This is a genomic window from Ignatzschineria sp. F8392, from assembly GCF_002252045.1.
GTDB lineage: Bacteria > Pseudomonadota > Gammaproteobacteria > Cardiobacteriales > Wohlfahrtiimonadaceae > Ignatzschineria.
The window spans coordinates 115,344-173,014 of record NZ_NEFF01000002.1; the positions used below are offsets into that span (position 1 = coordinate 115,344).

At 42.3% G+C, this 57,671-nt stretch carries 55 protein-coding genes and 1 pseudogene (2 of these 56 cut by a window edge); 21 read left to right on the top strand and 35 right to left on the bottom strand.

The window, feature by feature from the left end; genetic code table 11:
* The 4 genes from B9T19_RS04740 to B9T19_RS04755 all read right to left on the bottom strand — a co-directional run.
* Positions 1–31, bottom strand: partial view of a Wadjet anti-phage system protein JetD domain-containing protein gene (locus B9T19_RS04740; RefSeq protein ID WP_094567462.1) — the beginning only. 1,244 nt of this gene lie to the left of the window's left edge; 31 of the gene's 1,275 nt are visible here — the first part of the coding sequence; its start codon is at positions 29–31; the stop codon falls past the left edge of the window.
* Positions 32–128: 97 nt separating this feature from the next.
* Entirely contained in the window at positions 129–3,473 is a 3,345-nt protein-coding gene (locus B9T19_RS04745; protein ID WP_094567463.1) for an ATP-binding protein, read from the bottom strand.
* A 5-nt stretch (positions 3,474–3,478) separates the two neighbouring features.
* Positions 3,479–4,423, bottom strand: a complete 945-nt coding sequence (locus B9T19_RS04750) for a DUF4194 domain-containing protein (protein ID WP_158214352.1) — start codon at positions 4,421–4,423, stop codon at positions 3,479–3,481.
* Positions 4,424–4,425: 2 nt separating this feature from the next.
* Positions 4,426–5,895, bottom strand: coding sequence for a DUF3375 domain-containing protein (locus B9T19_RS04755; RefSeq protein ID WP_094567465.1), 1,470 nt, complete (start codon positions 5,893–5,895; stop codon positions 4,426–4,428).
* Between the two features lie 390 nt (positions 5,896–6,285).
* On the opposite strand from B9T19_RS04755, the gene B9T19_RS04760 reads away from it, so the two are divergent.
* Positions 6,286–6,711 carry a type II toxin-antitoxin system PemK/MazF family toxin gene (locus B9T19_RS04760; RefSeq protein WP_094567466.1) on the top strand — a complete coding sequence of 142 codons (426 nt, stop codon included), beginning with the start codon at positions 6,286–6,288 and terminating at the stop codon, positions 6,709–6,711.
* Between the two features lie 88 nt (positions 6,712–6,799).
* On the opposite strand, the gene B9T19_RS04765 is transcribed toward B9T19_RS04760, so the two are convergent.
* The 7 genes from B9T19_RS04765 to fabD all read right to left on the bottom strand — a co-directional run bounded on the left by B9T19_RS04765 (position 6,800) and on the right by fabD (position 14,636).
* Positions 6,800–7,687 carry a DUF3800 domain-containing protein gene (locus B9T19_RS04765; RefSeq protein ID WP_143436855.1) on the bottom strand — a complete coding sequence of 296 codons (888 nt, stop codon included), beginning with the start codon at positions 7,685–7,687 and terminating at the stop codon, positions 6,800–6,802.
* Positions 7,688–7,903: 216 nt separating this feature from the next.
* Positions 7,904–10,162, bottom strand: coding sequence for a primosomal protein N' (gene priA, locus B9T19_RS04770; protein ID WP_094567467.1), 2,259 nt, complete (start codon positions 10,160–10,162; stop codon positions 7,904–7,906).
* Positions 10,163–10,384: 222 nt separating this feature from the next.
* Entirely contained in the window at positions 10,385–11,587 is a 1,203-nt protein-coding gene (gene sohB, locus B9T19_RS04775; RefSeq protein WP_094567468.1) for a protease SohB, read from the bottom strand.
* A gap of 104 nt (positions 11,588–11,691) precedes the next feature.
* Complete coding sequence (locus B9T19_RS04780; protein ID WP_094567469.1) at positions 11,692–12,573, bottom strand: peptidylprolyl isomerase; 882 nt, start codon at positions 12,571–12,573, stop codon at positions 11,692–11,694.
* Between the two features lie 13 nt (positions 12,574–12,586).
* Positions 12,587–12,862: a BolA family transcriptional regulator gene (locus B9T19_RS04785; RefSeq protein ID WP_094567470.1), complete on the bottom strand. Its 276-nt coding sequence runs from the start codon at positions 12,860–12,862 to the stop codon at positions 12,587–12,589.
* 204 nt (positions 12,863–13,066) lie between these two features.
* Entirely contained in the window at positions 13,067–13,714 is a 648-nt protein-coding gene (locus tag B9T19_RS04790; RefSeq protein ID WP_158214353.1) for an inner membrane-spanning protein YciB, read from the bottom strand.
* Entirely contained in the window at positions 13,695–14,636 is a 942-nt protein-coding gene (fabD, locus tag B9T19_RS04795; protein WP_094567472.1) for an ACP S-malonyltransferase, read from the bottom strand. The genes B9T19_RS04790 and fabD overlap by 20 nt, the downstream gene beginning before the upstream one ends.
* Before the next feature lie 1,406 nt (positions 14,637–16,042).
* Between fabD and B9T19_RS04805 the strand changes: the two genes are divergently transcribed.
* Together B9T19_RS04805 and B9T19_RS04810 are read left to right on the top strand one after the other, a co-directional pair.
* On the top strand, positions 16,043–16,321 hold the full coding sequence (locus B9T19_RS04805) for a DUF6290 family protein (protein ID WP_143436856.1): 279 nt from the start codon (positions 16,043–16,045) through the stop codon (positions 16,319–16,321).
* A complete protein-coding gene (locus tag B9T19_RS04810; protein WP_094567475.1) occupies positions 16,305–16,571 on the top strand; it encodes a type II toxin-antitoxin system RelE/ParE family toxin in 267 nt (88 codons plus the stop codon). Before B9T19_RS04805 ends, B9T19_RS04810 begins: the two co-directional genes overlap by 17 nt.
* Before the next feature lie 340 nt (positions 16,572–16,911).
* Here the strand turns inward: B9T19_RS04810 and B9T19_RS04815 are convergent, their stop codons facing one another.
* From B9T19_RS04815 to uvrC, 19 genes and pseudogenes are all read right to left on the bottom strand, one after another.
* Positions 16,912–17,865, bottom strand: coding sequence for a beta-ketoacyl-ACP synthase III (locus B9T19_RS04815; RefSeq protein ID WP_094567476.1), 954 nt, complete (start codon positions 17,863–17,865; stop codon positions 16,912–16,914).
* An 11-nt stretch (positions 17,866–17,876) separates the two neighbouring features.
* Positions 17,877–18,920, bottom strand: a complete 1,044-nt coding sequence (gene plsX / locus B9T19_RS04820; RefSeq protein WP_369828069.1) for a phosphate acyltransferase PlsX — start codon at positions 18,918–18,920, stop codon at positions 17,877–17,879.
* 183 nt (positions 18,921–19,103) lie between these two features.
* The gene (gene rpmF / locus B9T19_RS04825) at positions 19,104–19,298 is read right to left on the bottom strand and encodes a 50S ribosomal protein L32 (protein ID WP_094567477.1); all 195 of its coding nucleotides are present in this window, start codon (positions 19,296–19,298) and stop codon (positions 19,104–19,106) included.
* A 51-nt stretch (positions 19,299–19,349) separates the two neighbouring features.
* Entirely contained in the window at positions 19,350–19,859 is a 510-nt protein-coding gene (locus tag B9T19_RS04830) for a YceD family protein (RefSeq protein WP_094567478.1), read from the bottom strand.
* 74 nt (positions 19,860–19,933) lie between these two features.
* Complete coding sequence (moaC, locus tag B9T19_RS04835; protein WP_094567694.1) at positions 19,934–20,407, bottom strand: cyclic pyranopterin monophosphate synthase MoaC; 474 nt, start codon at positions 20,405–20,407, stop codon at positions 19,934–19,936.
* A 274-nt stretch (positions 20,408–20,681) separates the two neighbouring features.
* Positions 20,682–21,011, bottom strand: coding sequence for a hypothetical protein (locus B9T19_RS10475; RefSeq protein WP_143436857.1), 330 nt, complete (start codon positions 21,009–21,011; stop codon positions 20,682–20,684).
* 223 nt (positions 21,012–21,234) lie between these two features.
* Positions 21,235–21,690: a YcgN family cysteine cluster protein gene (locus tag B9T19_RS04840; protein WP_094567479.1), complete on the bottom strand. Its 456-nt coding sequence runs from the start codon at positions 21,688–21,690 to the stop codon at positions 21,235–21,237.
* Positions 21,687–22,922 carry a YihY/virulence factor BrkB family protein gene (locus B9T19_RS04845; RefSeq protein ID WP_094567480.1) on the bottom strand — a complete coding sequence of 412 codons (1,236 nt, stop codon included), beginning with the start codon at positions 22,920–22,922 and terminating at the stop codon, positions 21,687–21,689. The genes B9T19_RS04840 and B9T19_RS04845 overlap by 4 nt, the downstream gene beginning before the upstream one ends.
* A gap of 43 nt (positions 22,923–22,965) precedes the next feature.
* Positions 22,966–23,376, bottom strand: a complete 411-nt coding sequence (locus B9T19_RS04850; RefSeq protein WP_094567481.1) for an HIT domain-containing protein — start codon at positions 23,374–23,376, stop codon at positions 22,966–22,968.
* Positions 23,377–23,523: 147 nt separating this feature from the next.
* Complete coding sequence (locus B9T19_RS04855; protein ID WP_094567482.1) at positions 23,524–23,808, bottom strand: cell division protein ZapA; 285 nt, start codon at positions 23,806–23,808, stop codon at positions 23,524–23,526.
* Between the two features lie 18 nt (positions 23,809–23,826).
* Positions 23,827–24,078 (bottom strand): hypothetical protein, encoded by a 252-nt coding sequence (locus B9T19_RS04860; protein WP_094567483.1) that lies wholly within the window; start codon positions 24,076–24,078, stop codon positions 23,827–23,829.
* 11 nt (positions 24,079–24,089) lie between these two features.
* Complete coding sequence (locus tag B9T19_RS04865; protein ID WP_094567484.1) at positions 24,090–25,307, bottom strand: UbiH/UbiF/VisC/COQ6 family ubiquinone biosynthesis hydroxylase; 1,218 nt, start codon at positions 25,305–25,307, stop codon at positions 24,090–24,092.
* Positions 25,308–25,520: 213 nt separating this feature from the next.
* The gene (locus B9T19_RS04870; protein ID WP_094567485.1) at positions 25,521–26,819 is read right to left on the bottom strand and encodes an FAD-dependent monooxygenase; all 1,299 of its coding nucleotides are present in this window, start codon (positions 26,817–26,819) and stop codon (positions 25,521–25,523) included.
* A gap of 160 nt (positions 26,820–26,979) precedes the next feature.
* Positions 26,980–27,747, bottom strand: coding sequence for a type I methionyl aminopeptidase (gene map / locus B9T19_RS04875; RefSeq protein ID WP_094567486.1), 768 nt, complete (start codon positions 27,745–27,747; stop codon positions 26,980–26,982).
* 235 nt (positions 27,748–27,982) lie between these two features.
* A complete protein-coding gene (gene dcd / locus B9T19_RS04880) occupies positions 27,983–28,549 on the bottom strand; it encodes a dCTP deaminase (protein ID WP_094567487.1) in 567 nt (188 codons plus the stop codon).
* Positions 28,550–28,579: 30 nt separating this feature from the next.
* A complete protein-coding gene (gene apbC / locus B9T19_RS04885; RefSeq protein WP_094567488.1) occupies positions 28,580–29,686 on the bottom strand; it encodes an iron-sulfur cluster carrier protein ApbC in 1,107 nt (368 codons plus the stop codon).
* A gap of 242 nt (positions 29,687–29,928) precedes the next feature.
* A pseudogene (locus B9T19_RS04890) lies at positions 29,929–30,522 on the bottom strand (tRNA (adenosine(37)-N6)-threonylcarbamoyltransferase complex ATPase subunit type 1 TsaE); the annotation flags it as partial.
* Positions 30,523–30,627: 105 nt separating this feature from the next.
* A complete protein-coding gene (locus tag B9T19_RS04895) occupies positions 30,628–32,022 on the bottom strand; it encodes an MATE family efflux transporter (RefSeq protein ID WP_233146796.1) in 1,395 nt (464 codons plus the stop codon).
* A 322-nt stretch (positions 32,023–32,344) separates the two neighbouring features.
* A complete protein-coding gene (gene uvrC / locus B9T19_RS04900) occupies positions 32,345–34,261 on the bottom strand; it encodes an excinuclease ABC subunit UvrC (protein WP_094567696.1) in 1,917 nt (638 codons plus the stop codon).
* 412 nt (positions 34,262–34,673) lie between these two features.
* Between uvrC and B9T19_RS04905 the strand changes: the two genes are divergently transcribed.
* The 5 genes from B9T19_RS04905 to B9T19_RS04925 all read left to right on the top strand — a co-directional run bounded on the left by B9T19_RS04905 (position 34,674) and on the right by B9T19_RS04925 (position 40,878).
* The gene (locus B9T19_RS04905) at positions 34,674–35,099 is read left to right on the top strand and encodes an ACT domain-containing protein (protein ID WP_094567490.1); all 426 of its coding nucleotides are present in this window, start codon (positions 34,674–34,676) and stop codon (positions 35,097–35,099) included.
* Between the two features lie 620 nt (positions 35,100–35,719).
* Positions 35,720–36,769 (top strand): iron ABC transporter substrate-binding protein, encoded by a 1,050-nt coding sequence (locus tag B9T19_RS04910; protein WP_094567491.1) that lies wholly within the window; start codon positions 35,720–35,722, stop codon positions 36,767–36,769.
* A complete protein-coding gene (locus tag B9T19_RS04915; RefSeq protein WP_094567492.1) occupies positions 36,766–37,752 on the top strand; it encodes an iron ABC transporter permease in 987 nt (328 codons plus the stop codon). The genes B9T19_RS04910 and B9T19_RS04915 overlap by 4 nt, the downstream gene beginning before the upstream one ends.
* Complete coding sequence (locus B9T19_RS04920; protein ID WP_094567493.1) at positions 37,749–38,522, top strand: ABC transporter ATP-binding protein; 774 nt, start codon at positions 37,749–37,751, stop codon at positions 38,520–38,522. The genes B9T19_RS04915 and B9T19_RS04920 overlap by 4 nt, the downstream gene beginning before the upstream one ends.
* A gap of 196 nt (positions 38,523–38,718) precedes the next feature.
* Positions 38,719–40,878, top strand: a complete 2,160-nt coding sequence (locus B9T19_RS04925) for a TonB-dependent siderophore receptor (protein WP_094567697.1) — start codon at positions 38,719–38,721, stop codon at positions 40,876–40,878.
* A 181-nt stretch (positions 40,879–41,059) separates the two neighbouring features.
* On the opposite strand, the gene B9T19_RS04930 is transcribed toward B9T19_RS04925, so the two are convergent.
* The 3 genes from B9T19_RS04930 to B9T19_RS04940 form a co-directional block, all read right to left on the bottom strand.
* Positions 41,060–42,838, bottom strand: coding sequence for an N-acetylglutaminylglutamine amidotransferase (locus B9T19_RS04930; protein ID WP_094567494.1), 1,779 nt, complete (start codon positions 42,836–42,838; stop codon positions 41,060–41,062).
* 120 nt (positions 42,839–42,958) lie between these two features.
* Positions 42,959–43,276 (bottom strand): iron-sulfur cluster assembly accessory protein, encoded by a 318-nt coding sequence (locus B9T19_RS04935; RefSeq protein WP_094567495.1) that lies wholly within the window; start codon positions 43,274–43,276, stop codon positions 42,959–42,961.
* 149 nt (positions 43,277–43,425) lie between these two features.
* Entirely contained in the window at positions 43,426–44,205 is a 780-nt protein-coding gene (locus tag B9T19_RS04940) for a hypothetical protein (protein WP_094567496.1), read from the bottom strand.
* A 318-nt stretch (positions 44,206–44,523) separates the two neighbouring features.
* Between B9T19_RS04940 and B9T19_RS04945 the strand changes: the two genes are divergently transcribed.
* Complete coding sequence (locus B9T19_RS04945; RefSeq protein ID WP_094567497.1) at positions 44,524–45,552, top strand: LPS O-antigen chain length determinant protein WzzB; 1,029 nt, start codon at positions 44,524–44,526, stop codon at positions 45,550–45,552.
* A gap of 375 nt (positions 45,553–45,927) precedes the next feature.
* On the opposite strand, the gene B9T19_RS10480 is transcribed toward B9T19_RS04945, so the two are convergent.
* Complete coding sequence (locus tag B9T19_RS10480) at positions 45,928–46,140, bottom strand: hypothetical protein (RefSeq protein WP_143436859.1); 213 nt, start codon at positions 46,138–46,140, stop codon at positions 45,928–45,930.
* A 211-nt stretch (positions 46,141–46,351) separates the two neighbouring features.
* Between B9T19_RS10480 and coaD the strand changes: the two genes are divergently transcribed.
* Entirely contained in the window at positions 46,352–46,867 is a 516-nt protein-coding gene (coaD, locus tag B9T19_RS04950; protein ID WP_094567498.1) for a pantetheine-phosphate adenylyltransferase, read from the top strand.
* 3 nt (positions 46,868–46,870) lie between these two features.
* Positions 46,871–47,968 (top strand): tRNA epoxyqueuosine(34) reductase QueG, encoded by a 1,098-nt coding sequence (queG, locus tag B9T19_RS04955; RefSeq protein ID WP_094567499.1) that lies wholly within the window; start codon positions 46,871–46,873, stop codon positions 47,966–47,968.
* A gap of 406 nt (positions 47,969–48,374) precedes the next feature.
* Here queG and B9T19_RS04960 read toward each other — a convergent pair whose 3' ends face one another.
* Positions 48,375–48,935 (bottom strand): hypothetical protein, encoded by a 561-nt coding sequence (locus B9T19_RS04960; protein WP_094567500.1) that lies wholly within the window; start codon positions 48,933–48,935, stop codon positions 48,375–48,377.
* Positions 48,936–49,514: 579 nt separating this feature from the next.
* Here B9T19_RS04960 and B9T19_RS10485 point away from each other — a divergent pair.
* The 10 genes from B9T19_RS10485 to B9T19_RS05000 form a co-directional block, all read left to right on the top strand.
* A complete protein-coding gene (locus B9T19_RS10485; protein WP_143436860.1) occupies positions 49,515–49,751 on the top strand; it encodes a hypothetical protein in 237 nt (78 codons plus the stop codon).
* Positions 49,741–50,733 carry an EpsG family protein gene (locus B9T19_RS10900; RefSeq protein ID WP_094567501.1) on the top strand — a complete coding sequence of 331 codons (993 nt, stop codon included), beginning with the start codon at positions 49,741–49,743 and terminating at the stop codon, positions 50,731–50,733. Before B9T19_RS10485 ends, B9T19_RS10900 begins: the two co-directional genes overlap by 11 nt.
* A 153-nt stretch (positions 50,734–50,886) precedes the next feature.
* Positions 50,887–51,012 (top strand): hypothetical protein, encoded by a 126-nt coding sequence (locus B9T19_RS10775; RefSeq protein ID WP_255406347.1) that lies wholly within the window; start codon positions 50,887–50,889, stop codon positions 51,010–51,012.
* Between the two features lie 237 nt (positions 51,013–51,249).
* Entirely contained in the window at positions 51,250–51,984 is a 735-nt protein-coding gene (locus B9T19_RS04970; RefSeq protein WP_094567502.1) for a lipid II flippase family protein, read from the top strand.
* 12 nt (positions 51,985–51,996) lie between these two features.
* The gene (locus B9T19_RS04975; protein WP_233146797.1) at positions 51,997–53,064 is read left to right on the top strand and encodes a glycosyltransferase; all 1,068 of its coding nucleotides are present in this window, start codon (positions 51,997–51,999) and stop codon (positions 53,062–53,064) included.
* A gap of 21 nt (positions 53,065–53,085) precedes the next feature.
* On the top strand, positions 53,086–54,222 hold the full coding sequence (gene wecB / locus B9T19_RS04980) for a non-hydrolyzing UDP-N-acetylglucosamine 2-epimerase (protein WP_094567504.1): 1,137 nt from the start codon (positions 53,086–53,088) through the stop codon (positions 54,220–54,222).
* A 17-nt stretch (positions 54,223–54,239) separates the two neighbouring features.
* Complete coding sequence (locus tag B9T19_RS04985) at positions 54,240–54,989, top strand: glycosyltransferase family 2 protein (protein ID WP_094567505.1); 750 nt, start codon at positions 54,240–54,242, stop codon at positions 54,987–54,989.
* Between the two features lie 11 nt (positions 54,990–55,000).
* Positions 55,001–56,164 (top strand): nucleotide sugar dehydrogenase, encoded by a 1,164-nt coding sequence (locus B9T19_RS04990; RefSeq protein ID WP_094567506.1) that lies wholly within the window; start codon positions 55,001–55,003, stop codon positions 56,162–56,164.
* A gap of 8 nt (positions 56,165–56,172) precedes the next feature.
* Complete coding sequence (locus B9T19_RS04995) at positions 56,173–57,330, top strand: DegT/DnrJ/EryC1/StrS aminotransferase family protein (protein ID WP_094567507.1); 1,158 nt, start codon at positions 56,173–56,175, stop codon at positions 57,328–57,330.
* 7 nt (positions 57,331–57,337) lie between these two features.
* On the top strand, positions 57,338–57,671 hold the 5' portion of the coding sequence (locus B9T19_RS05000) for a sugar transferase (protein WP_094567508.1). Its footprint extends 260 nt past the window's final position; the window shows 334 of its 594 coding nt (coding positions 1–334); its start codon is at positions 57,338–57,340; its stop codon lies beyond the right edge, outside the window.

Genomic DNA, 57,671 nt, shown 5'->3' on the forward strand with positions numbered 1-57,671 from the left:
GTAAAACACCCCACGATCGTGTCTTTTGCATACACAATACCTACTCTATTTGATAATTCTATTGATAGCTCGATTGATAACTCTATTAGATAATAGATGCGACAATGCGCTTTTCTCGTGGAGCATCTCTAATGACCCACCATCTCATCATTTACCCGCTTTTGTAATAATTGTTGTCGCTGCGCATCTAACTCTTCCCAAGTTAATTCTAAAATACGACTCTCATGTTGATCATTATCCCGCTCAACAATTAAGAGTGAACTTGCAGACTCTCGCGCAATCGTAATATTTTTATAAGGTGTGATCAGGTTAATATGCAATTGTAATGCTTTAAATACCTTCAAAACTCGGCGACTTACCGTTTCTGCAGTATTAGAGAACGCTTCATCAAGAAACACCGTACTATATACAGGAAACTCACTTCCTTCTGGCGTTAATACATAAGCTAAACTTGCCGCGACGATTGTACCCGCAAATGCCTCTTTTTCACCCCCTGATTTACCACTTGAAGATTCCCACACATCACGTTCTTCACCACTCTCACGATCAATTTCTGATGCATAAAAGGAGAGCTGATAACGGGTATCTAGCAATTTAATACTCTCTTGCGTATTAGGCGCAATATTACAAGCACGATCTAAAATCACAATAACTTCATTAAGTGCGACAAAACGGGCTTCATGACCATCTTCTCTCTCCGTTAGCATGAGGTGTAGGGCGCTATCTAATTTTTGTTGAAATATTTGTAATGTGGCGATTCGCTCCCGTTTATATCCTAACCGTAGAAAACTCCCCTCCCGAAATTCAGTTTTTGCTAGCACTCGATTAATCACCTGAATGCGATCTTCAATCTCCTCTAATGAGCCTCGCATCATATTATTAAAATCCGCTAAGGATTGCGTTGTATGTTGATTCAATCGCTCCTTAAAACGTAGTTTATGTGCAGGTAATCCCTCTTTTTCTAATGCCTCTAAATATATTAAAGCATTAGAAAGCGCCTCTAATCCCACCGGCCACTCTAATGAAAAAGAACGCCATTGATCTTTCACCATAAAGCTCGTGATAATCCCCTCAACCTTACGGCTCGTGTTATAAATCAGATCATTAATCTTCGTTAAATGTTGCTCAATCTCTGATTTTATCTGCTTAAAAGCAACATTATCTTGTAAGGAATATCGCTCGATATAGGGAGTCAATAATTGTAATCCATCCTTGCTCATCTCCATTGTGGCATCTTGCTGATACCCCTGATATTGCCGCTGTTTCTCACTCTTTTGTTGCGCTAATTCCCCACCTTTTCGGATCAATGACTCCCGACGCTGCTCTAACGTTTGAATCTCTTTTTTCACGTTATCAATGTTGTGCTGAATACTTGCAAGACCTCCTTTCTCATTTTCTAACTCTGCAATTAATGAGGTTAGATGTGCTATCTCTGCTTGAGATTTAGCCATATCGATCTGCTCCCAGAGAATCTCCGAGAGTTTTTGCCAAATAGTATGGTTATTTTGTGCCTCTCTTAATGCTTTTTGCCGGGATTGCTTCTCCTCTTCTGTAGCTTTTATGCAGGTGATCTGTTCATCGAGCGTCTTCTTTAAAAGCATCAACTTTATCTTATTATTAAACCCGATATTCCAATAGCGTTGATCCATCACCTTTTGCTGATCTTGCTTCTCAAATCTTCCTTTTTGTCGCTGAATTAATCCCTGTTGTGTCATTGAGTTAACTGTCACATTTAAATGCTCGACCGAATCGACACATGTTAAATCAAAACGCTGTAAAAATTGTTGTAACCAACCTCGATAAGCATGTTGTTTCCAGATCAACTTCGCTAAGAATCCTTGTTGATTGAATTCACTCATTTGATCATCAGCTTCACGCACTACTTGTACTCGAACATGTAGCCCTAAATGATGTTGATTTAACCAGGCGGTAATCTGCTGATAGTTTCTTTCAGGAATCAAAAGTGTTGTACGAAGCCCACCTAATGCACGCTCAATAGCGCCTTGCCACTCTTTCTCTTCTTTTTTAACATCGATCAGCTCTCCAATGAAAGGATAATCCTCAACCGAAAGAGATAATGCCGATACTAACTCTCTACGCATTGACTGATATCGACTATCAATATTAGAATCAGGGGATGCCGCTAACTGAGTAATTTCTTCCTGTAATCTTTCGGCCGATTGCTGATGATTTTGTAGCTCAATCGCAACCTCCGTAACAGCCTCTTGTAACGCTTCAATCATTAGCGATATATGATCAAGCATCTCCACCGATTTTGCTTGATGAAGCTCAAATTGAGAGCGCGTTAAAGTATCATCAATCCCTAAGCTCTGACACCATTTTTGATAATGTGCGGCCTGAGTTTGCTGCGTTTTGAAGGTCATATTTGTCTGCGTTAGCTGCTGCTTAAGCGTTGAAAGTTGCCCTCCACCTGCTTGATGATATTTCAAGTTGAGTGATTCTAGTGCTGAACGTTGTTGATCTAACTGATCGATACATGCCCGTAAAGCACTTTCTGCCTCCTTCTCTTCAGCCATTAATTGGGCGATATCTGCCTGCAAAATGCTTACTTGGGTTTTAGCATATGCGATAGGTAGTATCGTAAGAGATTCTAACAATTCCTCTTTTCGTACTTTTCCAGTTTGGAACCGCTGATCATATTCAACTAATGGATTAAGGTGCTTAATTTGTGCTTCAATATCCACAATCGTGTCATATAGAGCTTTTAAATTCTCAAAATCCTCAACGATCTTTTGACCAGATTCTCGAAGATTAATCGGCTCTAATACAAGATCTCTAATCAAGGTTGTCAAATCATCGACCTTCTTCAAGCCTAATGCTCGAGAAAGTAATCCCGGCGCATTTTGATTATCCATATGTAAGCAGCTTCGATAGATATTTTGATAATCCCCAAACTTATTATCAGCATATAAAACTGCAGGATGATTTTTTAAGTATTGTTTTAATCTGCGGATATTCTCATTCTCAAATTCGGCTAATATCTCTTCTAACGTAATATTTTGCCGAGCTACGATATAGAGCCTTTTAACATCACTCATATCATTGCTGCTACTTGAAGTCCAAAAGAGCGCTGCCATTGTAATTTCAGCGCCATCTGTAAAACGATAGAGTGCTCGTAAGCCTGAGATAACCCCACGATTTCGTTTATTTTTAGTCTTCGTTGTACTCCCATCGTGATCTGCCCCAAAACTTCCACGCATATAGGTCAAAAGCGAGCGATCGGTACGATCCCCTTGCGCGGCGGCAATATTAAATGCCGCTTTACCTGGCGCAACTAAAAGTGCCATCAATCCATCAATTAAGGTGGACTTTCCAGCACCATTATCGCCGGTAATTAACGTTCCTCCGGAATTGATATGTGCAGTATGTATCCCTGTAAAAGATCCCCAATTACAAACGGATAATTCAGTCAGTAATACTTGAGAGTTTCCTAAAAGATCATAATTTGTCATCTCTATCAATCCTCTTTAAACAGGGCTTTATCTATTGGAACCTCTTCACTTTCTGCATCTTCTGGTATATCAAAAGTACTCTGCACCAAAGTTATAGGATTTTTATCTGAGTTTCTTACATCTTTGGCATCTACAACTTCTAATTCTTCAGGCTGTTGATCCGTTTGCTGAGCAATTGCTTCATAAGCAGATAATAATTCTGTCAAAAAATGACTATTGACCACATAACAGATAATGGGGGTAATTTGATAGCGCTCATCCGTACCACTTGCCTTTTGCAATAATCGACGTTTTGTAAACTCCTCTAACCGCGCTGAGATTTTTTTACGTTCAAGATTTTCATTAGAGATGAGACCAATAAAGGGTTGTAGTTCATCTAAAATCTTCTCAAAATCGATCATAATCACAGCTTCTCCAGCGCGATCTCGCTCCTGATAGTGTTTGCGTAAAATGAGCAGAATAAGCGTGTCATAGAGGGATAATGTTCTTTTACTAATCAAAGAGGGGAAGGCTTCCTCTTCAGTATCCCCTTCATAATCCGCAAGGAAAAGATACTTCTGTTGAGAATCATGAATAACCTGTAGACAAAAATTTGCTAAATGCTGTCGTATTTCCCGCTCATATTGGGTCAACATCTTATAAATATGGGGTTTATCTTGATCAAACACGGCGCCATTACGCATTAAATAGACCAATGCACGACGAACTTCTGAGGGGAGCAACATTGATTGAAGGTCATGTTCAGCTGTCTCTAAACCATCTGCATCCTCCCATTGGGATGATTGTCTATCAGCTGTAGCCTCAAATGAGACCTCTTTATCTAATGCAACTTCATCCGATCCTTCATCCGATCCTTCATCCGATCCTTCATCTAATTCCTGATCATTGCGCTTTCTAGATTCTTTATCTGCCAATAGCTCTCTAAAAAAATCTTGCTCTTCAATTGTCATTACTAAACCATCCATTCATTAAAGTCATCGGGAAATTGTGTGGCACTTAATACAATTTTAGGAAGCTTTAAAACAAAATCCCCATATTGATCGGCTACCCTGATAGATTCTTGTAAAGGTAGTTGTGGAGCACCAATACGCCTTGCTATTCTAATATGTGCAACCACCTCTTCTAAACCAAAGCGGGGTGGTAAGTCTTCTAAAATTTGACCAATGCTTAATGCCGTATTTCGTTCTATTAATAGCGACTTCACTTTCTGCGCAAGCTCAAGAATGTTCACTGTTTCTAGATAATTGAGTATGGTAGCACTGACCGTACGGCTATTCTTTTGAGTTACGATATTACCCACTTCTATCTCCTCATCAGGGGTACGCAGGCGCATCGACATCGGGCTTGTAATAACGGGGATACCGGTAGGAAGTGAGAGCGGTAATAGATGGTTTCGAACATCGACTCCCTCACTCTTTAATTGCAACAATCGCCGCTCTAATCGCATTATTAGCTTTGCAACTGCTTGATTATCCTCATAGAGATCATGTTCAATAAAAGTTCTTAAACTCTCTGTCGTTTTACGTCGAATCGACCGGACCCTCTCTCCTTCGCGACTTAATACTTGTGCTAATGAATAGAGATATTTTTGTTGTGTCGGTTTAAGATATTGCCCTAGCTCACTTTTTACTAAATGGCGTAGTTGTAATCGAAATTCATTAAAGTGATGAGCATCGCAAAGCAACTTATAAAAACTCTCAAAAGAACTGCCCGCTTCTGTTTTATTAAATAGTGTCTCTTCAGCCTCTAAAATTTGTGTCAAAATCTCCCCTTTAGTCCGATTTTGTTCAATCATCTTCATCCGAATGGATTGATCTAATTGGCGAATCTCCTCCTCTATTTTGCGAAAATCATCCGTTAATTGGGATGCTAAATAGAAGACTTCTAAGATTTTTTCACGCTTCTCTTCTGATTTTAATGGCACAATACCATATTGCTGTAAATCATCTATTTCTCGCTGTAATGCAATTTGCTCCGCTTGCAACAACGCAATACGTTCCTTTACATTTTGCGTCAAAGTAATAGTCAAGTCCCGTACAGCCTCTTGCACAATTCGAAAATGGGAGGCTGTTGTTCCTAAGCGTCGTTCTTGTAGTGAATAGACAAAACGAAGCGCAATTTCACTCGCATCTGTAGTGAGTAGATGATCATTCGATTCTCTCAACCAACCTTCATAGATCCAGGCTCGTAAATAATCGCTAGCACTCTGTTCGCCCGCATTCCAAAAATTTTGCTGTAGCCCTTCTTTAATATAGTGATCTAACTTTAAACGGGCTTGCGTATAAGGAATCTCCTTATCCTCCGAAAAAAGCGCGCTTATAAAAGCTAAAATATAGGGTGCATTATCGGCTCGTAATAATTTCCAAACAAGGCTCTCTTCCTGCTGTACTTTAAATTGCACCAACTGAGGGATAAAGTTCATAAACGCCTCTTCTATTATTCAAGGTAGCACTTTCGACGGTAACAAAAGCACAATATAACTTACTTATATTCAATTAGATATATCAAATAAGGATTATTAAACCGATGTTGATCGAGTTGCCAAGTTCACAAAAACCACGAGCCGGCAGTTGGCATCGAAGATGCCAATAGGCGGGCATGCACAAGTGAAAAGAACGAAATGGTTGGCTCCCGCAGCCCCAAAAACCCTCTTATGGAACCGAATACAAAAATACAATTTACCTAACAATGATCTACACTTATGCTCTGTTATATTTCTAATATCTTCAATAGAATTAAATAGATAAAGTGTATCAACATACCATTATAAGAGATAAAGTTATTCGTTTATAAACTTGCTTAGAGGACCGGGATGGCTAAAGGATTAAGATATCAACCTAAAAAAGGCAGTATTTTAATATGCGATTTTTCAGGAAATAAGGTCCCTGAGTTTAATAAAAAGCGACCTGTACTCGTTTTATTTAAAGATCGTTATAATCCAAAGTTGGTTACTGTCTTACCTATAAGTAGTAAAAAAAGTTTCGGAAATCAGGCTGAATTTCAAGTTGAATGTCCGACACCAACCGATCTAGATAGTGCTAAATCATCGTATATCAAATGCAATTATATAACTGTAGTTTCCATTGAGCGGTTAAGTCTAATAAAAACATATAACGCTAAAGGTAAGATTAATGTAATGAATAAATTAGATGAGACTCGCTTTCAGGAAGCGAAGGAAAAAGTTGCAAGTTGGCTTAAATCATATAATATTATATATGAACCCGTAAGGGGCTTTTAAGACTCTTAGCAATAAGAGCTAGTATTAACATTATGGCAATGACACGCCGTCGATACTATTTTAAGGACATCTAATTAGATGTCCTTTGTCATTTCTTAGGATAGATAACTCTAGGGGCTTTTATGCCTGGAAAGTTTTTATCACTCCATTCAGGCCTATCGATTGATTCATGTGCCTCAAATTTCCAAATACGTAACTTATGCTTGAAGTGATTGGCTTTATCCCCATCAATCCCTGTTGTCTCAAACCAATTAAAAGCTTTTTTACCTCTTGTTCTGTTATTTATAATCCGAAGAGTATCGTAAACCTCTTTTCCTATTCGTTTTTTAGCTGATTGATTTTTGGAGATTCTCTTTTGATTCTCTTTTCTTAAGTTATACAAATTATTACCATAATACCCAGAAGCGCCCATCAACAGATCGCACAACTGTAATGCTAAAGATTGAGTACTATCAACAAACCTTATATCCAATTTAAGAGATTTTTCTTTTCTTAAAATTCTTGGTAATTGGTCTGCAAACTCTATTAATCTTGCTTTATGCATATGACTAGAGTGAGTATCAAGATTAATTATTAGATGAATAGGTATATCTGCATATAGCAATCCAAAGCTATGTTTTATAAATTGGTAATACACCTTATATTGAGATTTGAGAGTAGTTTCTGGCTCTCCTCTATAAGAGATTGATCTATCAAGAAATAATTGCCGATACTTTAGATTAGTACTCTCAGCTAACATAAACCTCTTAAACAGACCGATCAGCTCTATAAAAAAAGTTTCAGTTTGTGGAGATGTTCGAGTCCACTTTATTTCTTTCCTAAATTTATACTCTTTCTTTAATTTTCTAATTCCATTCTCTAAATCAACCATGGTTTCTGGAGGCGCCATTATTCCACCAAAAAAGCAATGATATCGATATAGCGGGTCCTGTTGAGTCCAAGCCTCGTCTGCATAAATTTCTAATAGTTTTGGCATAGAATATATTGATCAATAATAGATTTCATTGTTAATCACTGGAAGCAGTGTAACAAAAAGAGCTGATGAATTGTCGGATCTCACTATTGCGCACTTCCAAAAACCACGCGCCGGCAGTTGGCATCAAAGATGCCAATAGGCGGGCATGCACGAGTGAAAAGAACGAAATGCTTGGCTCTCGCCGTTCCAAAAACCTGCTTATTGAGCCAAAATGATTTAGGTGAAGTCGATGGGATCAACCTCGATTAAGAGGCGAATATTGGAGCGAATATTCGCTTCATAGAGACGGCGAATTTGGTATGCCATTCGATGCAGAGCACTTCGCTTCTCCGATTGAAGGATCACATGCACCCGATAAAATCCTTGCCGGCGTTTAAGGTTATTAGGCATCACTGGTGTGATCTCAACTTGAGGATCTGGCTCAATATGATTGAGTAACCCTTCAAGATATGAAGTCGCTTCCGATTCACTTCTCGCTTCTACCTGAATTAAGATCTGATAGGAGTAAGGCGGAAGATTGAGAATCTGCCGTACCTCAAGCGCCTCTTGTGCATAAGCTTGATAACCGATCTTAGGTAACTGATGAAAGAGGGCATTATCAGGAAACATCGTCTGTACTAAAACCTTTCCCCTCTTCTCCCCACGCCCTGCTCGCCCTGAAACCTGCATCAAGAGCTGCGCTAACTTCTCATCTGCCCGAAAATCATTGGCAAAGAAGAGCCCATCACTATTGAGAAGAACCACTAAAGTGATATTGGGAAAATCATGCCCCTTTGCTAACATCTGTGTGCCCACAATGATATCGGCTGATTGCTCCCCGATCTGGGTTAAGTTCTCCACCAACTCCCGACTATTGCGAACATTATCCCGATCAAAACGTAAAACACTCGCCAAAGGAAATGCATCTGCTAATGCTTTTTCAATCTTCTGCGTGCCTGCCCCTAACTCCTTAAAGTGCGTGCCGCCACAAGCACTACAAACTTTAGGATAAGGATAGCGCGTCCCACAATGATGGCAATGAAGCATCCCGGTGGTGCGATGAAAATTGAGATAACTACTACAGTGATGGCACTCCTCAATCTTGCCACAATCGAGACAGGTTAAAACAGGAGAGAATCCACGCCGATTAAGAAAGATTAATACCTGCTCTTTTCGGGCGATGGTTGCCTCAATCTCATCTAAAACCCGCGTTGTAATCCCATCATAGTTCTTCTCCTCATTGAGATCGATAATCTCCCACTCCGGCATTGCACCACTTACTCGCTCTGGAAGCTGATAATAGCTAAAACGTCCTTCTGCAATATTACGAACACTCTCATAAGTAGGCGTTGCACTCCCCATCACCAGCGGAATCTTTTCAAAATGAGCCCGCCAAATCGCACTATTATGAGCAGAGTAACGAACACCATCTCGCTGAATATAGGAGCTATCATGCGCTTCATCGATAATCATCAAACCAAGACGCGCAAAGGGGGTAAAGAGTGCTGAACGGGTACCGATGAGCAGATCGATCCGCCCTAATGCGGCATTACGCCACGCCTCTAGACGCTCATTATCACTCAGTTGAGAGTGAATCACGGCAACACGGACCGATAATGCAGACTCTATGCGACTGACAAATTGAGGCGTTAAACCGATCTCCGGCACTAACATCAATACCTGCTCCCCTTTTGCCAGATGGTGACGTGCAATCTCTGTATAGACAGCTGTTTTCCCTGAGCCTGTCACTCCCTCAATAAAAGAGAGAGGTGGTCTATTAGCCACAATATCATCCACAATATGCTGCTGCGCGGTAGTTAATTGTAATGGAGGCTCTTCTGATGGCGGTTTCGCCGAAGAAGGCTCACAATCGAGATCGGCTTCACGCAGAAGTAGAGCGCTCTCTAAGAGCGCACGACGATGATTTTTAAAATTAGGAAATTGGGCTAAAATCGCCGCTTCACTATAACGTTGCCCTTCTTCGAAGAAGTTAAGAATCGCAATTTTAGCTCTTGAAGCACGATTTTGCGCATCTTCGCGCCATACAATGCCGGCATCGGTGATCTGATAGTAATCTTCCGCAACATAGAGTGGTCGCCCTTGTCGTAGAGGAGTAGGAAGAAAAAGTTGTAAAACCTCTCCTAACGGCGCGTGGTAGTAGTGGGCAATTCTCTCAGCTAGGCTCAAAAGATGGGGGCCAATAATGGGCATCTCATCGAGGAGCATCGATATCGGTTTCAACTTCTCACGAGGATAATCGCTCTCCTCTTTGACCGCTACAATCATTCCGATCATCTCCCGACGCGCAAAATTAACGGCAACTCGCATTCCAACGGTGGGACTGATCTTTTTGGGGGAAGCGCTCTCCGCCTCATCTTCGATAAATGTATCAGTAGCAAGATACTCAAAGGTGCGATGAAGTGGGCAAGGCAGCGCCACTTCTATTACCCGTTCCGCCGCTTCTACGCTCGCTTCTCTAATGCGCTTCTCAGCCATTCTATCCTCTACCTTCTCTCTACCTACTACCCTGATCTCTATGATCAACGCTGACAGTACAACTCAGCTCATAAAAAACCCCAATAACGCACCATTATAATCGCTATTGGGGTTGATCTCTATTTTCACCGGCGAAAGAGCACTTTTACTCTCTTGCCGACTTGCTCTTCTATCTCACGAATACTTAAAATATCCCTTCAATATCATTTCAATATCACTATCTTAGAAGGGGATTCGCTTCATAATACGGGTTAAGAAGCGGGAGAGTCCTTGACGAACAGAGCTCTTCTCCACATATTGAATCGTGTAGACATTTTTATTCTTCATCGATTCTAAGATATAGGAATCACTCGTCTTCAACTCATCCACTAAACCGAGCTCTAGCGCTTTAACCGCAAGCCAATACTCTCCCGTTGCGATCTGCTCAATCTCAAGCTGTGGACGATATTGTTGTACAAAATCTTTAAAAATATGGTGAATCTCATTGAGCTCGGCGCGGAACTTCTCTTTTGCCGCCTCACTATTCTCACCAAACATCGAGACCGTGCGCTTATACTCCCCTGCAGTAAATTGCTCATAATCGATATTATATTTTTCAAGCACTTTATGGAAGTTCGGCATCTCTGCCACCACGCCGATGGAGCCAACAATAGCAAAAGGCGCGGCTAAGATCTTATGCGCAACGGAGGCCATTAAGTAACCACCACTAGCGGCCACTTCATCCACTGCCACCGTTAAATGGAGCCCTTTATCGCGAATACGCACTAATTGTGAGGCGGCTAAACCATAGCCATTGACTGCGCCACCGGGGCTCTTAAGACGAATCAATACCTCATCCCCTTTCTCTGCAATCTGCAATAGCGCGGAGACCTCCTCGCGTAGACTACGCACCTCTTCAGCTTGAATATCCCCATCAAATTCCAATACATAGAGAGTCTCAGCCTTTTTGGGCTTGCTCTTCTCTTTCTCACGCTTCCAAAACTGCCAGAAAGGGGCTTTTGCAACTTGCGATTTCTCATCACGTTTATCACGCTGATCGGCCTCTTTACCCTCTTTACCCTCTTTCACAATATTTTCAGGGGCCGTTTCAGATACGGTTTCAGATCTCTCTTCAGATGCCGATTCTGCTGCCGATTCTGCTGCCGATTCTGATGCATTCTCTAAAGCTTCTGCTTGCTTCTCTCGAGATTCCTCTCGCTCAAGCTCCGCCTTAAAATCTTTATCATCAAGATCGCTATGTTTAAACTCTAAAAAACCCTCTTTGATCTGCTGATAACGCTCACCAAGATCCTTAAACTCGATCTTGCCCCCCGATTGCTGCTGATTATTACGCAGAGAAGCTAAAAAGAGAAGCGCCACAATAAAGGCGACAATAATCGTGCCGGTCTTCGCCAAAAAAAGAATAAACTCAAAAAAATATGCCATCAATTAACCCTAATGAACAAAAAGACCTGAAACCTCTCGGAGAGGATCAGGTCATTACAGAGCGCCCCATTATTGGGGCGAACTACAGATCAACGATAAGATCGTTACTGTTTTGCTTCTGGTAGCTCAACATTCACTTTCTCTTGAACTTCTTCCACATATTTTTGGAAGAGTGGTTGTGCTAACTGTAATTTAGTCTCTTCATCTAACTCATCAAATGGTTTGATCTCAAGATCTAAATCACGCACATCATCTAAAACAATAATATGGTAACCAAATTGGGATTCAACAGGCGTTTCGCTCATCTTCCCTTTCTCCATCGTCGTCAATGCTTCACCAAAACTTGGATCCATCATTGAGAGGCGGAACCAACCACCGATGCTACCATCACGTGCAGCGGTTGCTGGATCGAGTGATTTCTCTTTTGCCGCTTCTGCAAAAGTTGTTTTACCACTCTTGATATCTTCGATAATCCCATTCGCTTCCTCTTCCGAGTCAACTAAGATATGAGATGCCTGATACTCAGTCTGCTCAATTTGAGCTACCATTGCATCATATTGTGCTTTGAGCTCTTCTTGAGTAATCTCACCCTTATCGAGCATATTTTGGAAGAGAAGATCCGCTAAGAAGAGATCACCGATAAGACGCATCTTTAATTGATAATCTTGATCCTTATCGAGTCCACGCTTCTTTGCTTCTTCTGCTAAAGCATCTTGTGTACCAAGGAGTTTAACGAGTTGTACCGCAACTTCTGGGCTCTCCACTTCATCGACTTCAACACCTTGAGAGAGGAGTAAAAAGTTCTCTAATTCCGCTTTAGAAACCTCTTTTCCATTGACTGTTGCCACAGGGTCTTGTAATTGATAACCCTCTGATACAACTTCCGCTTCAACAGCAACAGGCTGTGCCTCATCTGCCATGGCAACGACAGAAAATGCTCCCATCAATGCTGCGGTTAATAATGTCTTTTTGAATAAATTTTTCATTGCTACTCTTCCCTTATTTCGGTTGTTGAGTCGTAATTTGAATACTTAATGCATGGATATCACGATCCATCATGGTATCTAATGCTTGATACACCAATCGATGCTGCTTTAAAAGTGACAGACCAACAAATTTTGGTGAATCGATCTTTACTGTAAAGTGACCTGCACCCCCTCGCGCACCGGCATGACCGGCATGGAGATGACTATCATCGATAATCTCAAGAGAGGTCGGTGCTAAGGCCTCAGTCAATAAGTCTCTAATTTTATCTAATCTTGCTTGATTATTCATCTTTTTATCTCAAAATCCCTCAATAATGTAATCGACATAAAGATACGAATACATAAATAGTAAATATGTAACTACGTAACTACATAACTACATAACTACATAAATATAGGTCGATATATGTTATATCTCTGATCGCTATATCTCTGATCAAAACATATTTGATTAAAATGTAACTGCTTATAACTGCTTATAACCACTTAATTCCTATGATTTCTTATCACGCTCACTCTCTGCTAAAAGATGGCTCTTATCATCGGCAACTTCCACTTCAGAGCGCTTAATCGCTTCATAATGCTTCCCTTTTTTAACAAGATGCACCATCAAGAGAATCGCTAATACAAAGGTGAGAAGCGGATTGATCACCATCTTAAAGCTCATCCAGATTTCTGAGGAGAGTCCTAAGAGAATAATCACGGCATTGAGCGCGGCCATCACCAACATATAGGCAGCCCACCAAAGGTTGGTTCGTAGCCACTCATGCTCCGGCAGTTCAATATCTAAAGTCTTCCCAAAGATCATCTTAATGGGGGATTTCTTCAGATAGAACATGCCCACAAGACCAATTGCGATAAGAATATTGACAATCGAAGTACGCCACTGAATAAAGACCTCATTATCGAAGACAATGGTCATCGTTCCGAAGATCAATGTCGCCGAGAGGATTAACCAATCATTACGGCGCATCGATTGCCGGAAGAAGAGTCCTGAAACAAGTAGCGCAATTGCCGAGCTATAGACCAATGCTTTTGTTGCAAGAACAAGATCGCGACCAAAGAAGAGATAGGTCCCTAAAAAGATCGCAGTACACGCCCCTAAGAGAATTTGGGGGATATTAGATTTCTTTGATAACACTCTCGAGAGTTCCTCCATCTAACACATTATAAGTGGTCAAGGATTTGTCGATACGGCGGATAAGACCGGTCAATACCTTACCAGGACCACACTCTACGATTGTAGTAACCCCTTCGCGCGCAAGGTATTCGATCGTCTCTGTCCAACGAACAGGCTCATAGAGTTGGCTGATAAGCGCCTCTTTAATCTCTTCGACATCACGATGAGCGCTCACATCCACGTTATGGATCACAATCTCTTTTGGAGCAGAGAGCAGCATATCATCGAGCACGGTGGCTAACTGCTCAGCCGCTGGCTTCATCAAAATTGAGTGGGAAGGAACAGAGACGGGGAGCAGAAGTGCGCGACGCGCTCCACGTTCTTTTGCAAGCTCACAAGCCGCTTCTACCGCCGCCTTTTCACCGGCAATGACCACTTGACCGGGTGAGTTAAAGTTAACGGCAGCGACGATACCTGCTTTTTCAGAATCATGACAAACGGCTCTCACGGCATCATCATCTAATCCTAATACTGCCGCCATTGCACCCGTTCCTACAGGAACAGCTTCCTGCATAAAGAGACCACGTTGATGGACTAATTTAACCGCATCTTTAAATGCTAAAACGCCACTTGCCACAAGTGCGCTATATTCCCCTAAGCTATGGCCGGCAAGATAGGCAGGTTTTGCACCATTTTCTGCGCACCAAACACGCCAAAGCGCGATGCTAACGGTTAAGATCGCCGGTTGAGTGATCTCTGTTTTCCCTAATTGATCAGCATCTCCTGAACGAATAATTTCTGATAGTGAAAATCCTAATGCATCATCGGCATCCTGTAAGGTCTCAACAACAAGTGGATGATCTAAAAGGTCGGCAATCATTCCGGTACTTTGTGAACCTTGACCAGGAAAGACAAATGCTAATGTACGATTTATTTCACTCATTTTATTTTCTCTCTTATTAAATACATAAAGTAGAGAGCTCCATCAGGAACTCCCTCTCGATTTTAATTTATCTTCCCAATTCTACCTTTTTATCAGAAATAGCGCTATCGACAATTACAATCACAATTTTTAGTTGATTAATAACATTTTTGAGTTGGAATCTTATTGAGTGAAAAAGCGCTATTGAATTGCCGGGAATCGCCCTACATGTTCCCACCCATCCCGCGCCGGCAGTTGATGATCTTCTATCATCAGTTGTTTTTTGAAATAAAAAAGGCTGAACGGCGCCGGTCCTTACTATCGCGTTTTTCCATATATCGCGCGCCGGCAATGGGCATCATTGATGCCGAATGGCGGGCATGCATCGGTTATAAGAACGAAATGGTAAGCTCCCGCCACTCAACAGACCCTCTTAAGAATCATAATAATAATTCATTGAAGCAAAAGAGGCCGATGAGTTGCCGGAGATCACCATCACGTTCTTACATTAATAGCGTGCCGGCAAGGAACAATCTTCTATCGTTCGTTAGCAGTGTCTAAAAATCAACTTTTCTGGGTAGCAAAGATGCCCAATGGCGGGCATGCAGGGGTTATAAGAACGAAATGGTAAGCTCCCGCCACTCAACAGACCCTCTTAAGAATCAGAAGAATAATCCATTGAAGCAAAAGAGGCTGAACGGTGCCGGTCCTTACTATCGCGTTTTTCCATATTTCGTGCGCCGGCAAGTATCGCTACTTTAACAATCTTATCCCCGGCATCGAAGATGCCAAACCGCGGGCATGCATCGGTTATAAGAACGAAATGGTCGGTTCCCGCCTCTCAACAAACTCTCTTAAAAATCATAATAATAATCCATTGAAACAAAAGAGGCCGATGAATTGCCGGTCCTTACTATCGCATTTTTCCATATATCGCGTGCCGGCAAGTATCGCTACTTTAACAATCTTATCCCCGGCATCGAAGATGCCAAACCGCGGGCATGCATCGGTTATAAGAACGAAATGGTCGGTTCCCGCCTCTCAACAAACTCTCTTAAAAATCATAATAATAATCCATTGAAACAAAAGAGGCCGATGAATTGCCGGAGATCACCTCTGCATACTTCCACCAATCTTGCGCCAGCAGTTGATGATCTTCTATCATCAGTTATTTTTTGAAATAAAAAAGGCTGAACGGTGCCGGTCCTCACTATCACGTTTTTCCATCTATCGCGTGCCGGCAATAGGAGGCATCGAAGATGCCGAATGGCGGGCATGCAGAAGTCATAAGAATGAAATGGTAAGCTCCCCCGTTCCAAAAATCCTTTTACTAGATCAAAGACAAAATAGAAGTTGATAAAATCAGTGTCGAAAATAGAGATAGATTCAAAAAAACTATATTGAGTTTCAATGGCGAATTTCCCACAATGGAAAAAGATCAACTAAAATCAAAAGGATTATTCATCATGAAGAGGGAAAAGATGTTAGCAATAGAACTACCTGAAGAGCTCTCTACACGATTAACAGCTTTAGCTCATAAAGCCGGTATCAGTGAGGAAGAATATGTTAAAGAAGCTCTTTTAGAACATATTACCGATATCGAGGAAGCTCAGATAGCTGAACAAATTCTAGAACGTATACATCAAGGTCAAGAGTCGACATATAGTAGTAAAGAAGTGAGAAGAAGACTTGGTCTGGAAAGTTAAATATTCTGATAATGCTTTAAAAGCACTAAAAAAGATCGATAAAACTCATGCCAAACGTATAGTAGATACCTTAGAACTACAAATCGCTCAATTAGACGACCCTAGAGTAAGGGGAAAAGCACTACAGGGAAATTTTAAAAACCTGTGGCGCTATCGAGTCGGCGATTACAGAATTATCTGTGATATGCAAGATAATCAACTAACAATTCTGGCACTCTTTATCGGGCATCGAAAGAAAGTTTATAGATAACTAATCATATAAAAAGAAACTATTAAATTGCCGGAAATCGTCCTGCATGCTTCCAGAGGCTACGCGCCGGCAATCAGCGATCTTCTATCACAGGCTATTTTTTAAAACGAAAAAAGGCTGAACGATGCCGGTCCTTACTATCATGCGCTTCCAAAAACTACGCGCCAGCAACGGGCATCATCGATGCCCAATGGCGGGCATACACCGGTTATAAGAACGAAATAGTAAGCTCCCGCCGCTCCACAAATCTTCTTATTGCAACCATATAACAACAAAAAAGGCTTTAAACATTACTGTTTAAAACCTTTCTTTAATCACTTTCTATCGATCTTTTCTGAAACTACATTCTCACTAAAGCTGAACCCCAGGTGAAGCCGCCGCCGAACGCTTCCATGAGAACAAGATCCCCCTTCTTCACGCGACCATCTTTACGCGCAACATCGAGCGCTAAAGGAATACTTGCCGCAGAGGTGTTCGCATGTTGATCAACGGTGATAATCATCTTCTCTAGAGGCATGCCGGCACGTTTTGCTGTTGCCGTCATAATTCTTAAATTCGCCTGATGCGGAATTAACCAGTCGATATCGGAACCGGTGAGGTTTGCCGCTGTTAAGGTCTCGTCTACAATCTCATGCAACTTTGTCACAGCATGACGGAATACTTCATTCCCCTTCATCTGTACATAAGGATAGACATCTTCACGAGAGATTACGCTCTTCTTCACTGAGAGAAGATCTTTATACGCACCATCTGCATGAATATGGGTGGAGATAATCCCCTCTTCCTCTGTTGCCTCAAGGATCACAGCTGCAGCACCATCTCCAAAGAGAACACAGGTGGTCCGATCACTCCAATCGAGCACGCGAGAGTAGATCTCAGAACCGATCACCATCGCTTTTTTCGCAGAGCCTGCTTTAATAAAGTTATCGGCAATTGCTAAAGCGTAGATAAATCCTGAACAAGCCGCACTAATATCGAAGGAAGCTGCATGGTGATTTCCCAACATATCCTGCACTAATGTTGCTGTTGATGGATATGTCTGATCAGGCGTTGTTGTTGCAAGAACAATCAAATCTAGTTCATCTGCATCAATATTGGCATCTTGCAAAGCTTGTTTCGCAGCTTCATATGCTAAACCCGCTGTTGTATCGCTCTCATCGGCAATATGGCGCTGGCAGATTCCAGTCCGCTCTACAATCCACTCATGCGTTGTATCAACAGTTTTGGACAATTGCTCATTTGTCACAATATTTTTTGGCAAATATTGCCCAGTTCCGATTATTCTTGAATTCATCCTTATCCAACCTATTCGTTTGACTGCTGATTCTCCGCAGTTTCAAATTGTTTTCTCATCTTATCAATTATTTGTTGCTCTACAAGCTTAACAGATATCTCTATCGCATTTTGAAAAGAGATACGATCTGCATTCCCATGTGATTTTACAACAATTCCGCGTAAACCTAAGAGACTTGCACCATTATGTTTACGAGGATCCATTCTATTTTTAAGATCTTTTAAAACCGGCATTGAGACAACTGCCGCACATTTTGTAAGAAGATTCTTCTTAAAGGAGTTTCCTAGCTGCTGGACAATCATCTTCACTGTCCCTTCTAAAGTTTTAAGGGCAATATTGCCGGTAAAACCATCGGAGACTATCACATCCACATCATCAAAGAAGATCCCATCGGGCTCTGTAAAGCCGATATAGTTAAGATCTGATCCCTCCATCAGTGGAACTGTCCCGCGAACTAACTCATTCCCCTTCATCGCTTCTGTCCCAATATTCATTAAAGAGACTTTCGGCGCCGGATCACCACTGACTACTGAAGAGAGGAGTGAACCCATCACCGCAAATTGGTAGAGATGCTCAGGGGTTACATCCACATTCGCACCGAGATCTAAAAGATGTACATAACCACGCTCACGAAGTGAGGGGATCGAAGTACAAATTGCCGGACGCATAATGCCAGGAAGTGTCTTTAAGACAAATTTTGCCGTTGCTAAGAGCGCCCCAGTATTTCCGGCAGACATCGCCGCATCGGCCTCGCCTGCTTTAACGCAATTGATGGCAACACGCATCGATGAATCCTTCTTATTACGAAGGGCGCTTTGTGGCGCATCATCCATCTCTACCACTTCTGTTGCGGGAACGATGGTAATTCGCCCCGATTTAAAGTGGGGTTGATCTGCTAAAAGGGGTTGTAAAATATCCTCTTTTCCGACAGCAAGGACAGAAAGATTATCATGTGCATTTAACGCACTCACAACTGCGGGGATATACTCTGGTGCGCCGTTGTCACCACTCATCATGTCTACTGCGAGCTTTACAGGCACTTGATTGCTCTTAATCACGTTGCTGATTCCTAATTTTTAACATCAACTGATAACAGATTCTCATCCCGCTCTGCTATCACTACTCAATTGCGGGGAAATAGGAGAGAAACTCATAATAAAAAACCTACGCTATCTTCGAACAAGACAAGGCGTAGGTTTTCCGATATATGTCTATCAACCTCTAACAGTCGTTAAAGATTATTCTTGATCGACAACTTGTTCGTTTTTAGTGATAACTTTACGGCCACGATAGAAACCATCAGCAGTTACGTGGTGACGTAAATGCATCTCTCCTGAAGTTTTATCGATGCTTACTGGGCGTGAAGTTAAGAAATCATGCGCACGACGCATTCCTCTTTTTGAACGAGTTACCTTCGATTTTTGTACAGCCATTTTAACTACTCCTAATTAAACTATATTCTTTCAAGTGATAGAAAGATCTACCTAATCCAATAGATCTGACAGAACGGCAAAAGGATTCTTCTTCTCCTCTTCTTCTGGCAGCTCTTGATTCTTTAAAAACTCACGTCCTTCGCAAGGCTCATCATCCGGATGGTAAGGTATGATTGGCAATGCCATCAATAACTCATCTTCAAGATGATATAAGAAGCTGATGATATCGACATCTTCAATAATAATGACGTCAGCATCATCCCCTACAAGCTCTGCTTCATATTCACTTTTGACAGGAAGCCATCGAAAATCGACATCCAAATCAATCGGGAACGGCTCAAGACACCGCTGACATTCAACATCGACATTGACGAACGCATGTCCAACAATGCACTTATGCTGACTCTCATCGAGACCTGCCTCAAAAGAGACAACAATATCACCATTGACCTTTTCAACCGCTTCCTCTAATCGGGGAAAGAGTTTTTTCGGTAATCGTACATTTTCAACAACGAGACGCTGATCAATGGCCTGCCATATGGTTAATGTAGAGTAATTCAAAGAACACCATCAATTCTAATAAAAGAGGGATATAGTAATCTATTGCGCAAATTTTTGCAATAAATCAGTTCGCACTAACGAATAAAGTCCCCGCTTTTTCCCCCTGTTTTTCGATCAAGGGCGATATCGGAGATCACCATTCGCTTATCAATGGCCTTTAACATATCATAAATGGTCAGTAACGCAACAGATGTTGCCGTTAAAGCCTCCATCTCCACGCCGGTAACGCCATTTGTGACCACTTCTACCGTCGCAATAACGCTCTTTTTCTCCGGCATGAGGTTAAACTCCACATTCACCTTTGTCAGGGGAAGAGGATGACAAAGAGGAATAAGATCGGCCGTTCGTTTTGCCGCTTGAATCGCCGCAATTCGGGCAACTCCCAAGACATTCCCTTTCGAGACGCGCTCTTCAACCAATGCTGAGAATGCCTCTTGATTCATAGTAATCATGCCACTTGTAATCGCCCGGCGTTTTGTAATCGCTTTATCGCTCACATCCACCATATGCGCCTCACCCTCGGCATTAAGGTGGGTCAGCTTCTCCACTAACGAGCCTTCCACTACACGATCCTCATCTCTCTTCATCATTTAATCTCCTTGATTAATAGCATATTAAGAACTTATCTTCCGATAGACTCTACGCTTGTCGGTCTCATTACTTCAACAATAACAATATTGTAACCAAAAAGCGGATCAATTGCGGATGAGTTTGATTGATTGAGAGGAATAATGAATATTGAAACAAAACATGCTGATGAGTTGCCGGATCTCACTATCGCGTGCTTCCATATATCCCGCGCCGGCAGTTGGCGATCTTCTATCACCGGAAACTATCGCATCCCATTTTAATAATTCTCGGCATCGAAGATGCCGAATGGCGGGCATGCACCGGTAAAAAGAGCGAAATGGTCGGCTCCCGCCCCTCAATAAACCTTCTTATAAATGATTCTTTGAGACAAAAAAAGCTGTTGAGTTGCCGGAGATTACCACTGCGTGCTTCCATATATCCCGCGCCGGCAGATGGCGATCTTCTCTCACCGCCTATTTTTGAAATGAAAAAGGCTGAACGCTGCCGGATCTCACTATCGCGTTCTTCCATATACTGCGCGCCGGCAGATGGCAATTTCTCAATTACCCAAAAAGGTATCACTTTAATGATATTCTCCCGGCATCAAGGATGCCGAATGGCGGGCATGCTCCGGTAAAAAGAGCGAAATAGTCGGCTCCCGCCCCTCAATAGACTCTCTTAAGAATCATAAGAATAATCAATTACAACAATAAGGGCCGATGAGTTGCCGGATCTCACTATCGCGTTCTTCCAAAAATCATGTGCCGGCAATTCGTGATCTCAACCACGATCACAGACAAGATATCTACTTAACCGGCTTGATCTCTTCGATGAGAAAATCCTCTAAGGATTCATCATCACTTAATGCCGATTCATGTAATAGCTGCAATTGCGGAAAGGGATAGAGCTCCCGAACTTTAGAGCGATCTTTTGAAAGAAGATGGTGCCATGCCGGCAGAGATTGCCCTTCCGCCCGTAGACGATAAGCACAGGTTTGAGGCAACCAACGAAATTGAGCAATATCTTGTAGCTGCAGGGAGATACATTCAGGAACATATTGATGACGATCACAATAATGCTGACATGCACCCGATTGAAGATCTAAGAGATTACAGGCTACTCGCGTGTAGTAGATCTCCCCATCATCCTCATCTTCTAATTTGTTAAGACAACAGAGCCCACAACCATCGCAGAGCGCTTCCCACTCTTGCGAACTCAATGCTTCTAATGGCTTTTCCCAGAAAGGGGGTTGATGACTCACTTCTGCTCCCCATTACCTGATTCATCTACTGATTCATTCTCAGATCTATTCACTGATCCCTCTTTTGCCGATTGATCACCACTTCCGCCCTTACCGTTTGATCCCGAAGAGGTTGTTGAGATCTCAAGATGATCAGTTACCTGAACCCCGACATCTTTCCCCATTGGGGAGAGCGTAATCACCGACTCAACCTGCCGACCATTCTCACCACAACTCACCTTACCCACCGCTGGTGGCGAGATATCCACCGACTCACTTGAAAGATGCTTAACAAACCACTCATTACGATCGGTATCTTTCGCCTCAAGACAGAGACGAATCTCCACCTGACTCGGTTTTACCTTCACCTCATCATCATGCGCTATCAGTGATTTAAATTGTAGATAGAATGCGATCTGACTCCCCACCAGAACGATGAGCCAAGAGAGATACATCCACATAATAAAGAGTACAACACTGGCAAAACCGGAATAGATCTGCGACTGCTTCCCCGACATCACTACAAATTGGGTAAAGAGCTTACCGATAAAGTACCAAGCATTTGCCGCAATCAGCGCACCAATCAATGCCGGAATAAGATCTACTTTACGGAAAGTGATAAAGAGATAGGCAAGCCAAATCACCACTGTGACCACCGCAATGGTGAAAAATTGCCCTAATAAAAAGGTGATCACAGGATCGGTCACAAAACCTGTAACACGCAGAACGATGGAGCTTGAGAGAAAAGAGAAAGCGATAAAAGCAAAGATCGGGCCGATCAGAATTACCACCACATAAGAGAGTAAGCGCTCCTTAAATGAGCGCCCTTTCGCCACGCGCCAGATTCGATTAAAGGCCGACTCGATCGTCGTCATCAAGTTGATCGCCGTATAGAGGAGAACCAATAGCCCAACACCCCCGAGGATAACCCCCCGCGTATTCTCCACAAAGCCGATCAAAATATTGACAAAATCTGTAGCATTCTCCTCCCCTAAAAAGGAGAGCGCACTCTTTAAGAGCGGTTCTAGCTCATTATGGACACCAAAGCCCGCCAAGATGGAGAAGGTTATCGCCATCAATGGCACAAGCGAGAGCATTGTTGTATAGGTTAATGCTTGCGCTCGCTCTTTAAAATTGGCCTCGCTATATTGCACCGCAATGCGATAGAGAAGCTGTAATCCCCGGCGTAACAATAAAAAAGAACCTGTCTCAGACCAGAGCCAGGCTTCTATCTTTTGAATGAATGCTTTCATAAATGCCTTTTATGAGAAAAAAACAGATATAACTATGCCAAAATTATGCAAGTTTATCAAAGGCATCCTTCAATAATTTAATTCGACGCTCTAATGCATCTGCCGCATATTGTGTGCTCAGTTCAAAATATCCCCACACAGGATTAGGCCATGCAAGATCGGTCTCGTAGCGTGCAATCACATGAATATGGAGCTGACGGACGATATTACCGAGCGCCCCAATGTTGAGCTTATCAGCATCAAATTGTGTCTGCATCACTTGAGAGGCCATGCGTAATTCTTTGAGAAGTTGCTCCTGATCTTCAATGGAAAGATCGATAATCTCCTCAATATTATCGCGCTTCGGTACTAAAATAATCCATGGAAAACGCGCTTCATTCTGAATACGCACCTCACAGAGAGGGAGATTCGTTACAAGGCGACTATTTTTTGCTAATTCTTCATCTAAAATCATACGCGCTCCTCATGCATATCATATGGTTACTCATTATTATCATTTGCATTGTTATTTGTATTGTCATTTACAAATTATCAATGGCATTGTCATTTGCGATATCGTTGCGATCACGTACTGATCATGATCGCGATCATCGATCGATCTTTAAAGAAATTGATCAACCTTTTTCGATAGCGTGACTAATTCCTCTCGCAATTTAAATTCTGTTAACTCTACCCCTTTCTCCGCACGAACGAGCTCACTTGCGAGAATAATCCCCGCCATGATCGCCGCCTTTTCGAGAGAGAGACGCCCTTTTGAGCGCAATTTAGCAATCTCCGCATCGAGACGAAGGGCTGATTCACGCAACACCTCCTCTTCCGATTTTGGGGTGCTAATAGGATACTCTTCATTGGCAATTTTTACCGATACAACTACAGTCTCTGACATCTTGATTCTCCTACATTCCTACATATTTTGGCTCATCGATTCCACACGGGAAACGAGCTTATTTAACTTCTCGGAAAGAAGGGCATTATCCGCCACTAATCGAGCATTCTCCTGCTCCATATTTTGACGATAGGTACCAAACTCGAGTTGCAAGTTCTCATATTTCTCTTCAGCCTCTTGCAATTGGGTCACGAGCTGTTGCTTCTGCTCGCCTAATGTAACCATCTTCTTCTCTAACGTCTCAAAAGCTGCTTTCAATGTATCTGACACAGTTTTTACCTCTATTTCGGTTTAACAAAAGCGGGAATATCGCCATAATACCCCATCGCAATTTTAGCAAGTTTTCGCTTCACAAAGGGAAGTTTATCGGCGGCGGATAGCCCAATATTGCGAATCCCCTTTATGATACCAGATTGGCTCGTTGAGCTTCGCTTAAAGAGATCCATCGATCCCATAATAAACATATTATGTGCTTTTCGCCGTTTTTCATAGCGTTTTAACATCTCTAAGTTACCCAGCGGAATCCCTGCCTTACGAGCATTGATTAACTCTTCCACCAATGTTGCCGAATCAAGATAACCGATATTAACCCCTAAACCGGCAAGAGGATGGATCGAATGTGCCGCATCCCCTGCTAAGGCAAAATTCTCCCGAACGTAGGTTTGTGCATGATTGAGTCTTAAGGGATAAGCGCCCAATTCACCGGCGATTTCGATCCGCCCAAACTTCCACTCAAAACCTTCTGAGAGGCGATCAGAGAAACTTTCAGGATCGAGCGCTAAGAGTTCATCTGCCTCTTCATAGGTGGTATGCCATGCCAATGAGCAGCGCCCATCATTGAGTGGAAGGAGCGCTAAAGGTCCATTATTTAAGAAGCGTTGCCAACAGGTGTTGTCATGGCTCTTCTCAGGGCGAACTTGACCCACAATCGTCTTCTGTCCATAGCTCCAGCCGGTGGTCGGGATATTAGCCCAATCACGAACGAGCGAACGGCCACCATCTGCACCAACGATCAGCTCAGCCTCATACTTCTCGCCATTACTGAGCGTCACCTCCACCCGTCCATCTTCAAGGCGAAGAAAGGATTCGAGCTTGCAGTTTTCTAAAATGGTGATCAGTTCCAACTCTTGAGCTCGATCGAGAAGCACGCCTTGCGTCGCCTCATTATCCATAATCCAGCCTAAAGCATCGGAGCCTGTGCCGGCAGCATCAAAGGTGAGCTCGCCACGCCCGCCCTCATCCCAAACATGCATATGCAAAAATGGGGTGATTCGCCCGGTATGTTGTAGCCCATCCCAAGCATCCACATACTCGAGCCATTTACGACTAGAAGGGGTAAATGCCGAGACCCGAAGACCATAATCTTCTGTCGGATAGAGCTTCGCTAGAGGATGAAACTCAATGACTAAAACCTTTAATCCCGCCTTTGCAAGGCCGATTGCAATACTCGAACCGACTAAGCCGGCGCCATTAATAATGACATCATAACGGTGACTCATATCTCTTCCTCTCTTCCTTCCCTATCGCTCGATAGAAGAAGGACGCTATTTTTTAAACTGATATTAAGAACTGATACTAAGAACAGACACTAAAGACTGACACTAAAGCGATATCTGATTGACGCTAAAAGGAGCATTAAAGTCATTTAGAACGTTTAGGTCATATAGACCATATCGACCATATAAACCATTTAGAGCCACTCTCAACCGATTTTAATAGCCCATCCCAAAACGGGCGATACGCTTTTTAAGGGGTTTTAAGAAATTGATTCCTCGAAGAGCGATATTGCGCAATTGTGGTGCGCAGGACCAATCGATTCCAAAACTTCGAACTAAGAAGTCAGTCGCACCTACTACTTTTACCACATCCCGGCGGCGCTCTCGTTGATACCACTCAAGATCATGGAGTGTGGGGATATTTCCCGACTCAAAGAAGGGCAGCAGTAACTCACAATCACGAAAACCGAGATTGAGCCCTTGTCCGGCAATGGGATGCAGTGAATGGGCGCTATTACCAATCAATGTTAAACAGGGTTTACAGACCTCTTTGGGCACCATCAAGGTAAGATCCCAGACATGGCGCTCTGTTACCATCTCAATATCACCTAGCTCATAGCCGATACGGAAGATCACCTCATTGGCAAATTGTAGATTACTCGCCTTCTGCCAATGCTCCTTATCCCGACTATCGGCGATTAATACCACCGCCATCTCGTGACTTCCCACCGGCAGGAGGGCCAGAGGACCATCACTGGTAAAGCGCTCATACGCCATATTGTGGTGTGGATGCTCAAATTTAGCACGCGCAATCACCGCAACCTGACCATAATCACTATGGAATGATTCAATACCAGAGAGTTGTCGCAGATGAGAGTGCATCCCTTCAGCGGCAATGACCCAATCAAAAATCGCCTCTTCCGATACTTTTTCGGCCTCTTTGGTGGTGATTAGATGACAGAGCGCTTGCTCGCGATTGCTCTGCTTCGGAGCGATCTCTTCCACCAATTGATAGTTACGCAATGTGGTCTGATCTCGATACTCAATATTAGGGCAACGATCGATCGCGACGAGCATCTCTAAACGAAGACGCCCTAAGGGAACTAATGCCCCAAAGGATTGCAGATTATGTTCTGAAGCGAAGAGCTCCACCTTCGTGGCATACCCTTTTTCTGAGACATGAACAGACTCAATCGGCGTGGCATAAGGTTTGAGCGCCTGCCAAATATCGATCTTTTCCAGATATTTAACGGAACGATAAGAGAGCGCAATCATGCGTGTATCTTCATTGAGTAGCTCTATCGTCGGCCTTGGATGTTGATCGACAATCACAATCGAGAGGGGGGAATCTTTTAGCCCCAATGCAAATGAGAGCCCGATCGGTCCGGCACCGGAGATTAAGAGCCGTTTAGTAGGTTTCTGACCCGGCTTCTTCCTTTGCTTCTGATCATGTTTTTGATCATGCTTCTGATCATGCTTCTGAGCGTGTCTATTTTGATCTAATGTCTGTTCCATAGGAGCGATCCTCTGTTATAGATGCCATTCATTGTAGCGATCTTTTTCTCTCTCCTATTGATATATCACAAGGATTGATCATAAGTTAGGCAGAGAAATTGTAAAATACTCTTGAGCTAAAAAGCTCTAAAATATTTTAAGATCTATTTCTACGATCTCGCTACTCAATCGTTGGTAGGCTTAAGATCTCGTAACCATCATCTGTGACTAATACCGCATGCTCCCACTGTGCTGTGAGTGAGCGGTCACGCGTTACGGCCGTCCAACCATCACCTAAGACCTTCACCGCTGCCTTACCGACATTGATCATCGGCTCAATGGTAAAGATCATCCCCGGCTCCATAATCTCCGTCACTAAAGGGGAGTCATAATGGAGTACTTGTGGCGCTTCATGCAGACTTAAACCCACGCCGTGACCACAGAAATCTTGGACTACAGAGTAGTGATGCGCATGTGCATGCTTTTGAATCGCACGACCAATATCTCTAAAAGGCGCACCTGGCTTAACCTCTTCAATCCCTAACATCATGCACTCATAGGTGACATCTACCAAGCGTTTTGCCAAGATGGAGACTTCCCCCACACAGAACATTTGACTTGAATCACCAAAGAAGCCATCTTTTGCCAAGCAGATATCGATATTAACAATATCGCCCTCTTTCAACGCGCGATCGCCGGGAATTCCGTGACAGACCACATGATTGACAGAGATACAGCTCGCACCGGGGAAAGGAGGCTGACCATAGTTAAGGCTTCCTGAGATTAACCCTTCTTCATTCATCCAGCCGTGGATCATATCATCGAGCTCTTTAGTAGTGACGCCTGCTTTCACAAAAGGCTTCACCCGTTTTAAGAGATTGGCCACCGCCTGATTCGCTTTCCGAATACCTGCTATTTGGGTCTCATTCTTTACAATAATTTTTGACATAAACTCAATTCCTAATTCTTTATCTAATTCTTTATCTAATGCTATATCTAATTCTTTATCTGAATTCTAATCTTGATTCTTTATCTAAACCTAAACTTAAACCTAATCCTGACTCCAGTCTTGATTCTGATGCTCGTTCTGATTCTGACGCTGATTCACTCTTCGTAGTGCAATCAGCAAAGGGGTAAAAAACGAGAAGCTCCTAGAGAGGAGCTTCTACACAGATGAACGATTGTTAAGTTCTTGGAAGCGTCACACCGGTCTGCCCTTGGTACTTCCCGCCGCGATCCTTATAGGAGATATCACACTCCTGATCCGACTCAAAGAAGAGCATCTGCGCAACACCTTCACCGGCATAGATCTTTGCAGGAAGATTGGTCGTATTGGAAAACTCCAATGTCACATGCCCTTCCCACTCCGGCTCTAACGGGGTGACATTCACAATAATGCCACAACGCGCATAGGTGGATTTGCCAAGACAGATGGTCAATACCGAGCGAGGAATCCGGAAATACTCCACTGTACGTGCTAACGCAAAGGAGTTGGGGGGAATAATACAGACATCAGAGACAAGATCTACAAAGCTATTCTCATCGAAGTTTTTAGGATCGACGATACTAGAATTGATATTGGTAAAGATCTTAAACTCATTACTACAACGCACATCATAACCATAGCTTGATGTTCCATAGCTAATAATGCGACCTGTCTCATTCTCTCTGACTTGCCCTGGCTCGAAAGGCTCAATCATGCGATGCTTCTCTGCCTGCTCTCGAATCCAATGGTCTGCTTTAATTGACATACGTTTTCCTTCCTACAAATAGAATGTAAATTACTTCAACTCTTTTCCTTGTGATTGCTGTACGACCACTTTTGGAAAGCCGGCCATTCTATCACGTTCTCTTAAAGAGAGTTTTGCCGCCATCTTGAGCGCAATATCTCGATAGAGTTTTGCTAAGTGATCATCTGTCGTCGCCGTAGGTTGACCACGATCTGCCTCTTCACGAATCTTAATATCAAGTGGCATACGGCCTAAAAGGGTGATTCCCTCTTTCTCTGCTAAAGCGCGACCACCGTCGGTACCAAAGATCGCCTCTTCATGACCACAATTTGAGCAGATGTGGTAGCTCATATTCTCCACAACTCCTAAGATTGGAATCCCCACCTTTTCAAACATGGTGATCCCTTTACGTGCATCGAGTAGCGCAATATCTTGTGGTGTTGTTACGATAACACTGCCCGATACCGGCACTTGCTGAGCAAGCGTTAATTGGATATCTCCTGTTCCAGGCGGCATATCCACAATGAGGTAATCGAGATCTTTCCAGTTGGTCTCTTTTAACATCTGTGCAAGCGCAGAAACTGCCATCGGTGCGCGCCAAATGGCGGCATCACGATCGGCAATGAGATAACCGATAGAGTTGGTCTGTAATCCTTGTGTCTCCACCGGCTCCATCGATTTACCATCGAGTGAAACAGGCTTTTCATGACTATTGAGCATCGTCGGTAAGCTTGGGCCATAGATATCGGCATCCAAAATCCCCACTTTTGCCCCTTCATTGAGAAGCGAGAGTGCAAGGTTTACCGATGTTGTCGATTTCCCAACGCCCCCTTTCCCAGATGCAACAGCAATAATATTGCGAACATTAGGAAGGGCATGGAGCTGACCTTGAACTTTATGGGCGACCACTTTTGTGGAGACTGAAACCGCTGCATCAACGCCACACTTTGCTTTGATCTCTGCTTCAAAATGTTCTTTTAACGCTTCGCTATGCGCTTTGGCAAAGAAACCTAGAACGATATCGACCTTCACTGCCGGCGATGCGCCCTCATTGATCTCTATCGACTTCACACACCCCGCAGAGAGAAGATCAACCTCTAAATAGGGGTCTTGATACTGCTGAATAATCTCTTCAATCGTCGCTTTTGTTACGTTCATAGGTTCATCCTCGCTAAAATAAAATGGGTGGATCTATTCTAACACCGCTTGACAAATAAATTAACCGAGATTCTTCTCTCGCCTCAATCTTAAGAGTTGAATGATTCTTGAGAGTCTTAAAAACCTTGAGATCCTTGAGAACCTTCAGATCTTTAATAGCCTTAAGAGTCTTGAGAATCTTGAAGGTCCTGAGCATCTTGATGCTGAGAATCTTGATGCTGAGAATCTTGATGTTGCGAATGAAGATGCGTGATCAACGCTTCCCCTTTCTCACTCTGAGGGAGAAGGCGAAGGGTTAATGCTTCCCCCTCTCGCGCTAAGAAGAGCTCAATATCTGCCATCGGCAAAACGCCTTCCCCTTTCTCGGGCCACTCAATCAGCCAGATCCCCTGCTCTTCCAATAATCCTAAATCATAGAGCTCTAAAGGAGAGGCTAAGCGGTAGAGATCCGCATGATAGATCATCATCAACTCTGAGAAAGGCTCTGCCCCCTTGCCAGCACGCTTTCCATTATCACGCTTCTCGTGCTTCCCATTCTTACCGCGCCCCTTCTCGATCACCTCTTCTGGAAGTGTGATCTCATAAGGCTCAATTAAGGTATAAGTTGGGCTCTTCACCGCACCCTTAATGCCGAAAGCTTGGATAAAGTAGCGCGCAAAGGTGGTCTTGCCGGCCCCTAAATTACCATGAAGATAGAGCTTAAGATCACGCCACTTGAGACTTCTCATCTCTCTTTGCAAGAGCGTGACAAATTGTTGTGCGAAAGCTCTTGTTGCCGCCTCTGTAGGAAGCTGTAGCTCAAGCTCTCCTCGATTGTTGAGAGTAGAATTGAGTATGACCACCGCAGCGACCGCCTCTTCATCTTCTACCATTAAAAGTTCTTCATCCTTTTGATCCATTTTTTTGATCTCCTCTTCTACGCACTTACCCATCATGATCATCTATCTTGCCCCACTCGGCGCAGTTGTTACAGAAGGTAAGCGACGCGTTAAAATCGCTAATCGTACATTGAGGAAGAGTGCCGCTACCGTTAAGCCGGCAATCAGCCCCATCCAAACTCCCGGCGCTTCAAGATGTTTGACCACACCGAGATAGTAACTTAAGGGGAAGGCGATCAGCCAGTAGGAGGCGATCCCTAAATACATCGGCACCTTAGTATCCTTCATTCCGCGTAAAATTCCATTAGCGGAGATCTGCAAGCCATCGGGCAGTTGGAAGAAGAGCGAATAGACAATGAGCGCCGCTGACATCTGCACAATCTCCGGATTGGTATTGAAGAGTTGTGGAATATGAAAGCGCGCGAAGAAGAGCATTAAGCTCGTCACTAACATTAATCCCAAAACAACCACTCGCCCCATATCGCTAAGACGGCGGACACTCTCATAATCCATCCGCCCCATGCGCTGCCCCACCATCGAGGTGAGCGCCATCGCGACACTGAGCGGAATCATAAAGGTCATGGAGGTGATCGCAAGAGAGATCTGATGACTTGCTACCACAATGGTTCCAAACTGCCCCAAAATTAAGCCAGCAGCAGAGAAGATCGCCACCTCCGCAAAGAGCGTCGCTCCGCTAGGAATCCCCACACGGATCATCTCCCCAAGACGTGCATCAGGGCGCTTAAATCCACGCAATAACTGCAAGTTACGCAATCTGCGATCGACAAAGGTGACCCCCACAAGGAGAAAGAGCATCACCCAGAAGGTAAGGCCTGTGCCTAAGCCGGAACCGATTATTCCAAGGCTAGGTAGCTGAATCAACTCCCAGCCATTGACCAAGATATAGTTTAAGAAGGCATTCACCAGAAAGCCGATCCCACAGACAATGGTAATCGGAAGTGGTCGTGCTACCCCTTCACAGACGGCACGAAGACTATTGAAGATTAAGATCGCCGGCGCACCGATACTCAGCGCGCGCAGATAGGAGATTGACCCCGGGATGAGATGCTCCTCAACCGATAGAAATCGCAAGAGATGACCCGAAAAGAAGTTCATGATCAGCACCACGGCAACGATGAGAACAGAGGAGATTAAAAGGCCGTTATGCCAGATCAAGGCAACATCCTCACTCTTGCCCTTCCCAAATTCGTGGGCACTAAAGATGGCGACACTCATTAAGACACCGGTACTACAGAGAAGAAGCGGATTCCAGATCATCACCCCTAAGCCGACCGAAGCCTGTACATTATCATCAAAGTGCCCGGTAATGGCGATATCGACAACCCCCATTCCCACTAAAAACCATTGGGTAATGAGGATCGGTAACGATAGTGTGATAAGCATGCTCAGCTCATCTCGCTGAAATCTAAATCGTCTATAGACGCTACTCTCTCTCATTCTTATCGCTCCTTCTATCACTATTTCAATTGATGCTTCCCTTCCCTCTCGCGACTGATCGAGCACTCTGGGCAAGATCGACTTCAGGGAAAAGAGAGCATGCATTCTACCGCAACTTTTAGCGAAAAGTATGAGAATTCGCTCAATCTCTTAACAACTTCCCCAAAGGGGCACTGCCAACAAGGATCTTCCACGATTCTCAATAGGTTGTAAAATGGTATCAATAAACTGATGCTCAATCAGCTGCTACCTCATCAGCCGATGCCGGTGCCGGTACTACATGAAAGGTGAAGGGTGATGCGTGACCTGTTCAGAGTGAAAACTACGCAGGATCTCGCAACGCCTGAAAGACTACCTCCGCTAACTTATCACTAATCCCCGGCACCTTTGCGATATCTTCTACGGCGGCATTTTTAAGAGATTCCAAGCCCCCAAAGTGGGTTAAGAGCGCGGTTCTTCGGCTCTCTCCTATACCGGGGATATCCTCTAATACAGAACGGCGACGCATCTTATCTCGCCTTGCCCGATGCCCTTCAATGGCAAAGCGATGCGCTTCATCCCGAATCTGAGTTAAGAGATGAAATGCCGGAGAAGCAGGATCGATCAAGAGTGGGGATTTATCGCGAAGCCAGATAATATCCTTCCCGCGCACTTTCCCCTCCCCTTCGGAGATACTAATCACCCATTGATCCTCAATCTGTAGCGCTTCGAGCACCTCTAACGCCACTTGTAACTGCCCTTTTCCACCATCGATCAGTAGTAGATCAGGGCGATCTCGCAATTCACCGCGTTTTTCGCCACGCTTCTCCCGACTCTGAAAACGGCGCGTTAAGGCTTGGCGCATCGCTTCATAATCATCACCGGGCGTTACTCCCTCAATGTTGTAGCGGCGATAGAGCTTCTTGGTAAATCCCTCTGCGGTATAGACTACATTAGAGGCCACCGTTCGCTCGCCAAAACTATGGGAGATATCGAAGCACTCAATTCGCTGAATCATCCGCTCATCGAGTAGCGCCTCTTTCTCTCCTCGCCCTGTCAATTGTGGAAGGAGAAGTTGATTGAGGGCATAGAGCCGATCCTCAATCTGGGTTCGACTTGCCAATTTAATCGCCACCGAATGCTCGGCATTCTGCTCTGCCATCTCCAGCCAGCGACGTTTACGCCCTCGAATATTGTGGGGATATTGCAGTAAAATCGGATACTCAATCCACTCTGAAAGCCCCAACTTGAGCCACTCTTCCTCCTCTGCTGAGAGGGGAAGATTGAGGATAATATTACGCGGTGGAAGACGATGCTCACCATAATATTGCCCCACAAATGCACTCATAATCTCTTCACTTCGGGTATCTTTCGGCACTTGGGGAAAATAGGCTCTCGTTCCTAAGACGCGCCCATCGCGAATCGTCATCACCTCAATATTAGCCACCTCTGCTTTTTGGTAGAGCACCATAATATCGAGCGAATCGCGACTCTCCTCCATACGATTTGAGCCTTGAATCTCCCGAATATCTTGGATCTGATCCCGAATCTTCGCCGCCGCCTCAAATTGTAGCTCCCCGCTATAGTGCTGCATCTTCTCAATTAAGAGATCCACCAGTTGATTTGATTCACCACTCAAAAAGAGCACTGCCTCCTTCACCGCTTCAAGATAATCCTCTCGGCTAATTTTGTTGACGCAAGGGGCGCTACAGCGATCGATCTGATATTGCAAACAGGGGCGTGTACGATGGGAGAAGAAGGAATCCTCACACTCACGGATACGAAAGACCTTCTTCATCAGATTTAAGGTCTCCTTCACAGCACCAGAGGAGGGATAAGGGCCAAAGAGGCGACCGCGCCGTTTACGTGTTCCGCGATAGAAGCTAAAACGGGGAAAGGGATGATCTGAGAGATAGATATAGGGATAGCTCTTATCATCGATCAAGCGAACGTTATAGCGTGGGCGATGTGCTTTGATCAGGTTACCCTCAAGAATCAGGGCATCGCGCTCTGTTGCCGTCAGCGTCATCTCCACCGAGGCGATATTGGCCACCAATGCGACCGTTTTAGGGGCATGTTGCTTTCCCTTAAAGTAGCTAGAGAGCCGATTTTTAAGATTTTTCGCCTTGCCGACATAGATAATTTGCCCATCGATATCCTTCATCATATAGATGCCGGGCGTTGTTGGGGCGTGTCTTAAGAGCTCATCGGCATCAAACTGAGATTCTCTCTTCTTCTCTAGCTCGATCTTTTGAGTCATCTCACTCTCCTTGTCGATCTTAGTATCATCGATCTCAGTACCGATCTCAGTATCGATCTTCTTACCCATCAATAGAACCTCGCACGATCATACCATCATCAAACTTCATACTTTCACAATAAGAAACTTCTTATCCCGCTCTTAAGATTGTAAAGCCTCATCGAGTATGTAAAAATAGATAAAATTTATTATATAAATGCCTATTTTGTCGACAAAATTTTACCAAACACTATTTATACAATTATCCCTAAGTAATTGAAATTGAGCTAAAATTAGCAAATAATTTTGCTTAGAGAGGAACACCCATCCAAGTACTCCCCTACCGATTCCACTCCAAAAAATAGCGCCTGATGGCTACTATTTATAACCTTAACCCCCCTAAAATTCCCATTGATTAAAGGACGATATTATTATGCCCACAAGAGAAGTATCCTTACAAGATATCTTACAAAACTTAGATCCTGTTATGGCTCCTGAAACTTATGTTTATGTAGGGGTCTCTAATCAATCGCTTCTTAAAGTTTTAGGGTTTGATCCTGTCGCCTTCTTCAAAGAGCCTGAAGGTATCACACTGATTCTTAAGAAAGAGGATGCAGATAATAATTTTCTCAACTATCAAACGGAGTATTGTCGCATTATTCTTAACGCCCCTTTTGCTATGCGTTGTGTCGGGCTGACGGCGATTGTAAGCAGTGCGCTCGCTAAGGCCGGCATCTCCATCATTCCGATTTTAAGTGCTTACAAACGCTCTATTTTAGTAGAGAAAGAGGATGCCCACACCGCCCTTGAGATCCTCAATGCCATGCAGAAAAAGGTACAAGGATTGGGAGCACATTAACTTTCATAAATCACCCTCGGCAGTTGGCAATTCTCAATTACCGGCACATATTGTTTAACGGCTGTTTAAAAGTTGTTTAAATCACGTTTAATTATTTTCCCGGCATTGAAAATGCCAAACCGCGGGCATGCACCGGCGAAAAGAACGAAACAGTCGGTTCCCGCCCCTCCAATAACTCTCTTAAGAATCATTCATCGAAACAAAAAGAGCTGATGAGTTGCCGGATCTCACTATCGCGCACTTCCCAAAATCACGCGCCGGCAGTTGGCAATCCTCAATTACCGGCACATATTGTTTAACGGCTGTTTAACGGTTGTTTAACGGCTGTTTAACGGCTGTTTAAAAGCTATTTAAATCACGTTTAATTATTTTCCCGGCATTGAAAATGCCGATTGGCGGGCATGCACCGGTGAAAAGAACGAAATGGTAAGTTCCCGCCCCTCCAATAACTCTCTTAAGAATCATTCATCGGAACAAAATAAAGCACTAAAAAAGACCTATGCACTTCTCTTCCCAGCTACTCTACTCCTATCGGCTAATATAAATTCAATACCCGCTTCTCTAACATAGATAGATACTTAGAATTTCTAAGGTCAAATCAACTTGTTGGAGTATGCGCTATGATACGTCGAAGAACTTTTCTAAAATCTATAATTGCTGGAGCAATTCTGATTCACTACCCTGCCCTGGCACAAGAGAAAACAAGATCCTTCTTAATCGAGTCTTTCGGCATCCTTCCCGCTCCCCAAAACATTGAGCGTATCTTAAGCGCTGGACCTGTCTCCGATATCCTTCTTCTCTCATTAGCGCCCTATAAACTTTTAGGATTAGCTGCTCTCAACTTAACACCGGCACAGAGAGCCTTCTTTCCCAAAGAGATTGGAAATCTCCCAATGACCGGCCGCTTTGCCGGTAGGGGAACAACGGCATCACTAGAAAAAATCGTGGCTCTAAAACCTGACCTAATCCTTGATGTCGGAAATATCACGCCCACCTATCTTAGTACTGCTGAACGTGTCTATGAGCAGACACAGCTCCCTTACCTTTTAGCTAACGGCTCTTTTGCAGATACCGCCAAACAACTACGAACATTAGGAGAGATATTAGGGGTCACTGAACGAGGTGAAGCATTAGCGCAATTTGCTGAAAAGATTCTTAAAGAGACACAAGATCTTGTTCCACACCACTACTCAAAACCGATCTCAATCTACTCCGCCCGTAGTGCTGATGGATTAGAAACAGGTTTAGCCGGATCGATCCATACTGAAGTGATCGATTGGTTAGGTGCTAAAAATAGTGCTGCTCCAGCAGGTGAGAAGATTATGACACGCATCTCTATGGAGCAACTACTAGCGTGGCAACCCGATCTTATCATCACAATGGATGAAAATTTCTATCACTCTCTTCCTAATAACCGTCTCTGGCAACGACTCAATGCAATTAAAGAAGGCCGCGTCTACTTAGCACCTAAACTTCCCTTTGGCTGGCTCGATCAACCTCCAAGCATCAACCGGCTATTGGGTGCCATCTGGCTTGCTCATCTATTAGTTCCTGAGGTAATGCCCACAACCCGCTACCGAGATTTAATTGCAGAATATTATGCTCTCTTCTATCAGCAATCGTTATCCACAGATCAACTCAATCAACTCCTCGAACAGGAGCCCTTATGATTCGTCTTTGGTTAGCACCTCTCCTCCTTCTACTCTTGATGATATTTGCGCTCTCTATTGGGCAATCCTCCTTCTCTCTTTCATTACTTGGAAAAGAGATAGGCGCCCTCTTCAATAATCAAGACCTGAGCGATCAGGGGTTCATCCTCTGGCATATTCGTCTTCCGCGAGTTTTAACGGCGCTTGTCGTAGGAGCAGCTCTTGCACTTGCCGGTGCAACATATCAAGGAATGTTTCGTAACCCTTTAGTCTCACCTGATATATTGGGGGTTTCAGCAGGCTCAGGGCTTGGGGCTGTGATTGCTATCTATTTCGATCTCCCCTTAATCGGAATTCAAATTTTCGCCTTTCTCTTTGGCTTAGGGACTGTTGTTCTTGTCTATGCAATCTCCCAGGCGGTTCACCGTTTAGACCCCATATTAGCTCTCGTTTTAGCAGGTATCGCCATCTCTGCACTATTAGGCGCAGGTATCTCCCTAATCAAGCTACTCTCAGATCCTTATAGTCAATTAACCATGATCACCTTTTGGTTGATGGGATCACTCACAATGACAACAATGGAGGATCTCCTCCTTGTCACACCGCTCTTCTTGATCTCTATCCTCCCCCTCTTTCTTCTTCGCTGGCGGATGAATCTTCTCAGCCTTGATGATGAGGAGGCTTTAGCGCTAGGTGTTAATATTCGTCAATTACGCCTTCTCTTTATTATTGCCGCTACCTTGATGACCTCTTCTGTCGTAGCTATCACCGGTATCATTGGCTGGGTAGGATTAGTTATCCCCCATATGGCTCGCCTCTTAGTTGGGCCCGATTTTCGCCGTCTACTCCCCACGGCGCTCTTTCTCGGAGCAAGCTTTTTAATTATTACTGATACCATCGCCCGTTCAGCATTTCCAATTGAGATGCCTTTAAGTATCTTAACCGCCTTTATCGGCGCACCTTTCTTTATCGGTCTTTTGATACAAGGGGGAAGAAATAGATGAATTTAATCACCTTAGAAAATATCTCTATTAACTATGGTAAGCGCACCATTATCAAAGATCTCAATACCGCCATTGAAGAGAAAGAGATTATTGCCCTCTTAGGTGCAAATGGCTGTGGAAAAACAACGCTCCTCAAATCGATCTTAGGATTAGTTAAACCACGATCGGGGACAATTACCATCGAAGGCAAACCCCAATCACAACTAAAGCAAGAAGAGATCGCCAAAATTATTGGCTATGTCCCTCAAGCACAAAATTCTCACTTCGCATTTACTGTTGAAGAGGTGGTTTTAATGGGGAGAACTGCCCATCTCCATTGGGCTGCAACCCCAAAAGAGAAAGATCGTAAGATCGCTCATACCGCGCTAGAGAGACTCGGTGTCGCCCACCTCTTAAAGTCTTCCATTACCACCTTAAGTGGAGGAGAAAGACAACTTGTGCTTATCGCCCGAGCGATTGCACAACAGCCACGGTGTCTCATTATGGATGAACCTACAGCTAGTCTTGACTACGGCAATCAACTCCGGGTTCTAGAGCAGATCAAACGACTTAAAGCCTCAGGCATTACGATTATTATGACAACTCATCAGCCCGAGCATGCCTTGAGTATTGCCGATCGCTTACTCCTTCTTCATCAAGGCGATCTTATTGCTGATGGCGCACCAGAGACAACCCTCACAACGACAAACTTAGCGCAAATTTACAATCTTCCCGAATCGATTATTGAACAAAATTTTCAATTTGAAAAATTACAGTTTCATTCCGCTTAACAGATCACTCTTAAATATCTAAGGCAACATTTTTGGGAAAACTCTAATTAGCAAAGAAGAGGCTATTAGAAAACTCAAATTGGGCAGAACCCACTATTAAAAAGAATTATAAGGAACTTTTATGAAAAAAAATTATCTAATAACTATAGAAAACGATCAAAAGACCATTTCGAGGCGATCCCCTCTTCGAGATGCTATGCTTACAGCGCTAGCCCTACTTCCTCTCTCCCTTTCTCCCATTTTTGCTGAACCGATCGATAGCGAAGAGGCGAAAGATGCAAAGGCAAAATTAACAACAGAACAACCTCAAAGCCCGCTCTTTTCTTTAGGAACAGTCACCGTAAAAGCCAATAATCCTGCAGAGAGTAACCTCTTTGAGTCAGCAGATCTATTTGAGAGTTTTATAGGCCGCGATACTATTGAGCTCTTTGAGGCAAATGATGTGGGTAAAGCACTCGCCTATACCCCTGGCGTCTTCTATGATGCGCCAATCGGCATGGGAGGACGAAGAGCTTCTAATCGCTATGAACCTACTGTTCGCGTTCGAGGCTATGACCTACGCTATGTCCCCGTTTTTGTTGATGGAATTCCTGTCTATATTCCCTACGATGGTGATTCCGATATGAGCCGTTTCTCCACTGCAGATATCTCTTCAATTGAAGTTGCGAAAGGTTATAGCTCAGTGATGTATGGGCATAATACACTCGGCGGGGCGATTAATATCGTGACGATGAAACCTCGTTCAGAGTTTGATTTCACAGGAACAGCCGGTGCAGGACAAGGTGGGACTCATGAACTGAGCGCAAATGTGGGAACGTTACGAAATAATTGGTACGCACAAGTCTCTGCGTCTGAAAGAGCCCGGCGCTATACAACATTAGCTAAAAATTATGTTGGCAAGGATGCCTTAGGTAAGGAGGTTAATTCAGATCGCTATCTCTACCGCACTAAAGATCGTCGTTTTGGTCTTAAACTAGGTTGGACGCCAACAGATACCGATGAATATGTGTTGAGCTACTCCCGACAAACCGCTAAGAAATATCCTGGCAGTGAAGGTGATAATGGTTTTGTTCCCACCAAATGGATCTGGCCAAAATGGGATCGGGAGACCATCTCTTTTGTCTCTAATACCTGGTTATTTGATGAGAAACTCTATATTAAACCCCGCATCTACTACGATACATTTAAAAATACTCTCTTAAACTTCCGTCCTAATGAATCGAGTAAGTATGATGATAAAGCCTTTGGTGCATCTGTAGAGGTAGGGACCACAGCCATTGATCGCCACCTAATTAAGATGATGATCAGCTACAAACGAGAGACTCATAAGTCGATCGATGAAGATCTTCTCACCCATAAGAGTCGCTCTTCTCGATCAACACAGAAATTCTACTCCATTGCACTTGAAGATAATATCGCACTGACCGATAAGCTAGAGGCTCAGATCGGCGTTATCTATACTAAGCGAAAAGCAGATGCCGAAGGCATTGGCAAAAATACCGAAGACCTGATCTCTCAATATCCTGCCGCCTCTTCAATGCTCTCCCCTTCCATCCATAGTACTGACTATCAAGCAGCGCTCTTTTATAAATTAACAGAAGATGATACTTTCCGTTTTGCCATTGGTAAGAAGACACGTTTCCCTAGCTTTAAAGAGTCCTATTCCAATTATGGAGATAATGAGAAGAAATGCCCCAAAGGAGAGACAGCTTGTACCCCGGGAAAACTCTATCCAAGCATTGCCTTACAAAATCCCGGTTTAAAACCTGAAAGCGCTACCAATATTGAGCTGGGCTATTCAGGAATGCCAATCGATGGATTAAGCATTGATACTGCTATCTTCTATAGTCAATCGAAAGATAAAATCCAGCGCTCTAAGGATAACTGGAAGATCTTCCCCGGTTATGCTGTGACACAAAATGAGAACCTACCCGGGAAAGTGGTACGCAAAGGATTTGAGTTAGGCGTGAACTACTATCTCAATGATCAGATCAAAATTGGGGGCGGTTATACCTACCTCAATGTTAAAAATCGAGATCATAATGAGATTAAGATCACCAATACACCCAAAAACTTTGGCTTTGCTTACATTACGATCTCCCCTTACGATTGGCTCGAGCTCACGCCTTCAATCACAGCTCGCAGTAGTAGCTATGCCGATAGTGAAGGTATTAATAAAAATCGAGGATATGCCCTCTACAACTTCAAAGCCTCTGTTAAACCACCTCAATGGAAAGGTGTAACCTTTAATGCAGGGATCGACAACATCTTTAATAAAGATTATGCCGCCTATGAATCTACCTACCCTTCCGCTGGGCGCTATCTCTACTTCAATATGCGCTATGAAGTCTACTAGGCGTGTCTCGATCCTCTCTTAACTTCTTTGGATCGTTCTAAACGTTCTAAAAAAAGCCCCGACAGAGTAATTGCTCTATCGGGGCTTTCTATTAATTACTAATCGTTACAAAACAATAGCTATAAATTTTAAACCTCAACTTAAACATTAGCTTAAACATCAATTTAAATATCAATGCGAACTACAACCCCACCGAATTTAACCAGAGCTCTAAAAGTGCGGCGTGCCACAATTTGGAGCCTTGGATATTGGTAAAGCTTGTGGGGGCTTCGGGGTTTTTAAGAAGTTCATCAATATAGGCGGGATTGAAGATGCCGCGCTCTTTTGCCTTTTTACTGGTTAAGGTATCACGCATCATCTCTAAAAACTCACCACGCACATATTTGAGTGCCGGCATCGGGAAGTAGGCTTTTGGGCGATCGATAATTGAATCGGGAACGCGACCTCTTGCAATCTCTTTTAAGATCCCTTTTCCATGATGCTTCAATTTGTACTCCGGCGGAAGTGCCATCGCAAGCTCAACAAGACGCTGATCCATAAAGGGCATTCGTGCCTCTAAACCGTGCGCCATTGTCATATTATCAACCCGCTTAACCGGATCATCCACCACAAGGCGCGTCACATCAAGACGCAATACCTGATCTAAGAAGGTATCTGCCCCCGGGCGCGTTAAGTGCTCCCGAATATATTCACCGGCGATATTCTCCGTATGGTATTTCGGTGTGAATGCGGCTAACCACTCTTCATGCGGGCGATCGAAATAGTGCTTTGCAAAGCGTTTTAAGGGATCTTGCTCCGTCTCTGCCACCATTTTGGGATACCAGAAATAACCGGCAAAGACCTCATCGGCCCCCTGCCCACTCTGCACCACGGAGGTGACGGTCTTCACTCTTTCAGAAAGAAGATAGAAACCGATCGCATCTTGACCAAAGAGCGGTTCACTCATATTGGCAATTGCCTCTGGAAGGCGAGAGAGTGCCTCACTATTGGGAACTTCAAATTTGTAATGATCGGTCTGATACTTATCGACAAATTGATCGGAATAGAAGAATTCTGAACCCTTCTCTTCTGGCTGATCTTCAAAGCCGACAGAAAAGGTCTGAATCCCTTCAATTCCCTCTTCAATCGCCAGTGCCGTGATCAATGTTGAATCGAGCCCGCCGGAGAGGAGAACACCCACCTTTTCATTGGCGAAATTCATCTCTTTCTTAATAGCAGATTTGAGCGTACTCTCGATAATCTCGCGCCACTCAACATCATCATATTGTGGATAATCGCGCTCTGCCGTTAGCTCCCAATAGCTCACTGATCGGCTCGAACCATCGGCATCGATCCGTAGATAATGCCCCGGCTCAACTTTACGAATCCCTTTTAGAATGGTCCACGGCGCCGGCACTACTGCATGGAGCGAATACATAAAGTGAAGCGCATGAGGGTCGATCTCTGTGTCGATATCCCGCGTCTGTAGAAGACTCTGCGTATTAGAGGCAAAGTAGAGCGCCGTCTCCGATTGACCAAAGCTATAGTAGAGCGGTTTTTTACCAAAACGGTCCCGAACAAGTAGGAGCGAACGATCCGCTTCATTCCAGATGGCAAAGGCATAAGCCCCATCGAGCTCCTCCACAAAGGATTCGCCCCAGCAGTGATACGCTTTTGTTAAGACTTCCGCTTGGCTCTCGGTTAGAAAACGATATCCCGCTTCGATCAAGCGCTCACGCAACGCATCTTGATTGTAGATCGTGCCGTTAGTGGCAACAATGATGCCAAAATCTTCATCAAAAAAGGGCTCTGTGCCATTGCTCACCGCAGCGAGCTTTGTCTGCACAAAACCCATATTTTCATATTGAATAATCGTTGTGCCGTCAGGACCCCGTTTCTGGATCGGCTCCGACATCTTCTGTAGTAATCCTTCCGCTACAGCTGTCTGATTTAATTTTAATACACCGGCGATTCCACTCATTCGTACTCTCCTTATTGATCGATCTGTCTGATCTTTTGAGATTGATTCTCACGAACCTTACACTACTGATTCACAACGATTATGCGCTTTTCAACTTCTTGCTTCGATATCGGCTCAAGATTAGAGGAGAAAGCTCTCACCACAACCACACTCTGCTTTCGCTTCGGGGTTTTGGAATTTAAACATGCGATTGATGCCATCTTGAATATAATCGAGCGTTACCGACTCAAGATAGGGGAGAATATCGGGCTCGGCGACAATCTTCACCGGCGTCTCTTCAATCACCACCACCTTCTCATCCACTTGGTCACAAAAATCGATATAGTATTTATATCCCGAACAGCCCGACTTCTGAAGTGCGATCTTAATCGCCTCGGCACTGCTCTCACCTAAATTCTTTGCAAGCTGTTTTCTTGCGGCTTCTGTCACGATTAACATTGTGTATACTCCCTCTTATTTCAAAGATTCAATACAAAGATTCTATATAGAACTAATTTAGTCCTATATTACCTTATCTCCCACTTGCTGACGAATATTACTTCGTCATTTCTTCGCCATTACGGCGCATCGACTTGAGCGTTACCTCTCTACTTCCCCTCTTTTTTAGTAGAGAGCTGAGAGATATCCACATAGACGGCATTATCCTCCCCTTGAAGATTCTTAATATCGGAGAGCGTCCCTTCGGCGTAGATCACATCAAAGCCGATATGAAAGAGCTGATCCTCCGCCTTAAGCTTCTCTGCGGCATAGCGCTTCCACTCCTCTAACCAACGATAGGTGCGTAAGCCTTTAAAGGAGGAAAATGGTCTGCCGGCCACCACGCGCGCATCTTTAAGGAGGGTATCGAGCTTCTCATAGGTGAGGTTGATCTTCTCAATAAAGAGCACGGCATTTTTAAAGCCGAGCGCATGAAGAAAATCGCCAATATCTTCAATATCGGGAAATTCATTGACTAACGGACCGCCGGGATAGGAGATCTCCGGGAAACTGCCGGTGCCGATCGTGGTGAAGAAGAGCTTACCCTTCGCATTGAGACGCACTTGATAATCGCGCACACGTTCTTCAAACTCCCACACATCTTGCAGGTAGAGATTACTCATCACCAGATCAAAACGGAGGGTGGGATCAAGAATCGATTCGATATTCTCCCAAACTTCCGCCTCGGGGAAACGTGCTTTAAGAAGCTCACTGAGATAGCTATCAAACGCGCCATCGACAAGAATCTTCTCCGGCTGTAACGATTCATCGAGATACTCCACCATTCTGCGGGCGATCTCATGGTGAAGAAAAGCATGATTGCCATAAAGCTCAGGATGATACTGTAGCTGCTTACGATTTGAAGCTGTTGTTCTTCTCATATCCGTCATATCCACTCTCTAATTCGCCTATATCGACTCGCTATCGCGCTGATTCATTCGATCGAAAAATTCATTGAAAATTTCATTGAAAAGTTCATTTAAAAGAACTCCATTCTATCACGCTTTTGGGGATCACTTGGGAGAAGATGCAAAAGCAGAACATTCAAAAAACTGACCATATCGAGCCATAAAAGATAATCATCCCTATTTTAATGCTAGAATAATTAACCTAAATAGAATCTAAATAGATTGAATAATTTTAACTGTTTAATTTAGGCTAATGAATTCCATTAATCACTATAAAACTTTATTGATAAGAATAATTTTATGAGCAGAACAGACCTTCCTAACACTTCCTACCACCATGATGATGAGATCGATCTCTTTGAACTCGTCGCTACGCTTTGGCGCCATAAGTGGCTGATCATTGCGGTCACAATCCTTGCCACAATCATCGCCGCTCTCTTCGCTTTTATCACCATAAAGCCAAGTTATCGCGCTTCTGCGACAATTGCTGCTCCCAATGTCTATCAGGTAGCAGGGCTCAACTTAGGAGCAACCCCCATCACCTTACAACCTGAGCAGATCAGCTTTACCGAAGAGAGCTTAATGCCACTTAGTACACAGGATGTGTTTGAGCTTCTCTCTAATGTTGCGCAATCACCAAAAGTGCAGCAAGATTTCTTCGCGCAATTGCAAGAAGAGAATAGAGGCCACTCATTACAAGGGAATCTCTCGATCGAAGCGGATGGTAAAAGCTCAACTTTAACCATTTCGGCTCAAGGACCAAATGCTAAAGATAGCTACACGATGACCAATAGTTATCTCAATTATCTCAATGCTGTTGCGGCGGATCTTCTATTAAAAGATCGCCAAGCCGAACTCGATGCGTTAAAAGCGAATCTCTCACGTCAGCTTCAGAGCTTAGAGCGTGTTTTAGAGAAGGAGCGCCTCTACCAAATCGCAGCTCTTAAAAACAGCTATCAAACCGCCGAGAAACTCAATTTAACGCTTCCTACCGGGAATGGTGAAGATCCATATCTCTTAGGAACAGAGATTCTTGCGGCAAAAATCGCATTTTTGGAGAATCAAAAAGGGATCTACGGCGATCATCCAAAATATAATGAGTTAACAGCAAAGATTGATGCTATCGAATCTTTCACGCTTCCTAAAGCAGAAGCAGTGAAAACCTATAGCGTAACTCAATCAGCATCTATACCAACAGCACCGGTACCAACGAAGAAGAAACTCATTATCATCATCGGTTTCCTCCTCGGTGGAATGCTCGGTGTGATGATCGTTCTTCTAAGAGAAGCAATTCGTAACTACAAGATTCGTAAAGCAGCAGAAGCTTAAGATAAGATCCATCAAAGAGATCAAAAAAGCGCAGCAATGCGCTTTTTTCTTGCCTATCATAAAAAACCCGGCGCTGGAAAGCGCCAATCCGCGAACATGCACCAGTGAAAAGAACAAAATGGTAAATTCCCGCCCCTCCACGAATTCTCTTAAGAACAAATACTATGATTAATCAAAACAAAAAGAGCTGTTGAGTTGCCGGAGATTACCTCTGCATACATCCATAAGTTGTATGCCGGCAATTGGCATCATCGATGCCGGCCTGCGGGCATGCACCGGCAAAAAGAATGAAATGGTAGATTCCCGCCCCTCCAACAACCTTCTTAAGAATGATTCATCAAAATAGAAAAGGCTGAACGTTGCCGGATCTCACTATCACGTTCTTCCACAGATCACGCGCCGGCAGTTAGCGATCTTATCACCGGCAAATAACGTCACTTTAATGATATTCTCCCCGGCGCTGAAAGCGCCAATCCGCGGGCATGCACCGGCAAAAAGAATGAAATGGTAGGTTCCCGCCCCTCCAAAAACCTTCGTACCACCAATAAAACCACTAAAAACTTCCCCTCTAGCGAAGAGATTACGCAATCGGGTAATGCGAAAGCGGAAAGGATCACGTAAAATAGAGCCACTGATTATTTCTACGCCTGCTTATTTGCTGATAAGCGGGTTTAAAAATAATCGTATCCCTATCAATGGGATTCTCTAATCGGGACTTACTTCAATCCCCCGATTGTTACGATTAAAATTGAAAAGTATAGAAGGTCACTGCTACGAGCAGCCCCACAAGAGGATTATTATGAGCGAGACAACCGCCGTCTATCCCGGCACATTTGACCCCATTACCAATGGGCATTCCGATATTATTATTCGTGCAGCACGAATCTTCCCGAAACTGATTGTCGCCGTTGCGAAGATTAGCGGCCCGAAGAAGAAGCCCCTCTTCACCTATGAAGAGCGCCTCGATATGGCCAAAGAGATCTTTAAAGGCCATGAAAATATTGAGGTGATCGGCTTTAATGATCTCCTTGCCCGCTATATGGATACTATCGATAGCCATATCTTAGTGCGTGGCCTACGCGCCGTATCGGACTTTGAGTATGAATTCCAGATGGCAAGCCTTAACCGCCACCTCAACCCCAAAGTAGAGACCATCTTCCTCACTCCGAGTGAGAAATACTCCTTTGTCTCCTCCACCATGGTGAGAGAAGCCTCCATGCTCGGCGGAGATGTGAGCGCGATTGTCCACCCCTATGTGAAAGCCGCCCTTGAGCGTAAATACCAAGAGCGACTGCGCCAAGAGAGCGAAGCATAACCGATGCGCCATGAAACTGCCCACGATACCGATTACAACTCGCCCCAATTTATCGCTAAATTGCAGGCAAAAGCACGCGAAATCGGGATTAATGAACTCTCTAGCGCCGATATCGATCCCGGCAAAAACCGGGATTACTTTATCGAATGGCTCGGAGAGGGATTTCATGGCGATTTAGATTATATGTATAAACATGGGGAGAAGCGCTACCACCCTGACCTCCTCGTCCCCGGTACTGTATCGATGCTAACGGCGCAACTCCACTACTTTAACCCAGAGATCGATGCCAAAGCACGCTTAGAAGATCCGAACCACGCCTATGTTGCGGAATATGCCCTCGGGCGGGATTACCATAAGGTGCTCCGCAATATGCTCACCAAATTGGGAAAGTGGTTACAAGAAGAGATCCCCGGCCTCGAATTCCGCGCCTTTGTGGATAGCGCACCGGTATTAGAACGCGCCTTTAGCCAAAAGTCCGGCCTCGGCTTTTTTGGCAAAAATACCATGATTATTCACCCCAAACGGGGCTCCTTCTTCTTTCTCGGCGAATTGTTACTCTCAAAACGGATCGAGATCCCGAGCGAACCGATCACCAACCATTGCGGCCAATGCACCCGCTGTATCAAAGCCTGCCCCACCGATGCGATCGTCTCCCCCTTTAAGATCGATGCGCGCAAATGCATCTCTTATCTCACCATCGAACATTTTGGTCCCATTCCAGAAGAATATCGCACCGCAATGGGTAACCGCATCTTCGGCTGTGATGATTGCCAAATCGTCTGCCCCTGGAATCGCTTTGCGATCGACCTAACAACCGAAGACTTCTTCCCCCGCCATCAGCTCGACTCCTCCACCCTACTACAACTCTTCAATTGGAGCGAAGCAGAATTCCTCCGCAAAACAGAAGGCTCCCCCATCCGCCGGCTCGGCTACGCAAGGTGGCTTCGCAATATCGCCATCGGCATCGGCAATAGCCCCTATTCAGAAGAGAATATCTCAGCACTGAAAGCGAAAGAAAACTTTGAAGATGAAGCGGTGAGAGAACATATAAAGTGGGCACTTGAAGAGCAGAATGAAAAAAATAATTCATCTATTTCCTAGTCTGGTGCCTTTATTAAATCTATACCCAGAATTATCTTTAATAAAAATTCTTAAATAATCCCGAAAACAAAAAAACCTGCTCATTTGTGCATAAATTAAAATTAATTAATTCAGAGGCATGGCAGGTGTGATGCTCAAATTATAACAAAATAACTTAAAAAATGAAAACCTGTTTTTATCAAAACAAATATTCTAAGAGCTTTTTACCTAAGTAAAGAAATTCCTCCGCAAAACAGAAGGCTCCCCCATCCGCCGGCTCGGCTACGCGAGATGGCTCCGCAATATCGCCATCGGCATCGGCAACAGCCCCTATGCAGAGGCAAATATTAAAGCATTAAAAGAAAAGCTAGAGTTTGATGATGAAGCGGTAAGAGAGCATGCAGAGTGGGCTTTAAAAGAGCAGGAACTAAAACAGAGGTAATTTAGGACTCATCAATTCATTCAGTTTATACGATAGCTCTATTTTCTGGTCTGCAATCGCTCTCGCCTTAGCATCCATCAGATTCACTAGATTATAAACATTTTCTCTCTTTCGAATCGATACACATTGGGCATCATCACTCAAAAAGACTCTAGACTTCTTATCCTGCCTAATCATCTCTATCACATTAGAGAGAGTCCCCGTACTTTTCTTATCCCAAATCATAAAGCCATAATCCGCATCTTTTGACATCTGCAGATCCTTAGCCGTGTAAAAAAGCCGTCTATCTTTTATCCCATTAGCCGGTACTGACACTACCTCCCAATTACCAACATTATTTCTAACCCTAGAGAGATCACCACTACAATAGACTTGAGCATTTTTATAATTATTTTTTAACAAATATTTTTGCAATAACAGATCAATCCCATTTGCATCCCCTAAAATAATATTGTAATTCTTCTCAAGAATACCGTTAATACGATTCATTACCTTCTCATCAATCGCTTTAATAGATATTGATCCTGACATAAAAATAGTGATCATATTTATCTCCAGGTTACTGTTGCAACATAGATTTTCCATAATACAAAAATAGCCTGTATTAACGAATAGAAGCTATCGAAAGTATTAAAAGAGTAAATAAATTAGGTTCTGTTGAACATTCATAGTTTCAACCAAAGCTTGTCATTAAGTAATGTTTGGAGCATAAGAATAGAGAGTTTGTAATGTTTTTTGGCGATTACATTTTACAACTCTCTATTTTTTTATTCCAAATGTTCAACAGCCCCTAATAACACTCACAGAAAAAGGAGAGGTTTTAATAAGTAAACCGATCATCTATCGATATTCATCAAACCTCTCCCTACTAAATATCACACCATCAGTAATACTGGCTCTACTGTTTATCGATTAATCTCAAGATGCATAAAATCATTAATTGATGATTATTAAAGATAATTTTTCATATTAAAAAAATAAAACAGCAATGCAAATAAGACTTCTTTGCATTTAGTTCTCATTTAACAATAAGTTAAGACAATATATTTAGATATATTTACGTCATTAAAGTATCATACCCTCTTAGGAAAACATCTTGGTTTATTGCAAAGTTGAGGTTTGGATTTGACTCGGAATTATCATCACCGCCACTCCCGCTGGTATGAAGTGATCATCTTTAACTTCTGGTTTCAGATTGTGATCGGCTTTCTCCTAATTGCCCTTCTACCACAATGGTTGCGTTATGGTGGATTGGTGGATAGTTTATCCCTCCAAGTCAATTCCAATAGTAATACCCTCTCTGCCAATGCTATCATCTTTAAATTTCAATTGAGCACAAAGTCCCCTGCATATGACATATGAATTAACATACTACATATTCCTGATAGTGATTGGGCTACTCTTATGTATTAAAGAGATAAAATCAACCTCTTTATACAATATTATTACTTTTACTCTCTTTTTTATTTTTGCAGCAATAACTCGCTACTCAGGCTTTGATATTGATATAAATACATATGCAAAGTCTTTACATTATATCGATAATTTTTCAGCTTACTACCTAAGAGAACCCGTCTATTGGATCTCTTCTCGCTATATCTACCTAATAACTCAATCTTATGAAACAACTTTTCTATTCTATGACTCTATCGCTATCATATTAATTTTATATGCTAGAAAAAACTTCTCTTTTCCTCAGTATTTTCCTTACCTATTTTTCCTTTTCTTTCCTTCGGTAATGGGGTTAAACAATGTCTATAGGCAATATTTAACATACGTTCTATTCATTTTTTTCTTATCTATAACTCTAACTAAGCCTAGCTCTCTAATTAAAAGAAGCCTTTTTTCATTGATAGTGATACTCACCCATAATGTTGCTGCTCTTTTCATACCCATTTTCTTCATTAATAGAAAAATACCCTCTAAATACAGGATCATAAGAATAATACTATATATAGGTATATTGATAGGTTTACCTATTGCATTAGCTACTAAATCCAATGTAAATACTGGTTATGTTGATTCTGAACTCTATATATTTGCTATTTTCTGCTTTTTAATTTTTATTTTGATAAGTCATAAGTTTCTGTTACGCCATAAGGATGTGATTCTTTATACTTTTTTTGTTTACTCTCTTATCTTGCTTATTATGTCGATAGATCTAGTAGGAAGTGCTCAATCAAAAAGAATTGGAATGTTTATTCTAATACTTCTTCTAATTCCATTAACTAAAGTCGTTGATACACATTTCAAACAAAAAAATATTGCTCGATCAATTATTTATATAATATTAGTTATGCCTACGTTAATATTTTCTAGCTCTAGAATGATGCTACTGACCTAATAGACCTAATCAATTACAAAAGACATGCAAATATCAATCGGCACCAAAGCTAATTAATAGTAATAGTAACTTAGATTATTAACAAAGATACAGTAACATATATACGTCTAAATGCTGGTGATTTTAAAATTCAATATTATTTGAGGTAACTTCGTGACACAAAGCTATCATCGCCGCCACTCCCGTTGGTATGAAGTGATCATCTTTAACTTCTGGTTTCAGATTGTGATCGGCTTTTCACTTATCGCCATATTCATTCGCATCAGAGTTGTCAATTGATATAAATGGCACAAGATTACACGATAGGAGTCAAAGAGATAAATCTTAACTTTAATATAATACCCTATCTTAAACATTTCTCATCTTGGCTCGATGTGTTCGCTGTCTTTAAGATAATCAGAACCATCTTCTCAAGCTCCGACGTCAGGTAAACTGCTATTGTAATAACCCTAGAATATTACCTAATCAATTCAAATAAAATAACTTTCAAACCAATCTTATAAGCCCCGATATCCTATGAATACCTTAATTATAATAGTAATACTTTGCTTTTCCTGTATTCAGGCAATAGAAATTTTATCATACCTATCCCGCCTATCAGGCGTATTAATAGATAAAAAATCTATGGCTTATACTCTACAAAATGCTGTTTTTATGATTACTAGATTTTTCACTTTAGCTCTAATGCCTATTTTAGGTTTACTTGTTGATATGGGGATTGACAAAAAGTACTTTTTGATATTATGCATTGGTTCATTTTTAGTATCCTCAATTATTTGCTCATTAATTCTTTACTTTAAAAATAGATCAATTTCAGCATTTATCACTATAATTGAGCTAGTGGTGGGGGGTAGGCAACTTTTACCATCTCTATTAAAGTTTCCTAAGCTCTTCACAAAAAAGAGCTCTCATACTATTAATACCCCTTCAGTAGCATACCTTTTTCATTCAAATGTTTTTTGGCTATCTTCAATTGTATTTTTTTCATATGCTACATCTTTATTTTTTGTGTTTTTTTTAGGCTTATTCTTTCCTGATTATAGAGTTATGCTTAGCCAAACCTCTGGGGTGATTAATGCCTTTTCTACAATCATATTAACTTTTTGGATCGAACCTAAATTATCATTAGTTATTGAACAAGATAGCTTAGAAGATAAGAAATCAAGTCCTGATCTTATCATGTCACTACTCATAGGTAGAATATTTGGGGTCGGTGTTTATTCATCTGTTTTTTTTATACTATTTTTGTAAAGATAAACCATAATGAAACTTCTTGTACTCTCAGAAACATATCCACACATAAATTCAATTTACCAAATGGCTTATGTGCATAGCAGAAATATTCAATACAAAAAACAGGGGGTTAAGATCGATGTTTTATCTTTTTCAGCAAAAAGTGCATACAAATATGAAAATATTACTGTCCTTCCATCTACTACGTATATAGATTTTTCAAATTATGATGCTGTTGTCTCTCATGCACCAAATATACGTAATCATTATAGGATTATTAGAAAAAATTTAAAAAAGATTAAGAATCTAGTCTTATTTTTCCATGGTCATGAAGCACTAATTATAGATCGTTATTATCCCGCCCCATATCCATGGCAAAAACAAAAAAATGCCTTTTTTTCACTTGCTAGAAAATTTTATGATCATTTCAAACTTTATCTTTTAAAAAATTTATTAAAAAAAGGGAATGTCAGAGCAATTTATGTTAGTCAATGGATGAAAGATGAAGCTACTCATTGTATGAAGCTTTCAGATAAAATAAATAATAAAAATATCATCATTAATAACTCGATAAATGAGGCATTCTACAAAGAAAGATATAGCCCAACTCTAAATTTATTAGCTGATTTCATTACCATTCGTCCCTTAGATGGACCCAAGTATGCTATAGATAAAGTAGTAGAACTTGCCCACTTCAATCCTGAATTTTCTTTTCATATTTATGGGAAAGGTGATTATTTTCAACACAATACACTACCTCCAAATGTAAAGATATTTGACCAATTTATTGAACAAAAAAGTATCCCTGTTCTTCTTAATAAATATCGTGCAGCTATTATGCCAACAAGATTAGATGCCCAAGGAGTAATGATGTGTGAAATGGCAAGTTATGGAATCCCTACTATTGTTTCCAATCTTCCTGTTTGCAGAGAAATGTTATCGGAATTCTCTAATTGTATTTTTATAGATAACTCAAATTTTTGTGATACCGATCTAAATAAACTATCTTTTACACCGTTGATTGATTTTTCCGTAATACAAAAATTTTCACCTGATTATCTTGCGAAAAAAGAATTAGATTTTATATTCAAAAAATAATCTTTATTAAAAGGATACAAAATGAAAACACTATGTGTATTTGGCACTAGACCAGAAGCTATAAAAATGGCTCCTGTTGCCTTAGCACTAGCTAACGACGATCGTTTTGAAGCAAAAGTTTGCGTTACAGGACAGCATAGAGAGATGCTGGATCAAGTATTAAATTTATTTGAAATCATTCCTGATTTTGACCTTGATATTATGCAACCAGGTCAAGATCTTACAGATATTACCACTCGTATTCTACAAGGTTTAAAACCAATACTAGCAAGTTTTAAACCTGATATTATTTTAGTTCATGGTGATACAGCAACAACGTTCGCAGCTAGCCTCGCCGCTTATTATCAACAAATCCCTGTTGCACATGTTGAAGCAGGCTTACGAACAGGGAATATTTACTCCCCTTGGCCAGAAGAAGGAAATAGAAAACTGACCGCTGCATTAACGGATCTACATTTAGCGCCTACTGAAAACTCTGCCCAAAACCTTATTAAAGAAAATATATCTTCGGAAAATATTATAGTAACTGGCAATACTATTATTGATGCATTATTGAGTGTTATTGAAAAACTAGAAAATAATCCTGCATTACAAGCTAAATTTCAAAATCAATTTCCATTCTTAGATAAAAACAAAAAGCTCATTTTAGTAACAGGGCACAGAAGAGAAAGTTTTGGGCTAGGATTTGAAAATATTTGTGAGGCATTAGTAAAAATTGCAGACAATCATCAAAATACTCAAATTGTATATCCTATGCATTTAAATCCTAATGTGCGAGAACCGGCAAATCGTATTCTAGGTAAAACTAAAAATATTCATTTAATAGAGCCTTTAGATTATCTGCCTTTCGTCTATTTAATGAGTCAGGCTTATATAATTTTAACTGATTCTGGAGGAATCCAGGAAGAAGCCCCCTCTCTAGGCAAGCCGGTTCTAGTTATGCGCAATACCACAGAAAGACCCGAAGCAGTAGAAGCTGGAACAGTAAAGTTAATAGGAACTAGTAAAGAAAGCATTATTAAAGAGGTTAGTTTGTTATTAACAGATATAGTAGCCTACAACAAAATGGCTTTTGCTCATAATCCTTATGGTGACGGAAAAGCATCGCATCTTATTGTAGAAGCTATTTCAAGCTTTATTACAATCCATGAAAAATAAAATTAACTAAATAATTTATGAAAAAAAATATAGTTTCTATAATTACCCCCTGCTTTAATTCCAATCAAGAATTAATCGATACTATTAAGAGTGTTCAAATACAATCATTTACTGATTATGAACATATCATCATAGATGATAGCTCTACTAAACCTTTTTCTGATGCTCTTTTAGAACTTATTGAGGATGATCCTAAAATCAAACTTATTAAGCGCTCTTGGAATGCTGGTCCCGCCGTAACTCGAAACCGAGGAATTAGTGAAGCAAAAGGAAAATATATTGCCTTTTTAGATGCAGATGATACTTGGCTCCCTGATAAATTAGAAAAGCAAATAGCTTTTATGGAAGAGACCCAATGCCCTCTCTCATACACTAATTATGATGTGGTCGACGAGCAGGGGAATTATCTAGGAACTAGAAAAGCTCCGGGAGAACTATCATATGCTGAATTAATTAGGGTTAATCGTATTGGTTGCTTAACTGCAATATACAATACTGAGATTTGTGGCAAACAATACATGCCCAATATCTTAAAGCGCCAAGACTATGGATTATGGTTACAAATAACGAAAAAGTTTGGACCGGCAAGAGGTATTGATGAGGTACTTGCAAAATATAGATCATCAAAAAACTCTTTATCCGGCAATAAACTTAAAGTCTTAAAATATCAATGGCGTCTTTATCGAGAAATTGAAAATCTTAGTCTAGCGAAATCTATCTATTGTTTAGTTAATCATGCCTGGAATGGTATTAGTAGAAAAGCTTAGGAAATAAAAGCATGAATATTACAATTGTTGGAACTGGTTATGTAGGTCTATCTAATGCCATGCTATTTTCAAAACAGCATAATATTGTTGCTTTGGATATTGATAAGGGAAAGATAGAAAAGCTTAATCAAAAAATTTCCCCTATCCATGATGCCTTAATTCAAGAATACCTTTTATCCGCGCCTAGCTTTAAAGCAACATTATCAAGTGAAGAAGCGTTCCAACAAGCGGATATTGTTATTGTTGCAACTCCTACCAACTATGATGAAGAGAGAAACTTCTTTGATACCTCTTCTATTGAGATGGTTCTGAATGATCTGGAATTACAAAACAGTAAATCTATCATCATTATTAAATCGACTATCCCTGTAGGATATACTGAGAAAGTAAAACAACAGTTTCCCAATCTCAATGTTGTCTTTTCACCAGAATTTTTACGAGAGGGACAAGCGCTTTATGACAATTTATACCCTTCAAGAATCGTGATTGGTGACAAATCTGGCACCGGGGAAATGATTGGTAAGCTTTTTAAAGATGCGTGCTTAAAAGCGGATGTTGAAATATTACTTCTTAACTCAACGGAAGCAGAGGCTGTAAAGCTTTTTTCCAACACTTATCTTGCTATGCGAGTCGCCTATTTTAATGAACTTGATAGTTATTGTGAAAGTCGCTCATTAAATACAAAAGATATTATTAATGCTGTCTGCCTCGATCCTCGAATCGGTGATCATTACAATAATCCCTCCTTCGGTTACGGTGGGTATTGTTTACCAAAAGATACAAAACAACTACTTGCTAATTATCAAGATATTCCTCAAAACTTAATTGAAGCGATTATCAACTCCAATAGAACAAGAAAAGATTTTATTGCCACACAAATCATTAAACGACAGCCAAAAGTTGTAGGAATCTATCGCTTAGTAATGAAACAAGGATCTGATAATTTTAGAAAATCCGCTATTCAAGGCATTATGAAACGTTTACAAGCTCATGGGATAAAGCTAATTATTTTTGAGCCTAATATTATAGATAATACCTTCCATAACTTAACGGTTATCAAGGATATTTCAGATTTTAAAGAACAAAGTGATATTGTTATCGCCAATAGAATGACTGCCGATCTTTTAGATATTAAAGATAAGGTTTACACTAGGGACTTATTTGGAAATAATTAAAGGAAACCATGACCAGAGAATTTATGCCCTTCTCCCTTCCTGAAATTGGAGAAGAAGAGATTAATGAAGTTGTCGATTCATTACGTACAGGATGGATTACAACAGGCCCTAAAACTAAGCAGTTTGAAGAAGACTTTGCAAACTATCTCGGTGGCGATATTTCCGCGCTTGCAGTTAACTCTGCTACAGCAGGTTTACATCTTGCACTAGATGCTGTTGGTATTAAGGCGGGAGATGAAGTTATTGTTCCGACCTATACCTTTACAGCTACGGCAGAAGTCGTACGATATTTAGGGGCTGATCCTGTTTTTGTAGATTGTGATCCTGAAACATTAAATATTGATCCTAAAGCAATTCGAGCAGCAATTACCGAAAAGACAAAAGCGATTATGCCGGTACACTTTGCCGGACTCTCTTGTGATATGACAGAGATCATCGCCATTGCAAAAGAACATAATCTAAAAGTTGTAGAAGATGCGGCACACGCATTTCCCACACGTTTTGAAGGTGAATTAGTCGGCACGTTTGATACTGATGCTACAATCTTTAGTTTCTATGCCAACAAAACAATGACTACCGCAGAAGGTGGCATGATTGTTTCTCGCAATAAAGAAGTTATTGAGCGCTGTAAGGTAATGCGTCTACATGGGATTAGCCGTGATGCCTTCGATCGTTACTCTTCTAAAACACCATCTTGGTATTATGAAGTGATTGAGCCTGGCTACAAATACAACATGACAGATATTGCTTCTGCGATGGGCATCCATCAATTAAAGAAGATTGATCGATTCCATCAAAAACGTGTTGAAATGGCTAAGCGCTACGATGAAGGACTAAAAGGCTTACCTTTAATTCTCCCGGCACGTCCAGAAAAAATTGAAGAGCATGCATGGCACCTCTACCCTATTCGCCTTACTGAAGATGCTCCGCTTGAGCGTGATGAGTTCATTATAAAAATGGCAGAAAAAAACATTGGTTGCTCTGTCCACTTTATTCCTCTTCATCGTCAACCGGTTTGGAGAGATGGTTATCATCTTACTAATGAGATGTTCCCTCATGCAGAGAAGGCTTATCTCAATATTGCATCTATCCCACTCTTTACAAGAATGAGTCAAGCGGATCAGGATTATGTGATTCAGACAATTCATGAGTTATTAGGCAGATAGGTTTCAGATGATCAAACGCATATTTGATGTTGTGTGTTCTGCAATGGGGCTAATAGTACTAGCCCCATTATTACTATTTATTGCTATTTGGATTAAAAAAGATTCTAAAGGGCCGATCTTCTTCCGCCAAGTTCGGGTGGGATTGCATGGAGAGCCTTTTCGGATTCATAAATTCCGGAGCATGTATACAGATAGTGAAGCACATGGGCAATTAACAGTTGGAAATGATTCACGCATTACGCCAAGTGGTCACTTTATTCGTAAATATAAGCTCGATGAATTAGCGCAATTAATTGATGTTTTTAGAGGGAAGATGAGCCTTGTCGGTCCTAGACCTGAAG

What these genes read in the sequence shown, in the direction of transcription:
- B9T19_RS04745 (WP_094567463.1), bottom strand. Translation starts at nt 3,473, where the DNA reads ATGACAAATTATGATCTTTTAGGAAACTCTCAAGTATTACTGACTGAA.
- B9T19_RS04750 (WP_158214352.1), bottom strand. Translation starts at nt 4,423, where the DNA reads ATGACAATTGAAGAGCAAGATTTTTTTAGAGAGCTATTGGCAGATAAA.
- B9T19_RS04755 (WP_094567465.1), bottom strand. Translation starts at nt 5,895, where the DNA reads ATGAACTTTATCCCTCAGTTGGTGCAATTTAAAGTACAGCAGGAAGAG.
- B9T19_RS04760 (WP_094567466.1), top strand. Translation starts at nt 6,286, where the DNA reads ATGGCTAAAGGATTAAGATATCAACCTAAAAAAGGCAGTATTTTAATA.
- B9T19_RS04765 (WP_143436855.1), bottom strand. Translation starts at nt 7,687, where the DNA reads ATGCCAAAACTATTAGAAATTTATGCAGACGAGGCTTGGACTCAACAG.
- priA (WP_094567467.1), bottom strand. Translation starts at nt 10,162, where the DNA reads ATGGCTGAGAAGCGCATTAGAGAAGCGAGCGTAGAAGCGGCGGAACGG.
- sohB (WP_094567468.1), bottom strand. Translation starts at nt 11,587, where the DNA reads ATGGCATATTTTTTTGAGTTTATTCTTTTTTTGGCGAAGACCGGCACG.
- B9T19_RS04780 (WP_094567469.1), bottom strand. Translation starts at nt 12,573, where the DNA reads ATGAAAAATTTATTCAAAAAGACATTATTAACCGCAGCATTGATGGGA.
- B9T19_RS04785 (WP_094567470.1), bottom strand. Translation starts at nt 12,862, where the DNA reads ATGAATAATCAAGCAAGATTAGATAAAATTAGAGACTTATTGACTGAG.
- fabD (WP_094567472.1), bottom strand. Translation starts at nt 14,636, where the DNA reads ATGAGTGAAATAAATCGTACATTAGCATTTGTCTTTCCTGGTCAAGGT.
- B9T19_RS04805 (WP_143436856.1), top strand. Translation starts at nt 16,043, where the DNA reads ATGGAAAAAGATCAACTAAAATCAAAAGGATTATTCATCATGAAGAGG.
- B9T19_RS04815 (WP_094567476.1), bottom strand. Translation starts at nt 17,865, where the DNA reads ATGAATTCAAGAATAATCGGAACTGGGCAATATTTGCCAAAAAATATT.
- rpmF (WP_094567477.1), bottom strand. Translation starts at nt 19,298, where the DNA reads ATGGCTGTACAAAAATCGAAGGTAACTCGTTCAAAAAGAGGAATGCGT.
- B9T19_RS04845 (WP_094567480.1), bottom strand. Translation starts at nt 22,922, where the DNA reads ATGAAAGCATTCATTCAAAAGATAGAAGCCTGGCTCTGGTCTGAGACA.
- B9T19_RS04850 (WP_094567481.1), bottom strand. Translation starts at nt 23,376, where the DNA reads ATGATTTTAGATGAAGAATTAGCAAAAAATAGTCGCCTTGTAACGAAT.
- B9T19_RS04855 (WP_094567482.1), bottom strand. Translation starts at nt 23,808, where the DNA reads ATGTCAGAGACTGTAGTTGTATCGGTAAAAATTGCCAATGAAGAGTAT.
- B9T19_RS04865 (WP_094567484.1), bottom strand. Translation starts at nt 25,307, where the DNA reads ATGAGTCACCGTTATGATGTCATTATTAATGGCGCCGGCTTAGTCGGT.
- B9T19_RS04870 (WP_094567485.1), bottom strand. Translation starts at nt 26,819, where the DNA reads ATGGAACAGACATTAGATCAAAATAGACACGCTCAGAAGCATGATCAG.
- map (WP_094567486.1), bottom strand. Translation starts at nt 27,747, where the DNA reads ATGTCAAAAATTATTGTAAAGAATGAGACCCAAATAGCAGGTATTCGG.
- dcd (WP_094567487.1), bottom strand. Translation starts at nt 28,549, where the DNA reads ATGTCAATTAAAGCAGACCATTGGATTCGAGAGCAGGCAGAGAAGCAT.
- apbC (WP_094567488.1), bottom strand. Translation starts at nt 29,686, where the DNA reads ATGAACGTAACAAAAGCGACGATTGAAGAGATTATTCAGCAGTATCAA.
- B9T19_RS04895 (WP_233146796.1), bottom strand. Translation starts at nt 32,022, where the DNA reads ATGAGAGAGAGTAGCGTCTATAGACGATTTAGATTTCAGCGAGATGAG.
- uvrC (WP_094567696.1), bottom strand. Translation starts at nt 34,261, where the DNA reads ATGACTCAAAAGATCGAGCTAGAGAAGAAGAGAGAATCTCAGTTTGAT.
- B9T19_RS04905 (WP_094567490.1), top strand. Translation starts at nt 34,674, where the DNA reads ATGCCCACAAGAGAAGTATCCTTACAAGATATCTTACAAAACTTAGAT.
- B9T19_RS04910 (WP_094567491.1), top strand. Translation starts at nt 35,720, where the DNA reads ATGATACGTCGAAGAACTTTTCTAAAATCTATAATTGCTGGAGCAATT.
- B9T19_RS04915 (WP_094567492.1), top strand. Translation starts at nt 36,766, where the DNA reads ATGATTCGTCTTTGGTTAGCACCTCTCCTCCTTCTACTCTTGATGATA.
- B9T19_RS04920 (WP_094567493.1), top strand. Translation starts at nt 37,749, where the DNA reads ATGAATTTAATCACCTTAGAAAATATCTCTATTAACTATGGTAAGCGC.
- B9T19_RS04925 (WP_094567697.1), top strand. Translation starts at nt 38,719, where the DNA reads ATGCTTACAGCGCTAGCCCTACTTCCTCTCTCCCTTTCTCCCATTTTT.
- B9T19_RS04930 (WP_094567494.1), bottom strand. Translation starts at nt 42,838, where the DNA reads ATGAGTGGAATCGCCGGTGTATTAAAATTAAATCAGACAGCTGTAGCG.
- B9T19_RS04935 (WP_094567495.1), bottom strand. Translation starts at nt 43,276, where the DNA reads ATGTTAATCGTGACAGAAGCCGCAAGAAAACAGCTTGCAAAGAATTTA.
- B9T19_RS04940 (WP_094567496.1), bottom strand. Translation starts at nt 44,205, where the DNA reads ATGACGGATATGAGAAGAACAACAGCTTCAAATCGTAAGCAGCTACAG.
- B9T19_RS04945 (WP_094567497.1), top strand. Translation starts at nt 44,524, where the DNA reads ATGAGCAGAACAGACCTTCCTAACACTTCCTACCACCATGATGATGAG.
- coaD (WP_094567498.1), top strand. Translation starts at nt 46,352, where the DNA reads ATGAGCGAGACAACCGCCGTCTATCCCGGCACATTTGACCCCATTACC.
- queG (WP_094567499.1), top strand. Translation starts at nt 46,871, where the DNA reads ATGCGCCATGAAACTGCCCACGATACCGATTACAACTCGCCCCAATTT.
- B9T19_RS04960 (WP_094567500.1), bottom strand. Translation starts at nt 48,935, where the DNA reads ATGATCACTATTTTTATGTCAGGATCAATATCTATTAAAGCGATTGAT.
- B9T19_RS10900 (WP_094567501.1), top strand. Translation starts at nt 49,741, where the DNA reads ATGACATATGAATTAACATACTACATATTCCTGATAGTGATTGGGCTA.
- B9T19_RS04970 (WP_094567502.1), top strand. Translation starts at nt 51,250, where the DNA reads ATGAATACCTTAATTATAATAGTAATACTTTGCTTTTCCTGTATTCAG.
- B9T19_RS04975 (WP_233146797.1), top strand. Translation starts at nt 51,997, where the DNA reads ATGAAACTTCTTGTACTCTCAGAAACATATCCACACATAAATTCAATT.
- wecB (WP_094567504.1), top strand. Translation starts at nt 53,086, where the DNA reads ATGAAAACACTATGTGTATTTGGCACTAGACCAGAAGCTATAAAAATG.
- B9T19_RS04985 (WP_094567505.1), top strand. Translation starts at nt 54,240, where the DNA reads ATGAAAAAAAATATAGTTTCTATAATTACCCCCTGCTTTAATTCCAAT.
- B9T19_RS04990 (WP_094567506.1), top strand. Translation starts at nt 55,001, where the DNA reads ATGAATATTACAATTGTTGGAACTGGTTATGTAGGTCTATCTAATGCC.
- B9T19_RS04995 (WP_094567507.1), top strand. Translation starts at nt 56,173, where the DNA reads ATGACCAGAGAATTTATGCCCTTCTCCCTTCCTGAAATTGGAGAAGAA.